Source organism: Hylemonella sp. P2_B10 (genome assembly GCF_056404875.1).
In genome coordinates, this window is record NZ_JBFUDE010000003.1 from 336,112 (window position 1) to 391,675 (window position 55,564).

At 66.3% G+C, this 55,564-nt stretch carries 52 protein-coding genes (2 of these 52 running past the window's edge); 28 read left to right on the forward strand and 24 right to left on the reverse strand.

What is annotated here, in order from left to right; genetic code table 11:
- Together AC1DX2_RS14035 and AC1DX2_RS14040 are read right to left on the reverse strand one after the other, a co-directional pair.
- On the reverse strand, positions 1 to 1,149 hold the 5' portion of the coding sequence (locus AC1DX2_RS14035; RefSeq protein ID WP_477196978.1) for an efflux RND transporter periplasmic adaptor subunit. Its footprint begins 117 nt before the window's first position; 1,149 of the gene's 1,266 nt are visible here — the first part of the coding sequence; the start codon lies at positions 1,147 to 1,149; its stop codon lies off the left edge, out of view.
- A 264-nt stretch (positions 1,150 to 1,413) separates the two neighbouring features.
- On the reverse strand, positions 1,414 to 2,169 hold the full coding sequence (locus AC1DX2_RS14040) for a FecR family protein (protein WP_477196979.1): 756 nt from the start codon (positions 2,167 to 2,169) through the stop codon (positions 1,414 to 1,416).
- Between AC1DX2_RS14040 and AC1DX2_RS14045 the strand changes: the two genes are divergently transcribed.
- Positions 2,168 to 3,043, forward strand: coding sequence for a hypothetical protein (locus AC1DX2_RS14045; protein ID WP_477196980.1), 876 nt, complete (start codon positions 2,168 to 2,170; stop codon positions 3,041 to 3,043). The genes AC1DX2_RS14040 and AC1DX2_RS14045 overlap by 2 nt on opposite strands.
- Here AC1DX2_RS14045 and AC1DX2_RS14050 read toward each other — a convergent pair.
- Positions 2,978 to 3,928 carry an alpha/beta hydrolase family protein gene (locus AC1DX2_RS14050; protein WP_477196981.1) on the reverse strand — a complete coding sequence of 317 codons (951 nt, stop codon included), beginning with the start codon at positions 3,926 to 3,928 and terminating at the stop codon, positions 2,978 to 2,980. The two genes, AC1DX2_RS14045 and AC1DX2_RS14050, sit on opposite strands and share 66 nt — an antisense overlap.
- An 87-nt stretch (positions 3,929 to 4,015) precedes the next feature.
- Between AC1DX2_RS14050 and AC1DX2_RS14055 the strand changes: the two genes are divergently transcribed.
- A complete protein-coding gene (locus AC1DX2_RS14055) occupies positions 4,016 to 4,357 on the forward strand; it encodes a MerR family transcriptional regulator (protein WP_477196982.1) in 342 nt (113 codons plus the stop codon).
- Positions 4,358 to 4,428: 71 nt separating this feature from the next.
- Here AC1DX2_RS14055 and htpG read toward each other — a convergent pair whose 3' ends face one another.
- The 11 genes from htpG to AC1DX2_RS14110 form a co-directional block, all read right to left on the reverse strand.
- Positions 4,429 to 6,426, reverse strand: coding sequence for a molecular chaperone HtpG (gene htpG, locus AC1DX2_RS14060; protein ID WP_477196983.1), 1,998 nt, complete (start codon positions 6,424 to 6,426; stop codon positions 4,429 to 4,431).
- A 92-nt stretch (positions 6,427 to 6,518) separates the two neighbouring features.
- Positions 6,519 to 7,772, reverse strand: a complete 1,254-nt coding sequence (locus tag AC1DX2_RS14065) for an esterase/lipase family protein (RefSeq protein WP_477196984.1) — start codon at positions 7,770 to 7,772, stop codon at positions 6,519 to 6,521.
- Positions 7,773 to 7,788: 16 nt separating this feature from the next.
- On the reverse strand, positions 7,789 to 8,691 hold the full coding sequence (locus AC1DX2_RS14070; RefSeq protein ID WP_477196985.1) for a pseudouridine synthase: 903 nt from the start codon (positions 8,689 to 8,691) through the stop codon (positions 7,789 to 7,791).
- A gap of 13 nt (positions 8,692 to 8,704) precedes the next feature.
- On the reverse strand, positions 8,705 to 9,415 hold the full coding sequence (gene kdpE, locus AC1DX2_RS14075) for a two-component system response regulator KdpE (RefSeq protein ID WP_477196986.1): 711 nt from the start codon (positions 9,413 to 9,415) through the stop codon (positions 8,705 to 8,707).
- Positions 9,416 to 9,522: 107 nt separating this feature from the next.
- Positions 9,523 to 12,297 (reverse strand): DUF4118 domain-containing protein, encoded by a 2,775-nt coding sequence (locus AC1DX2_RS14080; RefSeq protein ID WP_477196987.1) that lies wholly within the window; start codon positions 12,295 to 12,297, stop codon positions 9,523 to 9,525.
- A gap of 53 nt (positions 12,298 to 12,350) precedes the next feature.
- Complete coding sequence (locus AC1DX2_RS14085) at positions 12,351 to 13,199, reverse strand: TorF family putative porin (RefSeq protein ID WP_477196988.1); 849 nt, start codon at positions 13,197 to 13,199, stop codon at positions 12,351 to 12,353.
- Positions 13,200 to 13,219: 20 nt separating this feature from the next.
- Positions 13,220 to 13,360, reverse strand: coding sequence for a hypothetical protein (locus AC1DX2_RS14090; protein WP_477196989.1), 141 nt, complete (start codon positions 13,358 to 13,360; stop codon positions 13,220 to 13,222).
- 6 nt (positions 13,361 to 13,366) lie between these two features.
- Positions 13,367 to 13,939 (reverse strand): potassium-transporting ATPase subunit KdpC, encoded by a 573-nt coding sequence (gene kdpC, locus AC1DX2_RS14095; RefSeq protein ID WP_477197685.1) that lies wholly within the window; start codon positions 13,937 to 13,939, stop codon positions 13,367 to 13,369.
- Between the two features lie 46 nt (positions 13,940 to 13,985).
- On the reverse strand, positions 13,986 to 16,058 hold the full coding sequence (gene kdpB / locus AC1DX2_RS14100; RefSeq protein ID WP_477196990.1) for a potassium-transporting ATPase subunit KdpB: 2,073 nt from the start codon (positions 16,056 to 16,058) through the stop codon (positions 13,986 to 13,988).
- A gap of 33 nt (positions 16,059 to 16,091) precedes the next feature.
- Entirely contained in the window at positions 16,092 to 17,891 is a 1,800-nt protein-coding gene (gene kdpA, locus AC1DX2_RS14105; protein WP_477197686.1) for a potassium-transporting ATPase subunit KdpA, read from the reverse strand.
- A gap of 5 nt (positions 17,892 to 17,896) precedes the next feature.
- Positions 17,897 to 17,995 (reverse strand): potassium-transporting ATPase subunit F, encoded by a 99-nt coding sequence (locus AC1DX2_RS14110; protein WP_477196991.1) that lies wholly within the window; start codon positions 17,993 to 17,995, stop codon positions 17,897 to 17,899.
- A 342-nt stretch (positions 17,996 to 18,337) separates the two neighbouring features.
- Between AC1DX2_RS14110 and AC1DX2_RS14115 the strand changes: the two genes are divergently transcribed.
- From AC1DX2_RS14115 to AC1DX2_RS14130, 4 genes are all read left to right on the forward strand, one after another.
- Positions 18,338 to 18,859: a PTS sugar transporter subunit IIA gene (locus AC1DX2_RS14115; protein ID WP_477196992.1), complete on the forward strand. Its 522-nt coding sequence runs from the start codon at positions 18,338 to 18,340 to the stop codon at positions 18,857 to 18,859.
- Positions 18,860 to 19,004: 145 nt separating this feature from the next.
- The gene (locus AC1DX2_RS14120) at positions 19,005 to 20,171 is read left to right on the forward strand and encodes a M23 family metallopeptidase (protein ID WP_477196993.1); all 1,167 of its coding nucleotides are present in this window, start codon (positions 19,005 to 19,007) and stop codon (positions 20,169 to 20,171) included.
- Positions 20,172 to 20,286: 115 nt separating this feature from the next.
- Positions 20,287 to 20,634, forward strand: a complete 348-nt coding sequence (locus tag AC1DX2_RS14125) for a YciI family protein (RefSeq protein ID WP_477196994.1) — start codon at positions 20,287 to 20,289, stop codon at positions 20,632 to 20,634.
- Positions 20,635 to 20,639: 5 nt separating this feature from the next.
- Entirely contained in the window at positions 20,640 to 21,884 is a 1,245-nt protein-coding gene (locus AC1DX2_RS14130) for an RNA polymerase sigma factor (protein WP_477196995.1), read from the forward strand.
- A 26-nt stretch (positions 21,885 to 21,910) separates the two neighbouring features.
- On the opposite strand, the gene AC1DX2_RS14135 is transcribed toward AC1DX2_RS14130, so the two are convergent.
- A complete protein-coding gene (locus tag AC1DX2_RS14135) occupies positions 21,911 to 22,636 on the reverse strand; it encodes a Crp/Fnr family transcriptional regulator (protein ID WP_477196996.1) in 726 nt (241 codons plus the stop codon).
- 110 nt (positions 22,637 to 22,746) lie between these two features.
- On the opposite strand from AC1DX2_RS14135, the gene AC1DX2_RS14140 reads away from it, so the two are divergent.
- From AC1DX2_RS14140 to AC1DX2_RS14185, 10 genes are all read left to right on the forward strand, one after another.
- On the forward strand, positions 22,747 to 24,693 hold the full coding sequence (locus AC1DX2_RS14140) for an AMP-dependent synthetase/ligase (RefSeq protein ID WP_477196997.1): 1,947 nt from the start codon (positions 22,747 to 22,749) through the stop codon (positions 24,691 to 24,693).
- On the forward strand, positions 24,690 to 25,475 hold the full coding sequence (locus AC1DX2_RS14145) for an ABC transporter ATP-binding protein (protein WP_477196998.1): 786 nt from the start codon (positions 24,690 to 24,692) through the stop codon (positions 25,473 to 25,475). The genes AC1DX2_RS14140 and AC1DX2_RS14145 overlap by 4 nt, the downstream gene beginning before the upstream one ends.
- Positions 25,475 to 26,404, forward strand: coding sequence for a branched-chain amino acid ABC transporter permease (locus AC1DX2_RS14150; protein ID WP_477196999.1), 930 nt, complete (start codon positions 25,475 to 25,477; stop codon positions 26,402 to 26,404). Before AC1DX2_RS14145 ends, AC1DX2_RS14150 begins: the two co-directional genes overlap by 1 nt.
- A 21-nt stretch (positions 26,405 to 26,425) precedes the next feature.
- Positions 26,426 to 27,502, forward strand: a complete 1,077-nt coding sequence (locus AC1DX2_RS14155; protein ID WP_477197000.1) for a branched-chain amino acid ABC transporter permease — start codon at positions 26,426 to 26,428, stop codon at positions 27,500 to 27,502.
- Positions 27,503 to 27,692: 190 nt separating this feature from the next.
- Complete coding sequence (locus AC1DX2_RS14160; protein WP_477197001.1) at positions 27,693 to 29,024, forward strand: ABC transporter substrate-binding protein; 1,332 nt, start codon at positions 27,693 to 27,695, stop codon at positions 29,022 to 29,024.
- A 165-nt stretch (positions 29,025 to 29,189) separates the two neighbouring features.
- Positions 29,190 to 30,002: an ABC transporter ATP-binding protein gene (locus AC1DX2_RS14165; protein ID WP_477197002.1), complete on the forward strand. Its 813-nt coding sequence runs from the start codon at positions 29,190 to 29,192 to the stop codon at positions 30,000 to 30,002.
- Between the two features lie 28 nt (positions 30,003 to 30,030).
- Positions 30,031 to 30,192: a hypothetical protein gene (locus AC1DX2_RS14170; RefSeq protein ID WP_477197003.1), complete on the forward strand. Its 162-nt coding sequence runs from the start codon at positions 30,031 to 30,033 to the stop codon at positions 30,190 to 30,192.
- Positions 30,193 to 30,213: 21 nt separating this feature from the next.
- Complete coding sequence (locus AC1DX2_RS14175) at positions 30,214 to 31,467, forward strand: phenylacetate--CoA ligase family protein (RefSeq protein ID WP_477197004.1); 1,254 nt, start codon at positions 30,214 to 30,216, stop codon at positions 31,465 to 31,467.
- 127 nt (positions 31,468 to 31,594) lie between these two features.
- Complete coding sequence (locus tag AC1DX2_RS14180; protein WP_477197005.1) at positions 31,595 to 32,602, forward strand: tripartite tricarboxylate transporter substrate-binding protein; 1,008 nt, start codon at positions 31,595 to 31,597, stop codon at positions 32,600 to 32,602.
- A complete protein-coding gene (locus AC1DX2_RS14185; protein ID WP_477197006.1) occupies positions 32,592 to 33,626 on the forward strand; it encodes a Bug family tripartite tricarboxylate transporter substrate binding protein in 1,035 nt (344 codons plus the stop codon). Before AC1DX2_RS14180 ends, AC1DX2_RS14185 begins: the two co-directional genes overlap by 11 nt.
- A gap of 178 nt (positions 33,627 to 33,804) precedes the next feature.
- Here the strand turns inward: AC1DX2_RS14185 and AC1DX2_RS14190 are convergent, their stop codons facing one another.
- A complete protein-coding gene (locus AC1DX2_RS14190; protein ID WP_477197007.1) occupies positions 33,805 to 34,140 on the reverse strand; it encodes a DUF1840 domain-containing protein in 336 nt (111 codons plus the stop codon).
- A gap of 107 nt (positions 34,141 to 34,247) precedes the next feature.
- Between AC1DX2_RS14190 and AC1DX2_RS14195 the strand changes: the two genes are divergently transcribed.
- The 5 genes from AC1DX2_RS14195 to AC1DX2_RS14215 are packed head-to-tail and all read left to right on the forward strand — an operon-like array spanning position 34,248 to position 39,779.
- Positions 34,248 to 35,678 carry a cytochrome P450 gene (locus AC1DX2_RS14195; protein WP_477197008.1) on the forward strand — a complete coding sequence of 477 codons (1,431 nt, stop codon included), beginning with the start codon at positions 34,248 to 34,250 and terminating at the stop codon, positions 35,676 to 35,678.
- A 53-nt stretch (positions 35,679 to 35,731) separates the two neighbouring features.
- Entirely contained in the window at positions 35,732 to 37,378 is a 1,647-nt protein-coding gene (locus AC1DX2_RS14200) for an AMP-binding protein (protein ID WP_477197009.1), read from the forward strand.
- Positions 37,375 to 38,268 (forward strand): EamA family transporter, encoded by an 894-nt coding sequence (locus tag AC1DX2_RS14205; protein ID WP_477197010.1) that lies wholly within the window; start codon positions 37,375 to 37,377, stop codon positions 38,266 to 38,268. Before AC1DX2_RS14200 ends, AC1DX2_RS14205 begins: the two co-directional genes overlap by 4 nt.
- The gene (locus tag AC1DX2_RS14210) at positions 38,265 to 39,428 is read left to right on the forward strand and encodes an aminopeptidase (protein WP_477197011.1); all 1,164 of its coding nucleotides are present in this window, start codon (positions 38,265 to 38,267) and stop codon (positions 39,426 to 39,428) included. Before AC1DX2_RS14205 ends, AC1DX2_RS14210 begins: the two co-directional genes overlap by 4 nt.
- 21 nt (positions 39,429 to 39,449) lie before the next feature.
- Entirely contained in the window at positions 39,450 to 39,779 is a 330-nt protein-coding gene (locus AC1DX2_RS14215; RefSeq protein WP_477197012.1) for a polyhydroxyalkanoic acid system family protein, read from the forward strand.
- A gap of 41 nt (positions 39,780 to 39,820) precedes the next feature.
- Here AC1DX2_RS14215 and AC1DX2_RS14220 read toward each other — a convergent pair whose 3' ends face one another.
- Positions 39,821 to 40,075: an acyl-CoA-binding protein gene (locus AC1DX2_RS14220; RefSeq protein ID WP_477197013.1), complete on the reverse strand. Its 255-nt coding sequence runs from the start codon at positions 40,073 to 40,075 to the stop codon at positions 39,821 to 39,823.
- A 144-nt stretch (positions 40,076 to 40,219) separates the two neighbouring features.
- On the opposite strand from AC1DX2_RS14220, the gene AC1DX2_RS14225 reads away from it, so the two are divergent.
- Positions 40,220 to 41,833, forward strand: a complete 1,614-nt coding sequence (locus AC1DX2_RS14225) for a wax ester/triacylglycerol synthase family O-acyltransferase (protein WP_477197014.1) — start codon at positions 40,220 to 40,222, stop codon at positions 41,831 to 41,833.
- On the opposite strand, the gene AC1DX2_RS14230 is transcribed toward AC1DX2_RS14225, so the two are convergent.
- From AC1DX2_RS14230 to AC1DX2_RS14255, 6 genes are all read right to left on the reverse strand, one after another.
- Positions 41,830 to 42,249 carry a cupin domain-containing protein gene (locus AC1DX2_RS14230; RefSeq protein WP_477197015.1) on the reverse strand — a complete coding sequence of 140 codons (420 nt, stop codon included), beginning with the start codon at positions 42,247 to 42,249 and terminating at the stop codon, positions 41,830 to 41,832. The genes AC1DX2_RS14225 and AC1DX2_RS14230 overlap by 4 nt on opposite strands.
- Positions 42,246 to 44,039 carry a M14 family metallopeptidase gene (locus tag AC1DX2_RS14235; RefSeq protein ID WP_477197016.1) on the reverse strand — a complete coding sequence of 598 codons (1,794 nt, stop codon included), beginning with the start codon at positions 44,037 to 44,039 and terminating at the stop codon, positions 42,246 to 42,248. The genes AC1DX2_RS14230 and AC1DX2_RS14235 overlap by 4 nt, the downstream gene beginning before the upstream one ends.
- A gap of 65 nt (positions 44,040 to 44,104) precedes the next feature.
- Complete coding sequence (locus tag AC1DX2_RS14240; RefSeq protein WP_477197017.1) at positions 44,105 to 44,878, reverse strand: hypothetical protein; 774 nt, start codon at positions 44,876 to 44,878, stop codon at positions 44,105 to 44,107.
- A gap of 73 nt (positions 44,879 to 44,951) precedes the next feature.
- Positions 44,952 to 45,617: a TetR/AcrR family transcriptional regulator gene (locus tag AC1DX2_RS14245; RefSeq protein ID WP_477197018.1), complete on the reverse strand. Its 666-nt coding sequence runs from the start codon at positions 45,615 to 45,617 to the stop codon at positions 44,952 to 44,954.
- Positions 45,618 to 45,672: 55 nt separating this feature from the next.
- Positions 45,673 to 46,920, reverse strand: coding sequence for a patatin-like phospholipase family protein (locus tag AC1DX2_RS14250; RefSeq protein WP_477197019.1), 1,248 nt, complete (start codon positions 46,918 to 46,920; stop codon positions 45,673 to 45,675).
- 167 nt (positions 46,921 to 47,087) lie between these two features.
- Positions 47,088 to 47,654: a phasin family protein gene (locus AC1DX2_RS14255; RefSeq protein ID WP_477197020.1), complete on the reverse strand. Its 567-nt coding sequence runs from the start codon at positions 47,652 to 47,654 to the stop codon at positions 47,088 to 47,090.
- A 314-nt stretch (positions 47,655 to 47,968) separates the two neighbouring features.
- On the opposite strand from AC1DX2_RS14255, the gene AC1DX2_RS14260 reads away from it, so the two are divergent.
- The 6 genes from AC1DX2_RS14260 (at position 47,969) to AC1DX2_RS14285 (ending at position 54,681) form a co-directional block, all read left to right on the forward strand.
- Complete coding sequence (locus AC1DX2_RS14260) at positions 47,969 to 49,963, forward strand: SDR family oxidoreductase (protein WP_477197021.1); 1,995 nt, start codon at positions 47,969 to 47,971, stop codon at positions 49,961 to 49,963.
- A gap of 327 nt (positions 49,964 to 50,290) precedes the next feature.
- The gene (gene rfbB, locus AC1DX2_RS14265) at positions 50,291 to 51,367 is read left to right on the forward strand and encodes a dTDP-glucose 4,6-dehydratase (protein ID WP_477197022.1); all 1,077 of its coding nucleotides are present in this window, start codon (positions 50,291 to 50,293) and stop codon (positions 51,365 to 51,367) included.
- 10 nt (positions 51,368 to 51,377) lie between these two features.
- Entirely contained in the window at positions 51,378 to 52,286 is a 909-nt protein-coding gene (gene rfbD, locus AC1DX2_RS14270; protein ID WP_477197023.1) for a dTDP-4-dehydrorhamnose reductase, read from the forward strand.
- A gap of 54 nt (positions 52,287 to 52,340) precedes the next feature.
- Positions 52,341 to 53,225 (forward strand): glucose-1-phosphate thymidylyltransferase RfbA, encoded by an 885-nt coding sequence (gene rfbA / locus AC1DX2_RS14275; RefSeq protein ID WP_477197024.1) that lies wholly within the window; start codon positions 52,341 to 52,343, stop codon positions 53,223 to 53,225.
- The gene (rfbC, locus tag AC1DX2_RS14280; protein ID WP_477197025.1) at positions 53,222 to 53,791 is read left to right on the forward strand and encodes a dTDP-4-dehydrorhamnose 3,5-epimerase; all 570 of its coding nucleotides are present in this window, start codon (positions 53,222 to 53,224) and stop codon (positions 53,789 to 53,791) included. The genes rfbA and rfbC overlap by 4 nt, the downstream gene beginning before the upstream one ends.
- The gene (locus tag AC1DX2_RS14285) at positions 53,788 to 54,681 is read left to right on the forward strand and encodes a glycosyltransferase family 2 protein (protein WP_477197026.1); all 894 of its coding nucleotides are present in this window, start codon (positions 53,788 to 53,790) and stop codon (positions 54,679 to 54,681) included. The genes rfbC and AC1DX2_RS14285 overlap by 4 nt, the downstream gene beginning before the upstream one ends.
- 24 nt (positions 54,682 to 54,705) lie before the next feature.
- Here the strand turns inward: AC1DX2_RS14285 and AC1DX2_RS14290 are convergent, their stop codons facing one another.
- Positions 54,706 to 55,564: the 3' portion of a glycosyltransferase gene (locus AC1DX2_RS14290; RefSeq protein ID WP_477197027.1), read on the reverse strand. It continues 308 nt past the right edge of the window; 859 of the gene's 1,167 nt are visible here — the last part of the coding sequence; its start codon lies off the right edge, out of view; it ends in the stop codon at positions 54,706 to 54,708.

The following is a 55,564-nucleotide window of genomic DNA, read 5'->3' on the forward strand; positions in this document are numbered from 1 at the left end:
CCGGCCATCCAGCACGATGCGCTCACCCACGCTCAAGCCCGTGATGGCGGCATCGGCACCGGCCGCATACAGCAGGTTGACGCTGCGCGGCGCCACCTTGCTGTTGGCGCCGACCACATAGACAATCTTGCCGCGCGGGCTTTCGATGATGGCGGCCTGCGGCACCACGATGGCATTTTTCAGCGTTTGCACGGTCAGCTTGACGTTGACGAAGGCGCCCGGCCACAGGGCCTGGTCCTTGTTGTCGAACACCGCCTTGACCTTCAGCGTGCCGGTGCCGGGGTCCACAACGTTGTCCACGAACTGCAGGCGGCCCTCGCGCGGCTTGCCGCTGGTGTTGGGCAGGTTGGCCAGCACGCTGGCATTGCCCTCCTTCAGCAGCGGCAGCAGGTCAGCCAGGTAGCGCTGCGGCACGCTGAAGCTGACGGAAATCGGGTCCAGCTGCGTGAGCGTGACCAACGCGGGCCCAGAAGGTTGCACAAAGCTGCCCGCGAACGCGTTCAGCGTACCCAGCCGGCCGGCACTGGGGGCGGTGATGGTGTTGTAGGACAGCGCCACCTGGGCGGCGTCGATGGCGGCGCGGTCGGAGGCGGTGGAGGCCGACGCTGTATCCACCTGCGCCTGGGTGGTGTCCACCTGGCCCTGCGAAATGAACCCCTTGGACAGCAGGTCACGGCTGCGCGCCAGCTGGCGCTGTGCGTCGGCCAGCGTGGCTTCGTCTTTTTGCAGCTGGGCGCGGGCCTTGGACAGGTTGGCCTCGTCATTGCGCGAATCCAGCGAGAACAGCGGCTCGCCCTTGCGCACAAACTGGCCTTCCTTCACGTGCACCCTGGTGATGATGCTGGCCACCTGGGGCTTGATGTCCACGGTGCTGAGTGCGGCCACCGCGCCGGTGGCTTCCACCTCCACCGGGATGTCACGTTGTTTCACCGACACGGTGGACACGCTCACCGGTGGCCCGGACACGGTCGGGGCGGAGGCCGGGGCGGACGCTGCCGGCTGCGCATTGGCGCTCGCTGGCGCGGCACCGCCGTCGCCGCCACTGCAGGCGGACAGCAGCAGGGCCAGCGTGACGGTCAGGCTGGCAAGTGGCCAGGCCGGCTTGGAATTGGTAGCGGTTTCGCGGTCAGGAAAAGAGGCTGAGGGCATGCAAAGAGTCTCTGAATAGTGATCCGTATGGGGGCGGCGCCGGGCAAAGTTACACATTATGTGCCGGGCCTATCAGGGTGCCAATGCTGTAAAGCACCTAGCCGACGCCGATCCCCGGGGGGCTGGTTTCAGCGACCGGCAGCGTGCCGCCGAGGCCGTCAGCCGGCGCATCGCTGAAATGTACCCAATGCAGATGAAAGCGGCCTGAACCCTTGGTTTCGCGTTTGTAAAGCGGCGGCTTGAGGGCTGAGTTGAAGTTATAGGTCAATAACGACGGGGCCCGCCGTAGCTGTCGTCAAACAGCGAAAACGGCGTCTTGCGGCCCACCAGCGCCTCGATCAGCATCAGCTCTTCATCCGTGTGGTTGACGAATGGCGCCGGGCGGATGCGCTGGCTGCCTTCGCGCAGGATGTAGCGCGGCGCGTCGTGGTGCTTGGCGTTGATGACCTCGCCGGGGGCCGCGCCAGCCGGGCTGTCGGCGGCCGACACCTCGGTGATGCCGTAGCAGGTGCAGAAGTAGGTCTTCTCATCGTCCATCGCCGTGTACACACCGGTGCCGCGTATGCCTATGGTGGCAGTGGGTGTGACCAGGCTGTGGGTGGAGCGGCCAAACACCGACACCAGCGCACCCGTCAGCAGGCGCAAGCCACCGACCAGCAGGCTGCTGCCGCTCAACGCCAGCTTGCTGCTGTGACGCAGGTGGAAGGCGTCTTTTCCCACCACGAAGATGGCATGGCTGTCCGGCCCGGTGGTGACGGTGTCGCTGGCGTTGACCACCGTGGCCAGCGTGGCCGGCTGGCCGTTGACCTGCACGTTGCCGCGCAACTCGTAGAACGACTTGCCGGCCTCCAGCGGGCGCGGCACCTTACCCAGGGCCTGGGCGCCAGCGCTGCCGGCAACCCCCATGAAGGCACCGCCAGCCAGTGCCTGCACCAGCTTGCGCCGCGCCGCTTCAAATGCCTCGTCATGTGCCATGCTGCGTATACTTTCCGCGATGTCCTCGCCTGTGGTGCCCGCCATGCCCATGTCATTCAGAATCCTTGCCCTGGGGCTCGCCGGCAGCCTGTATTGTGCCGCCCATGCGGCCACCGTGCTGGATCTGCAGCTCAGCACCGGCCACGACAGCGCCGTCAACCAATCCAGCTGGGAGCCCAGGCAAGGCCAGGTGCAGGGCCTGGAGCTGACGTTGTCGCGCAGCGCGGGGATTGACGACAACAGCGGCTGGGTGCTGCGCGGCCGGCTGGCCTGGGAGCGCAATGTGTCCTTCGCCGCGCTGAGCAACCTGGCCTTGGGGGTGGACGCCATCTACCGCGTGCAACCGATGGTCGGCTTTACCCAACCCTGGCTGGAACTGGAGCTGGGCGCCCTGCAACGCCAATTCAGCGACAGCAAGCTGCGCGATGGCGCCGAGGCGCACCTGACGGCGCTGGGCGGCCAGCGCTTCACCGACCGGTTGCGTGGTCGCGTCGGCCTGGGCTGGTCGCGCCGCTGGGGTGGCGACGGCGGTGTGTTCGACCTGACGGACCGCCGGCTGTTTGCCGACCTGGGTTGGCGCATCGGGCAGGACAGCCTGCTGTTTGCGCGTTGGAACCGCACCTGGGGCGACCAGGTGTTCGGTGGCGACCCGCCGCTCAAACCCGGCGAGCCGGTGCCGTCGTGGTGGAGCGACAGTTATGCCAAGGCGGCAGCCGCCAAGTCGGACCCTGTCTTCGCCAGCGACTGGTGGGCCTACCGCACGCAAGCCATCACCAGCACGTTGACGCTGGGCGTGAATCTGCCGATCAGCGGGAATGCTGCGCTTAGCCTGGGCGTAGACCGCTCGCTGATTTCAGCCCAGGGCGGCAGCCGGTACGACCGCACCCAGGTCAGCGCCGCGCTGCAATACCGCTTCTGAGCGGGTAGGATCTGGCCAGCCCTGCAGCAACCAGCGGCTGAGCAGCGGCCACAGGTCGGCGTGGCGTGGATTGAAAAAGCCGAAGTGGCCCACTGGCGCATGGCGCTGCGCGCGCGGGTTGAACTCCTGGCGCGTGATTTTGGCCGCGGGCAATTGCGCCAGCAGGTGCTGCACGGCGGCAGGCGGGGCAAAACCCGTGTCGTCGCTGAAATGGAGGGCCAGTGTGCGGCCGGTGAAGGCGGCGTAACCGGCCAGGTCCAGGCTGGGGTCGCCAAACAGGTAGTCCACGGTCACGCTCCAGTTGCGCCAGTCGCGCGCCACGTCGGGCGGCAGGTCATGGCCCACGCCCAGGCGGCCGGGCATGTAGCCCAGCGTGGCCAGCGCCAGCGGCGCCAGCCCATACCAGGCGGCCAGCAGGCGCGGCCACTCGCGCCGGGGGTACAGCCGCCAATCGCAGCTGCCGCTGGCCACCAGTGCAAAGTGGCGCAGTTGCGAAAAAGCCGGCGCCAGGCCGGCCAGGTGGCCGCCTGAGCTGTGGCCCACCAGCGCCAGGCGCGACCAGTCGCCCTCCACCCGCGTCAGCGCGTGCAGCAGCGCGGCCTGCAGGTCCAGCCGGCCCCAGTCGCGCATGCGGGCCGGGTCCGCGCGGGCCGGCCCGGCTTGCGAGTTGCCCATGCCCCGCGGGTCCCAGGTCAGCACTTGCAGACCCTGTGTGGCCAGGTGTTCGGCAAAGGGCTGGTAGTAGCTGCGGCGCACGGCGGTGGCGCCGTGGATCAGCACCAGGCGGGTGGGCTCGCGTGGGGCCGGGTTGGTGGGTTGCGTCAGCGTGGCGGCCAGTCGGCGGCCGTCCTCGCACAGGAGGTCGAAAAGGCTGGTGGATGGCATGGCAAACCGGGCTTGAAGTGGTGAGTGGCGGCATGCTAAGGTGTGGAGCACAGTCCACAGTCAAGCACTTTTTCGCCTCGCACATCCATGCAGATCGCCGAACTGGAACGTCGCAGCGGCCTGTCGCGCGACACCTTGCGCTATTACGAGCGGCAGGGGCTGATCACGCCGCCACACCGGGCCGCCAACGGCTACCGCGACTACGACCCGCGCACGCTGGTGGAGCTGGCCTTCATCGCCAAGGCGCAGCAGGTGGGCTTTTCGCTGAAGCAGATCAAGCCGGCCATGGCCCATGTGCACGCGCCGCCGGGCCACTGTGCCGAACTGCTGGCGGGCATGCGGGCCAAGCGCGACGAGGTGAAGGCACGGCTGGCCGAGGACAGGCTGCGCCTGACCCGGCTGAACAAGCTGATCCAGCGGCTGTCCTGAGGTGAGGCAGGCGTGAAAAAGCCGCCCCAGGGCGGCTTTTTACTTGGGCTTGGCCAGTGCGACCCGTCGGCTTACGTCAACAGCGCATTGACCCGCTTCACATAAGCGGCCGGGTCATCCGGCAATCCGCCCTCGGCCAGCAGCGCCTGGTCGAACAGGATGTGGGCCAGGTCGTTGAAGTGCACCGAGCCGTCCAGCTTTTTCACCAACGGGTGCTCGGCGTTCACCTCCAGCACAGGCTTGGCGTCGGGTGCCTTCTGGCCAGCCTGCTTCAGCATGCGCGCCAGCTGGGTGCTCATGCCGTGGTCCTGCACCACCAGGCAGGCGGGGGAGTCCACCAGGCGGGTGGTCACGCGCACGTCCTCGGCCTTGTCCTTCAGCGCTTCCTTCAGCTTGGCCAGCAAGGGCTTGAAGGCTTCTGCGGCGTCCTCGGCGGCCTTCTTCTCGGCCTCGTCCTGCAGCTTACCCAGATCCACCGCGCCCTTGGCCACGGACTGCATGGGCGTGCCGTCGAAGTCCTGCAAATGGTTCAGCGCCCATTCGTCGACCCGGTCGGTCATCAAGAGCACTTCGATGCCCTTCTTCTTGAACACTTCCAGCTGCGGGCTGTTCTTGGCAGCGGCCAGCGTGTCCGCGGTGATGTAGTAGATGGCCTCCTGGCCTTCCTTCATGCGTGCCTTGTAGTCGGCCAGGCCCACGCTGGCGCTGTCGCTGCTGGTGGAGGCGAAGCGCAGCAGCTTGGCGATGCGCTCACGGTTGCCGAAGTCTTCGCCCAGGCCTTCTTTCAGCACGGCGCCGAACTCGTTCCAGAACGTGGTGTATTTGCCGGCTTGCGCGGCGGCCGTGGCCTTGTCCTCTTCGCTCACCACATCAGTCACGCCATCGGCGCCGGTGGTGGCCTCAGGAGCCTTGTCATGCTTGGCCAGGTCTTCCAGCATGCTGAGCACGCGCTTGGTGCAGCCTTCGCGGATGGCGCGCACGTCGCGGCTTTCCTGCAGCAGCTCGCGGCTGACGTTCAGCGGCAGGTCGGCCGAATCCACCACGCCCTTGACGAAGCGCAGGTACACCGGCAACAGCGCCTCGGCGTCGTCCATGATGAAGACGCGCTTCACATACAGCTTCAGGCCGCCCTTTTTCTCGCGGTTCCACAGGTCGAACGGCGCCTTGGCCGGGATGTACAGCAGCTGCGTGTACTCGGTGCTGCCTTCCACCCGGTTGTGGGTGTGGGCCAGCGGTGCCTCGAAGTCGTGGCTGATCTGCTTGTAGAACTCGTCGTACTGTTCCTGGGTGACGTCCTTCTTGGGGCGCGACCACAGCGCGCTGGCCTTGTTGACGGTCTCCCACTCGTCGGTGGTGACCATCTTGCCGGGCTGGCGACCGCCGTTCTCGTCGTTGGGGTTGATCAGCTCGCCGTCCTGCCATTCGTCCTTTTGCATCAGGATGGGCAGCGAGATGTGGTCGGAATACTTGCTGATGATGGACTTCAGCTTCCAGTTGTTCAGGTATTCCTCGGCCCCGTCGTCGCCGTCGCGCAGGTGCAGCGTCACGCTGGTGCCGCGTTGCGGGCGAGAAATAGTTTCCACCTCGAAATCGCCGGCACCGCCGCTGACCCAGCGCACGCCCTGGTCCACCACCATGCCGGCGCGGCGCGTTTCCACGGTGATCTTGTCGGCGACGATGAAGCCGGAGTAGAAGCCGACGCCGAACTGGCCGATCAGCTGCGAATCGGCCTTCTGGTCGCCGGAGAGGCGCGAGACGAAATCCTTGGTGCCGCTCTTGGCGATGGTGCCCAGGTTGTCGATCGCTTCCTGCTCGCTCATGCCGATGCCGTTGTCGCTGATGGTCAGCGTCTTGGCGTCTTTGTCAAAAGTGATGCGCACTTCCAGGTTGGGTGCGTCTTCATACAGCGCGTTGTTGTTCAGCGCCTCGAAGCGCAGCTTGTCGCAGGCGTCGGAGGCGTTGGAAATCAGCTCGCGCAGGAAGATTTCCTTGTTGGAATACAGCGAATGTGTGACCAGGTGCAGCAGTTGCGCCACTTCGGCCTGGAAGGAAAGGGTTTGCTTGCTCATGAATGAACTTTGACCGGTAGAAGTGTGTTGAAAACCAACCTGCGCCTGCGCGGCGCAGCCAAACCCTTAATTATGGGCGAACGGACGTGGTTTCAAGGGTGCCGGGGCTGGGCGGGGGCCTCTGCCAGCCACTGCAGCAGCTGTCGGGTGACCTCGGGGCTGTGCAACAAGGCCAGGTGGCCCAGCCGGTAGCCAATCCACTGCCGGGACGGGGGGAATGCCAGGCGATGCGCCGGCTGGTCGTGCTGCCCCAGCGCGCTGCGCAGCGGCACCAGTCCATCGCCGGTCAGGCGGTCGGCCAGCAGGCTGCGCTTGGCGGCCAGCGTGGCTGCCACGCTGTAACAGGCGATGCCGGCGGGCAAGGGGAGCGGGCGGCGCGGGTCGCGGCGCGGGGCGAAGCGGTCCAACCCCTGCCAGTCGGCATCCAACACGTGGCCAAAACGCAGGTCGGTGATGCCGGCGCTGCGCAACTGGCCCAGGCGGGCAAACGGTGCGCTGTAGGGGGTGCTGCCCAGCAGCACGTCCACCCCGTTGCCGGCCCGTTCCAGTGGCGCGCCGTGGTGCGGCGTGCCCAGGAAAACCAGGTGCTTCAGCCGCTGCGGCCACTGCAGGCCGCCTTGCTGTGCGTAGTGCGTGGCGCTGCGGGCCACCAAGCCACCCATGCTGTGCGCGACGATGCTGATGTGCTCCAGCGGAACCGGCCAGCGCGTCACCAAGTGCTCCAGCAGGCTGGCCAGTGCATGGCCATTCTCAGAGGTGTGCAGGCCGGTGTTGTAGCGCAGGTACAGCGGGGTGTAGCCCAGCGCATTGGCCAGCGCCTGGCCATGGTCGGAGGTGGGCTGTCCAGGTTGTGGGGTCGGCTGCCACTGCAGGTCGTTCATGCACAGGCCATGCACCAGCAGCAGGATCTTGCCCGTGGGTCGGACGTCGGCCGGCAGCGCCTGTGGGTCAACGGGCTGGCCTTGGTGGCGCAGGCTCATGGGCGTGGCCAGCGGGTTGCCGCTGGCGGCCAGGTGGTCGCCCATGACGCCGTTGAGCGCGGCCAGCAGCGCTTCGCGCTGGGCGCTGCCCGGCGTGGTGTCCTGCGCCTGCAGCAAGGGCTCCAGTCGGGTCAGCAACTGGTTCAGGCCGCTGCCCAGCAACTGGGTGGCGCCGTGCACGCCCTGGTAGACCTTGCCGGTCAGGCCACCGGTTTGCTGCGGCCCCCGGCCGGCAAACCCCAGGGTGCTCCACACCGACTGGTGCACGCCTTCCACGATGCGGGTGACGCCCGCCACCCCCTGGGTGGCCAACAGCGCCAGCCCCCGGATGTCGGAACTGCGCAGATGGCGGGGGACAGGTGGCATGGGGTCGATCGGGGCGTCAGAACTTCTCGTGCGGCTGCAGGTAGCGCCACTGGCCCAGTGGCAGGTTGCCCAGCATCACCCGGCCTATGCGCACGCGCTTCAGACCCACCACCTTCAGGCCCACCAGCTCGCACATGCGGCGTATCTGGCGCTTCTTGCCCTCGGTCAGCACAAAGCGCAGCTGCTCGGGGTTTTGCCAGTCCACCTTGGCCGGTTTGAGTGCCTGGCCGTCCAGGCTCAACCCATGGCGCAACTGCGCCAGCCGCTCGCGCGGGAACACCGCCTGCACGTTCTGGCTGATGGGGTCGTTCTCGTGGATCTCGGTCAGCGCATCGCCACCGTCGGATGTGGCCATGTCCTGGTACACCACGCGCACCAGGTATTCCTTCTCCATCACCGAGTCCTCGCCAATCAGCTGGCGTGCCACCCGGCCGTCCTGCGTCAACACCAACAGGCCAATGGAGTCGATGTCCAGCCGGCCAGCCGGCACCAGACTCTGCAACTGCTTGGGGTGAAAGAAGTAGCGGGCGTTGTCGTCCTTCCAGCGGTTGGGCGGCTGCACCAGCGACACCGCGGGCAGGTGGCCGTCTTCGGCCTGGCCGCTGACGATGCCCATGGGCTTGTTGACCAGGATGGTGACCTGGTTGGCCTGCTGGCCCTGGGCCTGCTTGTTGATCTCGATGCGGTCGCTGGGCGTGACCTGCATGCCTATTTCCGCCACCTGGCCGTTGACCTTGACCCAGCCGCGGCCAATCCAGTCGTCCGCTTCGCGGCGCGAGGCCATGCCCAGTTCCGCCATGCGCTTGTTCAGGCGGCTGGTGGCCACGCCGTCCACGGTTTTTGCGCCGGGTGCGGCGGCGGGTGCGTTCGGGGGCTTGGGCGCGCGGCGGAAAGCCGGCGGCGGGGCAGGTGCGGTCATATGTGCCGCAATTTTAGGCGACCAGCAGCCGGTAGCCCACCGCTGTCTCGGTCAGCAGGTGGCGTGGTTGGGTCGGGTCGGCTTCCAGCTTCTGGCGCAGGTGACCCATGTAGATACGCAGGTAGTGCGCCTGTTCGGCGTGCGACGGGCCCCAGACCTCGCGCAGCAGCTGGCGGTGCGTCAGTACCCGGCCCGCGTTGGCCACCAGCACGCTGAGCAGCCGGTACTCGATCGGCGTCAGGTGCACCTCCTGGCCGGCGCGGCGCACCAGCCGGGCCTGGCGATCCACCTCCACCTCGCCGAAGCGGAACACCGGGTCGGCCTCCTCGTTGTTGGTGCCGCCGTCGCCGCCGGCAGCGCGCGGGCGGCGCAGGTTGGCACGCACCCGGGCCAGCAGCTCGCCGACGCCGAAGGGTTTTGTCAGGTAGTCGTCGGCGCCGGCGTCCAGCGCGGCGATCTTGTCAGCCTCGTCGGCGCGGGCCGACAGCACCACGATGGGCACGCTGGACCAGCCGCGCACGTCGCGTATCAGGTCCACGCCATCGCCATCGGGCAGGCCCAGGTCCAGCACCAGCAGGTCGGGCTTGCGCGTGCCGGCCTGGGCCAGGCCGTCGCGCAGCGTGGACGCCTCGTGCACCTGCCAACCCTCGGCCTCCAGCGCGGCGCGCACGAAGCGGCGTATCTGCGGCTCGTCTTCAATGACGATGGCGGTGGGGGTGGGCATGGTGCGAACAGCTACGAAGTGTTGAGGACAGCTACAAAATGTTGAGGACAGAGCTTCGCTGCGCTACGGTCTGTCCCGCAAAGTTTCAGGTTTTGTCCCGCAAGGTCTCACACTATGGGTGGCGGCCGGCGCGGCAGCGTGACAGTGAATTCTGCCCCACCGTCGGCCGCGTTGGCGGCGCTGATGCGACCCCTGTGGGCATCGACGATGGCCTTGCAAATGGCCAGGCCCAGGCCCACGCCGGGTGTGGCGGACTCGGCCTGGCCGCGTGTGAATTTTTCGAACAACTGGGCTTCGCGCCCCTTGGCGCTGGCGGGCAGGCCGGGGCCGTGGTCGCGCACCGTCAACACCAGGCTATCCGGTGTGGTGCGGGCGCTGATTTCCACCGGGCCGGCACCGTACTTGCCGGCGTTTTCCAGCAGGTTGACCAGCACGCGCTCCATCAGCGCGGCATCGAACTCCACCAGTGGCAGTTCGGCGGGTATGTCGGTCTGCACCGCCATGCCGGCGGTGGCATGGCGCGCGGCGCGCAGGGCCGTGCCCACCACTTCCTGCACCGACTGCCACTCGCTGCGCAGGCTGACGGCACCCTCCTGCAAACGCGCCATGTCCAGCAGGTTGGTGACCAGGGCATTGAGTTGGCGCGCCTGCGCGCTGATGGCTCCGGCCGTTTCGGCCTGCGGCCCGGCCAGAGGCGGTATAGACGATTGCAGCGATTCGGCCAGGCCGAGGATGGCCGTCAACGGCGTGCGCACGTCGTGCGAGATGGCAGCCAGCAGCGCGTTGCGCAGGCGTTCGGATTCGATCTGCACCACCGCGTTCTGCGCCACCTCCACATAGTGCACGCGCTCCAGCGCGATGGCGATCTGCCGCGCCACGGTTTGCAGCAGTTGCTGCTGCTCGGGGATCAGCAGCCAGCGCGCCTGCGCGGGTTTCAACGCCAGCACGCCGCGCACCCGCATCGGCGCCTTCAGCGGCACGTAGTGCCAGGGATGGGAGGGCAGGGTGTTGGTGGCCAGGCCGGCGCTCTGGCCGTTGCGGAACACCCAGTCGGCCACGCTGGTGTCCATGTCGTGCGGCATCAGCTTGGGGAAGGCCAGCCCGGTGTGGTTGCCCACGCCGTCGTTGGCCACCAGCACCAGCGCGGCGCTGCCTTTGACGCCGGCGCCGCCCTGGCTGGCGCCGCCAGCGTTGCCGAACAGGGCCTGCACCGCGTTTTGCCCCAGTTCGCACACCTGTGCGGTCATCAGTGCAGCGGACAGTTCACGCGTCAACTCGAACAAGGCCTGGGCGCGCCGCTCGCGGCTGGCCGAGATGCGGGCGGAAAAGCGCACGCCGGCGGTCAGCTGGCCGATCAGCAGGCCAATGGCCAGCATGACCGCAAAGGTCAGCAGGTACTGCGCGTCGCTGACGGCAAAGGCAAAACGCGGCTGCACGAAGAAGAAGTCGAAGGCGGCCACGTTCAGGCAGGCTGCCAGCGCCGCCGGCCCACGGCCGAACTTCAACGCCACCCACACCACCGCCGCCAGGAACAGCATGACGATGTTGGCCGACTCCAGCCGGCCTATCAGCGGCGTGGCCAGCAGCGTCACGGCCACGGCGGCGCCCACTGCGCTGGCATAACCGGGCCAGCCGTCGTGCCAGGCGGTGGCATCATCGCCTGCCTCGTCCAGCGGCCGGCGCAGCACCGGCGCCAGCCGGCGGGCATTGTCGGCCAGGCCCACTTCCAGGATGTCCAGCGTCGGTGCCAGCCGCGCCAATTGGCGCACCAGTGGATGGCGGCCGCGTTTCCACAACTCCCACGCTTTCGGCTCGGCGCTGCGGCCCAGCATCAGCGTGGCGCAGTTCAGCGTCTGGGCCTGGCGCACCAGCTCGCCCGCCACATCGCTGCCGGGCAGCACCGCGGTGCCGCCGCCCAGTTCTTCGGCCAGCTTCAGCACCGACAGGATGCGTTCGCGCTCCGGTGCGGCCAGCATCTGCAAGCGCGGTGTTTCCACATAGGCGGCGTGCCAGCGCACGTTCATCTTGCCGGCCAGGCGGGCCGCATCGCGCACCACCTGCTCGGCGCCGCTGCGCGGCCCCACCGCCACCAGGATGGCGCCCGAGGTCTTCCACAGCGGCGGCGCGCCGCCGGCCTCTCCCGAACGTTCCACCCGGTAGTCGCGCGCCTCGTCTTCCACATGCTCGGCGGTGCGGCGCAGCGCGATCTCGCGCAGCGCCACCAGGTTGCCGATGCGAAAGAAATTTTGCGCTGCGCGTTCGGCCTGCTGCGGCAGGTAGACCTTGCCGGCCTTCAGCCGGGCCAGCAGCTCATCGGGCGTCACGTCCACCAGGATCAGCTCGTCGGCGGCGTCCAGCACGGTGTCCGGCACGGTCTCGTGCACGCGGATTTGCGTGATGGCACCCACCGTGCCGTTCAGGCTTTCCAGGTGCTGCACATTGAGCGCGCTCCAGACGTCGATGCCGGCGCCCAGCAGCTCCTGCACGTCCTGCCAGCGCTTGGGGTGGCGCGAGCCCTCTACATTGGTGTGGGCCAGCTCGTCCACCAGCAGCACGGATGGGCGGCGCGCCAGCGCGGCGTCAATGTCGAACTCGCGCAGCGTGTTGCCCCGGTAGCTCACCTCGCGCTGCGGCAACTGCTCCAGCCCGGCCAGCAGCTCGGCCGTCTCGCTGCGGCCGTGGGTTTCCACCACGCCAATCACCACATCGCGCCCGGTCTTGCGCTCGCGCTGGGCGGCGCTCAGCATGGCGTAGGTCTTGCCCACGCCAGCGTTTGCGCCGAAGTAGATGCGCAGCTTGCCCCGGCGCGCGCGCGCCTCGGCGCCGCGGATCTGGTCCAGCAGCTGGTCCGGGTCCGGGCGGGTGGGGTCGGCGTTAGCCAAGGGGGCTGGCCTTGTCGGTCATGGTCGCGGCTAGCGTAGCACTTTTCGCTGTGTCAGAAGGTCTTGCCCACCGACAGCACCAGCGTGGTGTTGCCCAGCTTTCTGGCGTCTGTGCCAGCGGAATTGCCGGCCTGGTAGTAGGCGCTGTCCGCGTTGGTGGCGATCAGCGCGCCGGTGACCAGGAAGCCGCCCACATCCTTGCTCAGCGACAGCTTGTAGTCGGTATAGGACAGTTCGTCATAGTTGCGCACCGCCGTGTGGCCCAGGTGCAGGCCCAGCGTCAGGCCGTTGCCCAGGTCGGGGTTGTAGTTCAGGTCCAGGTAGGTGGTGCCTTTGGAGTCGCCGCGCGCAGGCAGGGCGCTCCAATAGGCATAGCCGGCGGTCTGGCTGTTGAGGCCGAAATAGTCGGTGACGGCGTAGGACAGCTTGGCGTTGAACGGGCCTTGGGTCAGGCCAAAGTAGATTTCGGTGTTGTCATAGGTCTGGCCGCTGGGCGTGGCCGGCGCGCTGTTGAGCTTGGCGCCAGGGTAGTAGTAGTGCAGCACGCCGATGTCAGCCGTCAGGTCCTTCATCGGCTCGAAGCGCCAACCGCCGTAAAAGTCCATCTCCAGGCTGGCGCCGTTGTTGTAGCTGTTGGACGACACGCTGGAGTTCCAGTTGCCCAGGTAGAAGCCGCTGGCATGGGTGTAGTCCAGGCCGCCTTGCACGGCCGGCTGCAACCAGCTCTGCGAGATACCGCGGAAGCGGTAGTCCGACACCAGCGTGAAGTTGCCGTTGACCGGCGGGGTGGCCGCGGGCGTGGCGGCTGGGACGGGTGCCGGGGCCTCGGGCGCGGCGGTTTGGGCTTGGGCTGCGGCGCACAGCAGGGCTGCGGCGAGGGCACTTATAGTTTTGGTCATCATAGCTCTATGCTTTCAAGGTTTCATTTGGACGGCAATTGAGGGCGGCCGTGCTGGCGCCTTTTCTTCGGTGGGCCACCGCGCCCCAGCAGCGCGCAGGCCAGGCCGAGCGGCAGCACCAGCGCGACCAATGCGCACAGCAGGTTCAGGGCGTCGGTGGTCATGGGGGCTTACTTCAGCGCTTCCAGCGCCAGGTTTAGGCGCAGCACGTTGACACGCGCTTCACCGAACAAGCCCCACTTCGCGCCTTCGGTCTGGCTGGCCACCAAGGCCTGCACCTTGGCGGCCTCCAGCTTGCGGGCCTTGGCCACGCGCGCCACCTGGTAGTTGGCGGCGGCCAGGCTGATGTGCGGGTCCAGTCCGCTGGCGGACGCCGTCACCAGGTCCACCGGCACCGGCTGCGTGTTGCCGGGGTCAGCGGCGCGCAGGGCTTCGACGCGGCCTTTGACGGCATCGGTCAGCGCCGGGTTCAACGGCCCCTGGTTGGAGCCGCTGGAGGCCGTGCCGTCATTCGGGCGCGGGCTGGTGGCCGACGGGCGGCCCCAGAAGTGGCCTGGGTCGGCAAAGCCCTGGCCCACCAGTTCGGAGCCCACCGCCTTGCCGTCGCGCAGCAGCAGGCTGCCAGCGGCCTCGCGCGGAAAGAGCGCGCCGGCGATGCCGGTGGTGGCCAGCGGGTACAGCAGGCCGGTGGCCAGGCTCAGCACGGTGAAGGTCACAGCCAGCGGGCGCAGCATGGCCAGCATGCCGTGGGTGTGTTGGGTGTTGTTGTCTAGCATGGTGATTCACTCCTTAAGCGAAATGGGCGGCGGCCAGCAGCATGTCGATCAGCTTGATGCCGGCAAAGGGCACGATCAGGCCGCCCAGGCCGTAAATCAGCAGATTGCGGCGCAACAGCGCAGCGGCGCCGATGGCGCGGTAGCGCACGCCCTTCAAGGCCAGCGGGATCAGGAACACGATGACCAGCGCGTTGAAGATCACTGCCGACAGGATGGCGCTGTTGGGGCTGGCCAGGTTCATCACGTCCAGGGCCTTGAGCTGCGGGTAGGTGGTGGCAAACGCCGCCGGGATGATGGCGAAGTACTTGGCCACGTCGTTGGCGATGGAGAAGGTGGTCAGCGACCCGCGCGTCATCAGCAGCGCCTTGCCGGTCTCCACCACCTCCAGCAGTTTGGTGGGGTTGGAATCCAGGTCCACCATGTTGGCGGCCTCCTTGGCGGCCTGGGTGCCGCTGTTCATGGCCACCGCCACGTCGGCCTGGGCCAGCGCCGGGGCGTCGTTGGTGCCGTCGCCCGTCATGGCCACCAGGCGGCCGTCGTGCTGGTACTCGCGTATCAGTTTCAGCTTGGCCTCGGGCGTGGCCTCGGCCAGGAAGTCGTCCACGCCGGCCTCGGCGGCGATGGCCGCTGCCGTCAGCTTGTTGTCGCCGGTGATCATCACCGTCTTGATGCCCATGCGGCGCAGCTCGCCAAAGCGCTCCTTGATGCCGGCCTTGACGATGTCCTTCAGCTCCACCACGCCCAGCACGGTGGCACCGTCGGCCACCACCAGCGGCGTGCTGCCCCGGCGCGCCACCTCGTCGGCAGCATGGATCACCTCGGCCGGCATGCACCCGCCCAAGGCTTCGACATGCCGGCGCACCGCATCCACAGCACCCTTGCGCAGCACGCGCACGCCCTGGGGCGAAGGCAGGTCCACACCGCTCATGCGCGTCAGCGCAGTGAACTCCACGAACGCGCTGCCTTCGGGCGCGCTCTCGGCGATGCCCTTGCGCGCGGCCAGCGCCACGATGCTGCGGCCCTCAGGCGTGCTGTCGGACAGCGAGGCCAGCATGGCGCCGCGCATCACGGCCTGGTCGGTCAGGCCGGGCGCGGCGATGAAGCTGCTGGCCTGGCGGTTGCCGTGCGTGATGGTGCCGGTCTTGTCCAGCAGCAGCACGTCCACGTCGCCAGCGGCCTCCACCGCACGGCCGGAGGTGGCGATCACGTTAGCCTGCATCATGCGGCTCATGCCGGCCACACCCACCGCCGACAGCAAGCCGCCGATGGTGGTGGGGATCAGGCACACTAGGAGCGAGATCAGCGCCGCCACCGACACCACCGTGCCGGCCTTGGCCACGTCCACGCTGAACATGGAGAAGGGCAGCAGCGTCACCGTGACCACCAGGAACACCACGGTGAGGGCCACCAGCAGGATGGTCAGCGCGATCTCGTTGGGCGTCTTCTGCCGCTTGGCGTTTTCCACCATGCTGATCATGCGGTCGATGAAGCCCTCGCCGGGGTTCACCGCGATGCGCACCACCAGCCAGTCCGACAGCACGCGGGTGCCGCCTGTGACGGCGGAAAAATCGCCGCCGGATTCACGCACCACCGGCGCCGATTCGCCGGTGATGGCGCTCTCGTCCACCGAGGCCACGCCCACCACCACCTCGCCGTCCAGCGGTACGAAGTCGCCAGCCACCACCAGCACATGGTCACCCTTGCGGAGGTTTTCAGCCTCCTCGGGCAGCCAGCCGGCGTCATGGCGCGGTGCCTTCAGCTTCTTGGCCATGGTGCTTTTCTTCAGGCCGCGCAGTGAGGCTGCCTGGGCCTTGCTGCGGCCCTCGGCCAGGGCTTCGGCGAAGTTGGCGAACAGCACGGTGAACCACAGCCACAGCGCGACGGCGAAGGTGAAGCCGGTGGACGCCTCGCCGCCGCCCTGCAGCGCCTGCACCCACAGCAGCGTGGTCAGGATGCTGCCGACGTAGACGACGAACATCACCGGGTTGCGCCATTGCGTGGCGGGGCTCAGCTTGGTGAAAGCCTGCCACAGGGCGGGCTTGACCAGCTGGGGGTCGAACAATGCAAAGTTTTTATTGACGTTCATGATGGTTTCTCGGCAATCAGCGGGGTGCGGGGCTCAATGGCTGGCCCACAGCAGCAGGTGCTCCACGCCCGGCCCCAGGGCCAGCGCCGGCACATAGTTCAGCAGGCCGACCAGCAGCACCGTGCCGATCAGCAGGGCGACGAACAGCGGGCCGTGGGTGGGCATGGTGCCGGCGGTCACCGCCAGGCGCTTCTTGCGCGACAGGCTGCCGGCCACGGCCAGCACCGGCACGATCATGGCGAAGCGCCCCAGCCATACGGCAATGCCCAGTGCGGTGTTGTAGAACGGCGTGTTGGCCGACAGGCCGGCAAAGGCGCTGCCGTTGTTGTTGGCGGCCGAGCTGAAGGCGTACAGGATTTCCGAAAAACCATGCGCGCCCGGATTGGCAATGCCGGCCCTGCCGGCGTCCAGCATCACCGCCAGCGCCGTGCCGGTCAGCACCACGATGGGGGTGACCAGGATGGCGATGGAGGTCATCTTCATGTCGTAGGCCTCGATCTTCTTGCCCAGGTACTCGGGGGTGCGGCCTATCATCAAGCCGGCGATGAAGACCGCCAGGATGGCGAACACCAACATGCCGTACAGGCCGCTGCCGACGCCGCCGAACACCACTTCACCCAGCTGCATCATCACCAGTGGCACCAGGCCGCCGATGGGCGTCAGCGAGTCGTGCATGGTGTTGACGGCACCGCAGGAGGCTGCGGTGGTGATGACGGCGAACAAGCTGGAGGCGTTGATGCCGAAACGCACCTCCTTGCCTTCCATGTTGCCGCCGGCTTGGCCTGCGTTGGCCATCTGGTCCACGCCCAACGGGGGCAGCAGCGGGTTGCCGGCCTGCTCGGCGGGGGTGATGACCGCGACTGCGACGACAAAGATCAGCGTCATGGCTGCCAGCACCGCCCAGCCCTGGCGGATGTCGCCCACCTCGCGGCCAAAGGCGAAGCACAGCGCCGCCGGGATCAGGAAGATGGACACCATCTGCAGGAAGTTGGCCAGCGCCGTCGGGTTCTCATACGGGTGAGCCGAGTTGGCGTTGAAGAAGCCGCCGCCATTGGTGCCCAGCATCTTGATGGCCTCCTGCGAGGCCACCGGGCCCATGGCCAGCGTCTGCGTGGGCGCCTTCTGCTCTTCCAGCACAGCGTTGCCCTTGTCGTCCTTCAGCGGCTGGCCGTCCGGGCCGGCCTTGGGGGCCTGGTAGGCCTGGACTTCCAGTGTGGTGACGTCCTTGTAGCCGTCGAAATTCTGGATCACGCCCTGGCCAACCAGGAAAATGGCGAACACCAGGGACAGGGGCAGCAGCAACCAGGCGGTCAGCCGCGTCACGTCAACCCAGAAGTTGCCCAGCACGCCCGTGGAACGGGCGGCAAAGCCGCGCACCAGCGCGAACACCACGGCGATGCCGGTGGCCGCGGAGAGGAAGTTTTGCACCGTGAGCGCCAGCATCTGGGTCAGGTAGCTCATCGTCGACTCGCCCGCATAGCCCTGCCAGTTGGTGTTGGTGACGAAGGAGACGGCGGTGTTGAACGACGAGTCCGGTGACACGTTGGCCAGGGCCTGCGGGTTCAGCGGCAGCCACAGCTGCAGGCGTTGCAGCGCATACACCGCCAGCGCGCCCAGGGCGTTGAAGGCCAGCAGCGCCAGCGCGTACTGCCACCAGTTCATGGATTGGTCGGGGTGGGTGCCGGCCAGGCGGAACAGCGGGCGTTCCAGCTTGGCCAGCCAGCCCGGCATGCGGCCGGCGCTCAAGGCGGCCAGCCAGCGGCCCAGCGGCCAGGCAGCGGCCAGGGTGACAGCAAGAAACAGGGCCAGTTGGCCCCAGGCGGCGGAATTCATCATGATCAGAATTTCTCCGCGCACAGCAGTGCAAAGACCAGGTAGGCCAGCAGGCCGATGGCGGCAATGGCGGCCAGGCCGTAGATCAAACCCATGGTGATCATGACCGGCTCCCCTCGGAAGTTTCCAGTTTCTTCAGCCCCCACACCATGGCGGCCAGCAGGCCCCACAGCGCGGCGATGCCGGCGATAAAAACGATGTCCATGCATGTTCTCCAGAACGATGAAAAAGCAATGCCTGGAGCTTAGAAACCGGCGCGTAAAAACAGGGTCAAGACATGGCTGGCCGGTATAAAGAAAGCGTAAAGACGCCTGGCGCCGGCCTTTGGGCGCCGGTGTTGCGTCGGCGTCTTTACGGTCTTTTTACACGGCGTGCACCGATCTTTCGAGATTCTTGACAAGCCACTGCCTACCATCTGGCTTGTCGCAACAGCATCGGAGGTGGGCATGGATCGCAGCAGTGGCAGTGAGGGCGCGCAGGCCGTCGGCGGCGCGCCTGAGGGTTTTCGGCCGGAGGCCCGCCGAGCGTCGTTGCTGGCTGGCCTGCTGGGGCCGCAGGACGTGCTGCTGGACGTACAGGTGAAGGACCGGCGCGCGCTGTTCGAGCTGGTGGACGCCCACCTGGCGCACCAGCATGGCCTGCCAAAGGGCTGCGCCGCGCTCGGGCTGGGCAACCGCGAGCGCATAGGCTCCACCGGCCTGGGCGAGGGGGTGGCAGTGCCGCATGCCCGCCTGCGGCAACTGGGCCATGTGTGCCTGATGTATGTGCGCTTGGCCAAGCCCATAGATTTCGACGCGCCCGACGCGCAGCCGGTCAAGGACGTGCTGGTGCTGCTGGTGCCCGAAAAAGCCCGCCAGGAGCACCTGGACATCCTGGCCGACCTGACGCAAATGTTTTCCAAGCGACGGTTTCGCCAGCGTTTGCACACCTGCGAAACGCCCGACGCGGTGCGCGAGTTGCTGGTTTGATGCGGCGTTGACCCTCCGGGGTGCCGCGGTTCGCGGCGCTTGGGGGTTTGCCTTCCAGCCCACGGCTTCTGCGGCCCGTCGCACGCCTGTGGTGCAGTCGGACGGGCGTGGCTACAGTGGCGGTTTTCAAAGACCGTCACCCATCATGGTTCAGGCTCCCTCTTTCTTCACTGCCCGGCGTGCCAAGCGCTGGGGCCTCGCCGCCCTGCTGCTGTCGCTGCCCGTCGCGCTGGCCTTTGGCGGCTGGCTGTATTGGCAAAAGTCGCATCCCGGCGTCGCTGGTCCGGTGCGCATCACGGCCCAGCCGCGGGCCATCTGGGTTGAGTCTGGCGATACCGCCCAGTCCCTGAACTTCGACTTCCTGGTTGAGAACCTGGGCAACACCCCGCTGGGCATTGACAGCATTGAAGTCACCGTGCTGGATGCCGGCGGCAAGCCGGTGCTGCGCCGCTTTGTCGACGGCAACGGCTTTGCACCCAGCATGGACACCGTGGCTGGGCGCCTGGTGGAGCCGGGAGGGCGTGCGCTGGTGTTCAACCCCTTCCACAGCTTCCGCCCCGATGTGCAGTTGCACCAGCTGGACTACACCTTCAAGCTCAGCATTCCGCAGCAGGCACCGGAAACCGAGACCGCTGTGACGGTGCGGCCCCAGGTCTACGCCACCAAGACGGCGCTGGCTTTACCAGTGCGGGGCCGCCTGTTGATCCATGACGGTCATGATTTCTATGCCCACCACCGGCGCTTGAACACCGAGCACCCGGTGGCGCGCGAACTGGGGCTGACGCAGAACTTCATGCGCTACAGCCTGGACATCAACCCCACCGACGACGGCTTTGCCGCCTTCCGTGGCCGCGGCGAGAAGAATGAAGATTGGCATGCCTGGGGCCAGCCGCTGTATGCCCCGGGCGACGGCAAGGTGGTGGCCGCCTTTGATGGCGAGCGCGACAACATCCGCGGCGGCGAGAACTTCTTCAAGCCCGAGGCGGTGAAGACCGACGCAATGAAGTTCTATGGCAATTACCTGGTGATAGACCATGGCAACGGCGAATTCAGCCTGCTGGGCCATGTGCAGCGCGCCAGTCTGGCGGTGAAAGTGGGCGACACGGTGACGCGCGGGCAGGCTGTGGCGCGCATAGGCAGTTCCGGCAGTTCCAACAACCCGCACGTGCATTTCGAACTGCGCACCGGACGGGACCTGCATGTGGAGGGCTTGCCGGCCAGCTTCCAGGGTTTCAAGCGCCACCTGGGCGGTAAGGTGCTGCCAGTGGCGACCGGGCCGGTGGACACGGGCGACCTGCTGGAAGCTCCCTGAGCCGGCCAGGGGCTGAAATATTTTTTGCCTTGTTGTCGAAATCGCGCTAGCGTGCACGTCATTGTCACAGCGGGGTATGTTGCCCCGCCTTGTAGCCACACTTCAGGAGATGACCATGCAGTACATGCTGTTGATTTACGGTGACGAAGGCCAGGAAAACGCCCTGACCGAAGCCCAGATGAGCGAGATGATCGGCGCCTACAACGCCTACACGCAGGCCCTGCAAACGGCCGGCGTGCTGGTGGGCGGCGAGCGCCTGCAGCCGGTGGCGGCGGCCACCACGGTGCGCGTGAAAAGCGGCAAGACCGAGGTGCTCAACGGTCCCTATGCCGAAACACGTGAGCAATTGGGCGGCTATTACACCGTGGAGGTGCCCGACCTGGACGCCGCCCTGGGTTGGGCGGCGCGTTGCCCGGGCGCCAGCCACGGCACCGTGGAGGTGCGGCCCGTCTGGGCGACGTAGGCCGCGTGTCCCCGCCGGACCCGCGCCAAGCGCAGGCCGCCGCCGTCGCGGTGGCACGCCTCAGCTACGGCAAGCTGATCGCCTTTCTGGCGGCGCGCACGCGCGATGTGGCCGGTGCCGAGGACGCGCTGGCCGAGGCCTTTGCGCTGGCGCTGGACCAGTGGCCCAGCCAGGGCGTGCCAGCCACGCCCGAGGCCTGGCTGCTGACCGTGGCGCGGCGCAAGCTGATTGACGCGGCGCGCCAGCGCCAGGTGCGGGATCGGGCCAGCGAGCACCTGTTGTTGCTGCACGAGTTGGCCGATGGCGACGGCGCGGACGCGGTGCCTGACGAACGACTGGGCCTGATGTTCGCCTGCGCCCACCCGGCCATCGATGCCAGCGCGCGCGCGCCGCTGATGCTGCAGACGTTGCTGGGCTTCGATGCCGGGGCCATCGCCTCCAGTTTCCTGGTGGCTCCCAGCACCATGGGTCAGCGCCTGGTGCGGGCCAAGGCCAAGATTCGCCAGGCTGGCATCGCGCTGCGCGTGCCCGAGCCGCAAGACATGCCCGAGCGGCTGGACGCCGTGCTGGATGCCATCTATGCCGCCTTCACCGAGGGCTGGGCCGACCCCACCGGCAGTGAAGCGCGCCGACGCAACCTGACCGACGAGGCGCTGTGGCTGGGCGCGCTGGTGGCGGCGCTGCTACCGCGCGAGCCCGAGGCGCTGGGCCTGCTGGCGCTGATGCTGCACGCCCAGGCGCGTGCCGGTGCGCGGCGCGATGCGCAAGGCGAGTACGTGCCGCTGGACCGGCAGGACACCAGCCTGTGGGACGCGGCCATGGTCCGCCAGGCCGAGCAATTGCTGCTGCGTGCCAGTGGCCTGGGGCGCAGCGGCCGCTTCCAGCTCGAAGCGGCTGTGCAGTCCGCGCACGCGGCGCGGCGCCACAGCGGGCGCACCGATTGGACAGCGATTGAGCAACTTTACGGTGCGCTGTGGACGCTGACCTGTTCACCGGTGGTGGCTGTCAACCGCGCGGTCGCGCTGGCCCACAGCCAGGGGCCGGCACCCGCCTTGGCGTTGCTGGATGGGTTGGCTGGCGATGCGCGCATGGCGACCTACCAGCCTTATTGGGCGGCGCGCGCCGAGGTGCTGGCGCGTGCAGGGGATGCTGCTGGCGCGGCGCTGGCCTATGCGCAAGCGATAGGGCTGGAGAGCGATACTGTGGTGCGGTGCTTTCTGCTGCAGCGGCGCGCGCAGCTGACGGGCTGACGGCCAACCCGCTGGCGGCGCACCCTTCAGACCGTCATTTTTTTGCCGACATTTGCCGCCCGCAGCGCCGCCAGGTTCAGCACCCGCAGCCCGCCATACTCCACCCGAATTGCCCCTTGTTCACTGAGCGCGGCCAGCGCCTCGTTGACGCGTTGGCGTGACAGGCCCACCAGGTAGGCCAGCTCTTGCTGGGTGATGCGCAGCACCTCGCCCACGCCGGGATACAGCACCGGGTTGAACAGCGCCGCCAGGTTGCGCGCGACGCGGATGTCGGGGTTGTTCATGCGGTCGATCTCGCGCGCGGCGATGAACTGCGCCAGCCGCTCGTTCAACTGGTTCATCACGAAACGGTTGAAACCGATGGAATGGTCCAGCAGCCAGTGGAAGGTGTCCACATGCAGGCCGGCCACCGCGCTCTTGCGCAGCGCCGTGATGTTGTAGCGGTAGGTCTCGCGCTTCAGCGCCGTGCCCTCACCGAACCAGCCGCCGGGCGGCACGCCGGTGAAGGTCATGGTCTGGCCGTCGGCGGTGTCGCTGCTCATCTTCAGCAGGCCATCAACCACGCCAAACCAGTAGGTCACCGGGCGGCCGGTGCGGCACACCAGCTCGCCGGCCAGGGCGTCGGCGATGCGCAGGTCTTCCACCGCGCGTTGTTGCTCGGCGGGGCTCAGCAGGTGCAGCCAGGGCACCTGGGCAATCTCGCCGTCGGTCAATGGGCGGCGGCGGCTGTGCAGCGGCGGGTCTTGCGTCATCCGGGCTCCGTTCGCGTGAAAGTTTGTCGGGAAAACACCTAGCGTGGATGCTGGCAAATTGTCGTTCAAACGACAACACGGCGTCAAATGAAAGTCTACAGTTCGCCCCCATGCAGACCACATTTCCCCGGCTCCTGTTGCAGCACGCGGCCCAGCGCCCGGGCGCGCCGGCCCTGCGCGAAAAGGAATTCGGCATCTGGCAGACCACCACCTGGGGCGCTCTGGCCGCGCTGGTGCAGGCGCTGGCCTGCGGCCTGCACCAAGCCGGTTTGCGCCAGGGCGAGCACATGGTAGTGATAGGCGCCAACCGGCCGCGCCTGTACGCCACCATGCTGGCGGCGCAGTCGCTGGGCGCCATCCCTGTGCCGCTGTACCAGGACGCGGTGGCCGCCGAGTGCGTGTTTCCGATGGTCAACGCCGAGGTGCGCTTTGCCTTTGCCGAAGACCAGGAGCAGGTCGACAAGCTGCTGGAAATCCGCGAGAGCTGCCCGCAACTGACGCACATCTATTACGACGATCCCCGTGGCCTGCGCAACTACAGCGAGCCCGGGCTGGCGGCATTGGACGAGCTGGTGGCGGCAGGCCAGGCTTTCGCCAAAGAGCACCCGGACTTCTTTGCCAGTCAGGTGGAGCAGGTGCAGCCCACGGATGTGGCGGCCATGTTCTTCACCTCCGGCACCACCGGCAACCCCAAGGGCGTGGTGCACACACACAACTCGCTGCTGAACGCGGCCCAGTCCGGCGCCAGCTTTGACAAGCTGACCGACCACGAAGAAGTCCTGGCCTACCTGCCGCCGGCCTGGGTGGGCCAGAACATCTTCAGCTACGCGCAGTGGCTGGCCTGCGGCTACGTGGTGAACTGCCCCGAGTCCGCAGCCACCGTCAGCATCGACATGAAAGAGATCGGCCCCAGCTACTACTTCGCGCCGCCGCGCGTGTTCGAAGGCCTGTTGACCAGCGTGATGATCCGCATGGAGGACGCGAGCGCCATCAAGCGCAAGATGTTCCACTACTTCATGAGCGTGGCCAAGCGCGTGGGGCCTGCACGCACCGACGGCCAGCCGCTGGGCCTGGTGGACAGCGTGCTGTATGCGCTGGGCAATCTGTGCGTGTATGGCCCGCTGCGCAACAACCTGGGCCTGAGCCGGGTGCGTGTGGCCTACACGGCAGGCGAGGCGATAGGCCCGGACCTGTTCAGCTTCTACCGCTCTATCGGCGTGAACCTGAAGCAGCTCTATGGCTCTACCGAGACGGCGGTGTTCGTCTGCGTGCAGCCCGACCACCAGGCACGCGCCGACACCGTGGGCGTCCCGGCACCGGGCGTGCAGATCAAGGTGGCCGACAACGGCGAGGTGATGGTGAAGTCACCCGGGCTGCTGAAGGAGTATTACAAGAACCCCGACGCCACCGCCGAGGTGCTGACGGCGGACGGCTGGTACCACACCAGCGACGCCGGCTTCATGGACGCGCATGGCCACCTGAAGATCATCGACCGCGTCAAGGACGTGGGCCGAATCCGGGGAGGCGCCTTCGACGGCGCCATGTTCGCGCCCAAGTACGTGGAGAACAAGCTGAAGTTCTTCCCGCAGATCAAGGAAGTGGTGGCCTATGGCGATGGCCGCGAAAAGGTTTGCGTGCTGATCAACATCGATTTCGACGCCGTGGGCAATTGGGCCGAGCGGCGCAACCTGCCCTATGCCGGCTACACCGACCTGGCGCAAAAACCCGAGGTCTACCAGCTGATTAAGGAATGCGTGGAGAAGGTCAATGCCGACCTGGCCGCCGACCAGATGCTGGCGGGCAGCCAGATCAGCCGATTTCTGGTGCTGCACAAGGAGTTGGACGCGGATGACGGCGAACTGACGCGGACCAACAAGGTGCGCCGCGGCTTCATCGCCGACAAATACCAGCCCCTGGTGGACGCGCTGTACGGCGGCAAGACCGAGCAGCATATCGAGACCGTGGTGAAGTTCGAGGACGGCCGCAGCGGCAGTGTCAGCGCCACGCTGCAGATCTGGGATGTGCAGACGTTCGCACCGGTGAAGGTGGCGGCATGACAGCCAAGAAGATAGGCGACGTCATCCTGGACGTGAAGAACATCTCGCTGAGTTTTGGCGGCGTCAAAGCGCTGACCGATATCTCCTTCAACGTGCGCGAACACGAGGTGCGCGCCATCATCGGGCCGAACGGCGCGGGCAAGAGCTCCATGCTGAACTGCATCAATGGGGTGTACACGCCGCAGCAGGGCAGCATCAGCTTCCGGGGCCAGACCTTCAGCCACATGGACAGCCACCAGGTGGCGGTGATGGGCATAGGCCGCACCTTCCAGAACCTGGCGTTGTTCAAGGGCATGAGCGTGCTGGACAACATCATGTCTGGCCGCAACCTGAAGATCAAGAGCAACATCCTGTTGCAGGCGCTGCGCTGGGGACCGGCCGAGCGCGAGGAAATCGTGCACCGCGAGAAGGTGGAAGAAATCATCGACTTCCTGGAGATCCAGGCCTACCGCAAGACGCCGGTGGGCCAGCTGCCCTATGGCCTGCAAAAGCGGGTGGACCTGGGCCGCGCGCTGGCCATGGAGCCGCAGGTGCTGCTGCTGGACGAGCCCATGGCCGGCATGAACGTGGAAGAAAAGCAGGACATGTGCCGCTTCGTGCTGGACGTCAACGACGAGTTCGGCACCACGGTGGTGTTGATCGAGCACGACATGGGCGTGGTGATGGACATCTCGGACCGCGTGGTGGTGCTGGACTACGGCAAGAAGATCGGCGACGGCACACCCGACGAGGTGCGCAACAACAAGGACGTGATCAGCGCCTACCTGGGGACTTCTCACTGATGGGCTTCTTCCTCGAAACTCTGTTGGGCGGCCTGATGGCCGGCATGCTGTACGCGCTGGTGGCGCTGGGCTTTGTATTGATCTACAAGGCCTCGGGCGTGTTCAACTTCTCGCAAGGTGCCATGGTGCTGTTCGCCGCGCTGGCGATGGCGCGCTTTGCGGAATGGATTCCGCTGTGGACCGGCGTGCAGAGCAAGGTGCTGGCCAATATTGGGGGGTTCCTGATCGCCGGCGCCATCATGTTCGTGGTGGCCTGGGTGATCGAGCGGCTGGTGCTGCGCCACCTGGTCAACCAAGAGGGCGCCACGCTGCTGATGGCCACGCTGGGCATCACCTACTTCCTCGAAGGCTTGGGCCAGTCGCTGTTTGGTTCCAGCATCTACAAGATTGATGTGGGCATGCCCAAAGAACCGATGATGGTGCTGGACAACGTGTTCCAGGGCGGCCTGCTGGTGGACCGCGAGGACTTGTATGCCGCCGTCATCGCCGCCGCGCTGGTGACCTTGCTCAGCCTGTTCTTCCAGAAGACCGCCACCGGCCGCGCGCTGCGCGCCGTGGCCGACGACCACCAGGCGGCGCAGAGCATAGGCATTCCGCTGAACCGCATCTGGGTCATCGTCTGGTGCGTGGCCGGCGTGGTGGCGCTGGTGGCCGGCATGATCTGGGGCAGTAAGCTGGGCGTGCAGTTTTCGCTCGCCACGGTGGCGCTGCGCGCGCTGCCGGTGGTGATCCTGGGCGGGCTGACCTCGGTGCCTGGCGCCATCGTCGGCGGGCTGATCATTGGTGTGGGCGAGAAGCTGTCTGAAGTGTTTCTGGGGCCGATGGTGGGCGGCGGCATTGAAATCTGGTTTGCCTATGTGCTGGCGTTGGGCTTTCTGTTGATTCGCCCTCAGGGCTTGTTTGGGGAGAAGATCATCGACCGCGTCTAGGCCGATGATTCAAGCACGACCATGTTCTACAGAGAAAACGGCCAGTTCAAGACGACCTACCGGGCCGACCAGCAGATATTTCCGATCCTGCAGGACCGCTGGGCCATCGCGCTGTTGCTGCTGGTGGCCTACGTGGCAGTGCCGCTGCTGGCCAGCGACTACCTTTTCCGCGCCGTGCTCATCCCTTTCCTGATCTTTGCGCTGGCCGCCGTTGGCGTCAACGTGCTGGTGGGCTATTGCGGCCAGATCTCACTGGGCTCGGGCGCCTTCATGGCGGTGGGCGCTTATGGGGCTTACAACTTCTTCGTCCGCGTGCCCAATATGCCGCTGATTCCCGCGCTGCTGCTGGGCGGCTTCTGCGCCATGCTGTTTGGCATCCTGTTTGGCCTGCCCAGCCTGCGCGTCAAGGGCCTGTACCTGGCGGTGGCCACGTTGGCGGCGCAGTTCTTCTCGGACTGGATGTTCCTGCGCATCAAGTGGTTCACCAACAATTCCGACTCCGGCTCGGTCTCGGTCAACGGCCTGCAGGTGTTCGGCTTGCCGGTGGAAAGCGCCATCAGCAAGTACTGGTTCTGTCTGGCGCTGCTGACGGTGTTTGCGCTGTTGGCCAAGAACCTTGTGCGCGGCGCTGTCGGCCGCGAGTGGATGGCCATACGCGACATGGACGTGGCCGCCGCCGTCATCGGCATACGGCCCATGTACGCCAAGCTCACCGCATTTGCCGTCAGCTCCTTCATCATCGGCGTGGCTGGCGGCTTGTGGGCGTTCGTCTACCTGGGCGCCTGGGAGCCGGCGGCGTTCTCGGTCGAGGTGTCGTTTCGCCTGCTGTTCATGGTCATCATCGGCGGGCTGGGCTCCATCGCCGGCGGCTTTTTTGGCGCCGGCTTCATCGTGGTGCTGCCCATCGTGTTGACCCGGGGGTTGCCGGTGTTGCTGGAGCTTGTGGGCCTGAGCATAGACACGGCCGGCCTGGCCCACGCGGAGAGCATGATTTTTGGCGCCTTGATCATCTGGTTTCTGGTAGTGGAGCCGCATGGGCTGGCCAGGTTGTGGGCCATTGGCAAGCAAAAGATGCGCTTGTGGCCGTTCCCGCATTGATATGGCCTCCACGCTCGTCACTTTGTGTACTCGTTGCCCCCCGAGGGGGCCGCAGTGCCCTTGGGGCGGCCCGGCGGGCACTGGTTGCCCCCTAGTGGCAAATCCCGATGCGGCGCAAGAGTTTTGTGTTTTTACTGGAAGAGCGTTTCTGTTTTTTGGCGACTCGATTTGATTACGACTGGAGACACATATGAAACTGAGCAAACTGGTACTCGCCGTGGCCATGGTGGCCACCGGCGCAAGCGCCCTGGTGACTGGCAACGCCCTGGCCCAGGCCAAGGAGCAGTTCTTTCCACTGCTGTCCTACCGCGTTGGACCCTATGCGCCAAACGGCGTGCCCTGGGCCAATGGCAAGCAGGACTACATCAAGATGATCAACGCCCGCGATGGCGGCATCAACGGCGTCAAGCTGACGTTTGAAGAGTGCGAAACCAACTATGCGACGGACAAGGGCGTGGAGTGCTACGAGCGCCTGAAAAGCCGCGCTGGCGTGGCCCTGTTTGACCCGCAGGCCACCGGCATCACCTTCGCGTTGACTGAAAAGGTTCCCACCGACAAGGTGCCGTTGATCACCTTGGGCTATGGCTTGTCGGTGGCGCAGGACGGCAACGCCTTCAAGTGGAACTTCCCGCTGATGGGCAGCTACTGGACCGGCGCCGACATCCTGATCCAGCACATCGGGAAGAAGGAAGGCGGGCTGGCCAAGCTCAAGGGCAAGAAGATCACGCTGGTCTACCACGACAGTCCGTTTGGCAAGGAGCCCATTCCGCTGCTGCAGGAGCGTGCCAAGATGCATGGCTTCGATTTGCAGTTGTTGCCGGTCACGGCACCCGGCACGGAGCAGACCGCCACCTGGCTGCAGATCCGCCAGAGCAAGCCCGACTACGTGCTGCTGTGGGGCTGGGGCGTGATGAATTCCACCGCGCTGAAGTCGGCGCAGTCTACCGGGTATCCGCGCGACAAGATGTATGGCGTGTGGTGGGCCGGCGCCGAGCCCGACGTCAAGGACGTGGGCGAGGGCGCCAAGGGTTACAACGCGCTGGCGCTGAACACCTCGGGTACCCAACCCAAGGTGATGCAGGACATCCTGAAGTACGTGCACGACAAGGGCGCGGGCACGGGGCCTAAGGACGAGGTGGGTTCGGTGCTGTACACCCGTGGCGTCATCATCCAGATGCTGGGCGTGGAAGCGGTGCGCCGGGCTCAGGAACGCTATGGCAAAGGCAAGGTCATGACCGGTGAACAAGTGCGCTGGGGCCTGGAGAACCTGGCGCTGGACCAGAAGAAGCTGGATGCCCTAGGCTTCTCAGGCGTGATGCGCCCCATCAGCACCAGCTGCGCCGACCACATGGGCTCGACCTGGGCACGTGTGCACACCTGGGACGGCGCCAAGTGGAACTTTTCGTCCGACTGGTACGAGGCGGACGAGCAGATCATCAAGCCGATGGTGAAGAGCGGGGCCGAGAAGTACCTGGGTGACAAGAAGATGACGCGGCGTCTTCCAGCCGACTGCCAGTCCTGATTCGCTTTGCGAATCAAGCCTGACAGCCATCTGGGGCGCCTTCGGCAGTATTGACGTTACCCTCCCCAACCCCTCCCTCTAAGGGAGGGGCAGCGGCTCCGCAGGAGCCGCCAATCGAAAGGGACGCGCTTTGCGCTTCTTTCGATTGGTTTTGAAATGCAAGGCATGAGCACTACGTCCGACATCATTCTGAACGTCAACGGCATCGAGGTCATCTACAACCACGTGATCCTGGTGCTCAAGGGCGTGTCGCTGCAGGTGCCGCAGGGCCGCATTGTGGCCATCCTGGGCGGCAACGGCGCGGGCAAGACCACCACGCTGCGCGCGGTGTCCAACCTGCTGAAGGGCGAGCGCGGCGAGGTCACCAAGGGCAGCATCGAGCTGCGCGGCGAGCGCATCGAGAACCTGTCGCCGGCCGAGCTGGTGCGCCGCGGCGTGGTGCAGGTGATGGAGGGGCGCCACTGCTTTGCCCACCTGACGATCGAAGAAAACTTGCTCACCGGCGCCTACACCCGTTCCAACAAGGGCGAGGTGGCGGCCAACATGGACAAGGTCTACACCTACTTCCCGCGCCTGAAGATACGCCGCACCAGCCAGGCTGCCTACACCTCGGGCGGCGAGCAGCAGATGTGCGCGATAGGCCGCGCGCTGATGGCCAGCCCGCAGATGGTGCTGCTGGACGAGCCGTCCATGGGCCTGGCGCCGCAAATCGTGGAAGAGGTGTTCGAGATCGTCAAGGATTTGAACACCAAGGAAAAAGTCACCTTCCTGCTGGCCGAGCAGAACACCAACATGGCGCTGAAGTATGCCGACTACGGCTACATCATGGAGTCCGGCCGCATCGTGATGGACGGTGCCGCCAGCGACCTGGCCAGCAACGAGGACGTGAAGGAGTTCTACCTTGGTGTGGGTGGCGGCGAACGCAAGAGCTTCAAGGACGTGAAGAGCTACAAGCGCCGCAAGCGCTGGCTGGCCTGACGCGCCTGGAAAGCAACGGAAGCCCTCCATGGCCCGCCCCGACGAAACCGATCTGCAACAGTTGCTGCCCTTGCTGCGGCAGGTGCGCGCCGTCACCGGCCTGCGCGAAGACAAGCCTGGAATTTTCTACCTGAAGCGCACGCTGGCGGAGGAGGCCCGGTGCCGCGCCACCCGGCTGGACGAAGACTGAGCAGAATCAAGAAGAAGCACCATGACGACTGACTTTTACGACGCGCTGGAAACCCGCCCTGCCGGGGAGCGCGAGGCTGACCTGATGCGCCGGCTGGCTGTGCAGGTGGCCCACGCGCAGGCCCGCTCCAGCGCCTTTGCCGAACTGCTGGCGGGTGTGGACGCGGCCCAGGTCAACAGCCGCGCCGCACTGGCCCGCCTGCCGGTGACGCGCAAGCACGAGCTGCTGGCGCGCCAGCAGGCCCAGCGCGGCAGCGATGTGTTTGGCGGTTTCAGTACGCTGTCGTTTGGCGCTGGCATGCCGCGCGTGTTTGCCAGCCCCGGCCCCATCTATGAGCCCGAGAGCACGGCGCCCGACTACTGGCGCATGGCGCGTGCCATGTTCGCCGCCGGCTTTCGCGCCGGCGAGCTGGTGCACAACTGCTTCAGCTACCACTTCACCCCGGCCGGCTCCATGATGGAGACCGGTGCCCACGCGCTGGGCTGTACGGTGTTCCCCGGCGGCACCGGGCAGACCGAGCAGCAGGTGCAGGCCATGGCTGAATTGCGGCCGGCGGGCTATATCGGCACGCCCAGCTTCTTGAAGATCATCCTTGAAAAGGCAGCCGAACAGGGCGTGGCGCTGAGCAGCCTGAAAAAGGCATTGGTCTCTGGCGAGGCTTTTCCGCCCTCGCTGGCTGAATGGGTGCGTGCGCATGGCGTCGAGGCCTACCAGTGCTACGGCACCGCAGACCTGGGGTTGATCGCCTATGAGACCGCCGCCCGCCAGGGCCTGGTGCTGAGCGAAGACGTCATCATGGAGATCGTGCGCCCGGGCACCGGCGATGTGCTGCCTGATGGCGAGGTGGGCGAGCTGGTCATCACCACGTTGAACCCGGCCTATCCGCTGGTGCGCTTTGGCACTGGCGACCTGTCGGCGGTGCTGTCCGGTTGCTGTCCTACAGGCCGCAGCAATACGCGCATCAAGGGCTGGATGGGCCGTGCCGACCAGACCACCAAGGTGCGTGGCATGTTCGTGCACCCGGGGCAGGTGGATGCCATCATCAAACGCTTCCCCGAGGTGGCCAAGGCGCGGCTGGTCGTCAGCGGCGAAATGGCCAACGACCGCATGACACTGAAGGCCGAGACCGACTGCAGCGGCCCCGATTCGCTGGCGGCCAAGCTGCTGGATGCGATACGCGAGGTCACCAAGCTGCGTGGCGAGGTCGAGTTGCTGCCGGTGGGCAGCCTGCCCAATGACGGCAAGGTGATCGAGGACGCGCGGAGCTACCAGTAGTCAGCGGTGCGTCAGCGGCGAAAAGTTCCGCCCACCAGCCTAGGGGCTGCCCCTAAGTAGTTTCCGCGATGCGCCGCACAGTCTGGGCGCGTAAGCTGGGTAGGCATTTTCCCCAGGAGTCACCCCCATGCTGAAGCTGAACAAGCGTCTGGCCCTGTTGGCCACCGGCGCTGGCGTATTGGTCGCCGCCGCCACCCCTTTCACCGTCCACGCCGCTGATCCCTATCCAGCGAAGCCCATCACCATCGTGGTGCCCTTCGCCGCCGGCGGCCCCACCGACCGCGTGGCGCGCGACCTGGGCGAGGCGCTGCGCAAGCCGCTCAACGGCACCACCATCATCGTCGACAACGCCGCCGGTGCCGGCGGCTCCATTGGCGCCAACAAGGTGGCCAAGGCCGCGCCTGACGGTTACACCCTGCTGCTGCACCACATCGGCATGGCCACCATGCCCACGCTGGTGCGCAACATCCCGTTCAAGGTCGAGTCCGACTTCGAGTACCTGGGCATGGTCAATGACGTGCCCATGACCATCATCTCCAAGCCCACCATGCCGGCCAACAACTTCAAGGAGTTGGTCGCCTGGTTCGCCGCCAACAAGGGCAAGATCAACCTGGCCAATGCCGGCGTGGGCGCGGCTTCGCACCTGTGCGGCCTGCTGTTCCAGGAGGCGCTGAAGACCGACATGGCGACCGTGCCCTACAAGGGCACCGGCCCGGCCATCATCGACCTGATCGGCGGCCAGGTCGACGTCATGTGCGACCAGACCACCAACACCACCTCGCAGATCGAGGCCAAGAAGGTCAAGGCATTCGCCGTCACCACCTCGCACCGGCTGGGTACGCCGGCGCTGAAGGACCTGCCCACCATGCAGGAAATGGGCTACAAGGGTTTCGAAGTGACCATCTGGCATGGGCTGTACGCGCCCAAGGGCACGCCGGCCGACGTCATTGCCAAAATCAACACCGCACTGAAGGCGGCGCTGAAGGACCCCGAGTTCATCAAGAAGGAAGAAGCCCTGGGGGCGGTGGTGGTGACCGACAAGCGCGTGGAACCTGCCGAACACAAGAAGTTCGTGGCCGCCGAGATCGCCAAGTGGAGCCCCATCATCAAGGCCGCTGGCGTCTATGCCGACTGATCGCCTGAACCGCCTGAACCGCCTGAACCGTCGGAAGCTGCTGGGCGCTGCCCTGTTGGCTGTGGGCGGCCTGCTGGCGGTGCAGCCGGCGGCGGCGCAGTCGTCCGCCGGGTGGCCCAGCCACCCGGTGCGCATCGTGGTGCCGTTCGCGCCCGGGGGCACCACCGACATCCTGGCGCGCGCGATGGCGCCCGAGCTGTCCAAGGCCTTCGGCCAGCAGTTCATCATCGACAACCGGCCCGGCGCCGGCGGCAACCTGGGTGCCGACATCGTCGCCAAGTCCGCGCCCGACGGCTACACGCTGGTGATGGGCACGGTGGGCACGCATGCCATCAACAAGTCACTGTACGACAAGATGCCGTACGACCCGCAGAAGGATTTCATGCCCGTCACGCTGGTGGCCGGCGTGCCCAATGTGATGGTGATGAACACCGAGCGCGCCAAGGCGCTGGGCATCAACGACGCCCGGGATTTCATCAAGTACGCCAAGGCCCACCCCGGCAAGCTGAACATGGCCTCCAGCGGCAACGGCACCTCCATCCACATGGCCGGCGAGCTGTTCAAGAGCCAGGCCGGCGTGTTCATGGTGCACTTTCCCTACCGCGGCTCCGGCCCGGCCTTGCTGGATCTGCTGGGCGGCACTGTGGACGTGATGTTCGACAACCTGCCCTCCAGCATGCCGCACATCAAGGCCGGCAAGCTGAAGGCCTTTGCTGTCACCAGCGCCCAGCGCTCCACGGCCTTGCCCGATGTGCCCACGGTGGAGCAGGCGGCAGGGCTGAAAGGTTTTGAGGCCAGCAGCTGGTTTGGCCTGCTGGCGCCGGCCGGCACGCCGCCGGACATCGTCAACCGCATCCAGCAGGCCGCAGCGAAGGCGCTGGCCACCGATGCGATGAAGGAAAAGCTGCAGGCGCAAGGCGCCATCCCCAGTGGCAACACGCCGGCCGAGTTTGCCAAGGTGATCGACTCCGAAATCAAGAAGTGGGCCGTGGTGGTGAAGGTCTCCGGCGCCAAGGTGGACTGACCGCGCCCATTGGGCTGTTTTGCCGCCGGGCCGCCCCAAGGCAAAACGCGGCCCCCTTGGGGCTGAGGCCTGCGGCTCACAGCCTGCCTGCGCAGGCTGGGACAGGCCGAAGAGCCATGGCCTCTGGCCATGGCTCGTCCAGGGAGCTACACGCAGTGAGCGACCGTGGGGGTCACGATCACACCCCCCAGACGATCTCGGCCTTTTCCTTCTCGCAGCGCTGCAGCATGGCCATGAAGGGCTGGGCGCGTTGGCGCAGCGACACCTCGGGCCGGCGCGGCGCCGTCTTGCCCTCGGCCTTGGCCTGCGCCTCGGCGCTGGCGTGCTCGGTTTCTTCCTTGGCCACCGCGGCCTGCAAGGCGGCCGCTGCCCGCGCCATTTGCTCTGGCTGGATGATGCCTTTGTCGCCCGTGCTGGTGCCCAGCTCGGCAGCCACAATCTCCAGCACCTGCCGGCCGTTGCCTTCCAGCATGATCAGGTCACCGGCCGCCTTGGACTTGAATTTGTACAACATGGGTGAATTATGCGCACCCGGGCAGGTGCCGCTGTGCGGCGGCGTACACTGGCGCGACAGCATCAAGCCGGGTAGAAAAACCGGTTCACAACAAGGAGAGGCTTTCCATGGTTCCTGTTGAGGAGGTGGTGCGCCCGGCGCGCACGCTCAGCCAGTTGCCCTCGCCCAAGGGCCTGCCTTTGCTGGGCAATGTGCACCAGCTGGAATTGAAGCGCCTGCACCAGGTGCTGGAGGGCTGGTGCGCGGAGCACGGGTCGCTGTTCACCGTGCGCCTGGGGCCAAAGCGCGCGCTGGTGTGCGCCGACCCGGAGTTGGCGCAAACTGTGCTGCGCGAGCGCCCGCAGCGCTACCGGCGTTTCTCGCCCATCGAGTCGGTGTTGGCCGAACTGGGCGGCAACGGGGTGTTTTCCGCCGAGGGCGAAGCCTGGAAGCCGCAGCGCCAACTCATCATGCGCGCATTGGCGGCGACCCATTTCCGGGGTTTCTTCCCGGCCTTGCAGACCATCACCCAACGCCTGTTGCGCCGCTGGCAGCAGGCTGCCGCCAACGGCACCGTGGTGGACATGGGCCAGGACCTGGTGCGCTACACCGTGGACGTGACCACCGCGCTGGCCTTTGGCGAAGACCCCAACACGCTGGAGCAGCAGGGTGACGTGATCCAGAACCAGCTGTCGTTGATCTTCCCCATGATTGATGCGCGCATCGGGGCTCCCTTCCCGCTGTGGCGCTACGTCAAGCTGTCCAAGGACCGCGCTTTCGAGCGCGCGCTGGCCCAGGTGCACAGCCATGTGGCCGCGCTGATCGAACGCGCCAAGCGCCGCCTGCGCGATGAGCCGGTGAGCGAGCCGCGCAACCTGCTGGAGGCCATGCTGCTGGCGCGCGAACAGCCGGATTCCCGCCTGGACGAGTCGGTGATTGCCGCCAACGTGCTGACACTGCTGCTGGCCGGCGAGGACACCACTGCCCACACGCTGGCCTGGACCATGCCCTACCTGGCGGCCGATGCCGCCTTGCAACAGCGCCTGCACCAGCAGGCGGTGCAGGTCATGGGCGCGGGTGAGCTGCTGCGCAACTTTGACGACCTGAAGTCGTTGGACCTGTTCGAGGCGGCGGCGCAGGAGGCCACCCGGTTGCGCCCCATCGCCCCGTTCATGGGGCTGGAACCCCTGCAAGACCTGGTGCTGGGCGATGTGGCCTTGCCGGCCGGCACGCCAATCTTCCTGTTGCTGCGGCCGGCCATGCTGGACGCGCGCAATTTTTCCGACCCGCAGGTGTACGACCCCACGCGCTGGACGCACGAACGCACGGCCACCCAGCACAATGCGCGCGCCTACATGCAGTTTGGCGCCGGCCCGCGCGTGTGCCCTGGCCGCCACCTGGCGGGTGTGGAACTGCGCCTGGTGCTGTCCATGCTGATGCGCAATTTCACGTTGGAACTGGCCACCGATGCTGCCTCCATCCGCGAGACCATGTCCTTCACCATGGTGCCCAGCCACATGCCGGTGCGTCTGCGTGCGCGCCAGCCCTCCAGCGCATGAGAAGCCACCCGATCTGCCGCAGCCTTTCAGATGTTCCGTCCCGTCCCGTGACCATGCAATCCGCCCAAACCGACCGCTTTGTCCATGAACGCCTGCCGGCCGCCGCGCTGTGGCCGCAGCTGAGCTTTGATCTGCCCGAACTGCAACTGCCCGAGCAACTGAACCTGGTGGAGGAACTGCTGGACAAGGCCGCCGCCAAGGGCTTTGGCGAGCTGGCGATGTTGCGCTCCACCGCGCTGACCTTGACCTACGCGCAGGCCGCCCGCCATGTGCAGGCGCTGCAGCAGGTGCTGGTGCTGGAGCTGGGCCTGGTGCCCGGCAACCGTGTGCTGCTGCGTGGAGGCAACTCCATCGGCATGGCACTGGCCTGGCTGGCAGTGGCGCGCGCCGGCGGCGTGGTGGTGGCCACCATGCCGCTGCTGCGCGCCAAGGAGCTGGGCGACATCATCGAGAAGTCCCAACCGGCATTGGCATTGTGCGACGTCAAGCTGCTGGAGGAATTGCAACTGGCGCAGCGCCAGTGCCCGGGGCTGGCCACGCTGGTGCCCTTTGCGGCGCGTGGGCCCGGCGGCGATGCTGTGGAGGGTGAGTTGTTCACCCGCGCTGCCCGCTACCCCCTACCGGTGCCGGCCTGCCCCACCGCCGCCACCGACATCGCCATGCTGGCCTTCACCTCCGGCACCACCGGCAAGCCGAAGGCAGCGGTGCACATGCACCGTGACGTGCTGGTGGCCTGCGAAACCTGGCCGCGCCATGTGCTGAAGGCGCAACCCAGCGACATCGTCATGGGCTCACCGCCGCTGGCTTTCACGTTTGGCCTGGGCGGCATGCTGGTGTTCCCCATGTGGGCCGGCGCCTCCATCTACTTTCCCGATGTGCCCTACACGCCGCAGGCCATGGCGGCGCTGATGTATGAGCAAGGCGCCAGCATCTGCTACACCGCACCCACCTTCTACCGCCAGATGGCGCCGCACATGCAGGCACTGCGCGAGCAGCGCGGGCCGTCACGCTTGCGCCTGTGCGTCAGCGCGGGCGAAGGCCTGCCCGACGCCACCCGCACACTGTGGCGCGAGGCCACCGGCATCGAGATGCTGGACGGCATAGGCGCCACCGAGATGTTCCACATCTTCATCTCCAGTGCCCCGGACCAGGTGCGCCGTGGCGCCATCGGCCAGGTGGTGCCCGGCTACACCGCCCGGGTGGTGGACGATGCCGGCAACACCGTGCCCGACGGACAGGTGGGCAAACTGGCGGTGCGCGGCCCCACCGGCTGCAAGTACCTGGACGACGCGCGGCAGACCAACTACGTGCGCGACGGCTGGAACTACCCCGGCGACGCGTTTGCGCGCGATGCCGACGGCTACTTCTTCTACCAGGCCCGGGCTGATGACATGATCATCACCGCCGGCTACAACGTCGGCGCCCCCGAGGTGGAAGACGCGCTGCTGAAACACCCGGCGGTGGCCGAGTGCGGCGTCATCGGCAAACCGGATGAAGAGCGCGGCATGCTGATCAAGGCCTTTTGCGTGTTGAAGCCCGGTGTGGTGGGCGATGCGGCGCTGGTCAAGGCGCTGCAGGACCATGTGAAGGCCATGCTGGCCCCTTACAAATATCCGCGCGAGGTGGAATTCGTCGCCACCCTGCCGCGCACCGAAACCGGCAAGCTGCAGCGCTTCCGGCTGAAGCAGTCCGCACCATGACCGCCGCGCTGCCGCTGCGGCATTTCCTGCTGGCGCTGGCCGTGGTGGCGGTGTGGGGCAGCAATTTCGTCGTCATCAAGCTGGCGCTGGCGCACCTGCCGCCGCTGCTGTTTGCGGCGCTGCGCTTTGCGCTGGCCTTTGTGCCTGCAGCGCTGTTGCTGCCGCGCCCGACCGTGCGGCTGGGCAACCTGGTGGCCTATGGGCTGTTCATCGGTGTGGGACAGTTTGGTGTGCTGTACATGGCCATGCGCGGCCACATCTCGCCCGGCCTGGCCTCGCTGGTGATACAGACGCAGGTGTTCTTCACCATCGGCATCGCCATGCGGCTCAATGGCGAGCGCGTGCGTGGCTTCCAGTGGGCGGCGCTGGTGTTGGCCAGCGCTGGCATGGGCGTGATCGCCTGGCACACCGACGCCAGCACCACCGTGCTGGGGCTGGCCATGGTGCTGTTCGCGGCGCTGAGCTGGGCCTGCGGCAACATCACCAGCAAGCAGGCCGGCCAGGTGGACATGTTGGGCTACGTGGTGTGGTCCAGCGTGTTCGCGGTGCCGCCGTTGTTGCTGTTGTCGCTGCTGTTCGAGGGTTGGCCCGCCATGGTGGACGGCGTCACCCAGGCCGACTGGCGCACCTGGGCTGCGGTGGCCTGGCAGTCCTGGGGTAACACGCTGTTCGGCTACGCTGCCTGGGGCTGGCTGCTGGCGCGGCACCCTGCCGCCACGGTGACGCCGTTGGCGCTGCTGGTGCCGGTGTTCGGCATGGGCACCTCGGCCTTGTTCTTGAGCGAAAGCCTGCCGCCATGGAAACTGGCCGCCGCCGCGCTGGTGATGTCCGGCCTGGCGTTGAACCTGCTGTGGCCGCGCTGGCAGGCCCTGAGGGCGCGCGCGTCATGAGCCGGCGGACCTGGCGGCGCCTTCTGCTGTGGCTGGTCCTGCCATTGGCACTGACCGGCTGCGCCGAAACGGGCTACTACCTGCAATCGGTGGGCGGGCACATGGCGCTGATGCGCGCGGCCAAGCCGATTCCCGACTGGCTGGCCGATGAGCAGGCCACACCGGCGCTGAAGGCGCAGCTGCAACTGGCGCAGCGGCTGCGCCGGTACGCGGTGGACACGCTGAAGCTGCCCGACAACGCCAGTTACCACCGCTATGCCGATCTGCACCGCCGCGCTGTGGTGTGGAACGTGGTGGCCGCGCCGGAGTTTTCGTTGTCGGCCAAGAACTGGTGTTTCCCCGTGACCGGCTGCGTTAGCTACCGGGGTTATTTTGACGAGCAAGAGGCCAACGCCTTTGGTGCCAGCCTGAAGGGCGAGGGCCTGGAGGTCAGCGTCTACGGCGTGCCAGCCTATTCCACGCTGGGCTGGATGAACTGGGCCGGTGGCGACCCGTTGCTGAACACCTTCATCTTCTACCCCGAGGGCGAGCTGGCGCGGCTGTTGTTCCACGAACTGGCCCACCAGGTGGCCTATGCCAAGGGCGATACCGCCTTCAACGAGTCCTACGCCAGCGCGGTGGAGCGCCTGGGTGTGGCGCGCTGGCTGGCCGCGCACGGCACGCCGGCCGCGCACCAGGTCTATGAGCGGCTGGATGCGCGGCGGCGCCAGTTCCGCGTGCTGACGCTGGCCGCCCGCAAGCAACTCAATGACCTGTACCCCGAGCCCGTGCCCGGTGGTGAGCCGGCTCTGGCGGCGCTGCGTAACGCCAAGCAGAAGGCGTACGCGGACTTTCGCGTCCGCTATGCGCAATTGCGCGCCGACTGGGTGGCTGAAGACGCGCGGGTTGCGGCGCCGGCGGCCGCGGCAGGTGCTGCGGCCAGCGCGCCGGTCGCGGCCGCGCCCCGGGTTTATGGCTATGACAACTGGGTGGCCGGTGCCAATAATGCGTCATTCGCCGCGTTGGCGGCGTATGACGACCTGGTGCCCGCGTTTGAAGCGCTGTTTGCACGGTTGGGCAATGACTGGCCGCGCTTCCACGCCGAGGTGCAGCGCATCGCCAAGCTGGCCGACAAGGCACAGCGGCGCCAGGCGCTTGGTGTGGCGACGACGGAAGACTGACTGAACAAGGAGACCCGCAAGGTGGCCAATCTGCACATCGTGCGCGAACACGCGCTGGGGCTGGCAAAGGCCCGCAAGATCGCATTCCAGTGGGCTGAGCAGGCGGAAGCCGATCTGGACATGGAGTGCACCTACGAAGAAGGCAAGACCGAAGACATGGTGCGCTTCACCCGCTCGGGCGCCAGCGGCACGCTGCAGGTCACGGCCGAACGGTTCGAGTTGGAGGCCAAGCTGGGCTTCCTGCTGGGCGCCTTCAAGGAGCGCATCGAGGCCGAGATCGTCAAGACGCTGGACGCGCTGATCAACGCCAAGCCCGCAGCGGCCAAGAAGACCGCTGCGAAGAAGAAGTAAGCACGGCGAACCCCGCGCGGCCGCCGGGCGCGGCCCGGGTGTCAGCTCAGCGATTCAATCAGGTCCACGTACTGCTGCATGGCGTCGTCAGACGAGGTGCCCTTGAGCCCGTTCCAGGCATCCCACTTGGCGCGGCCCACCATGTCGGAGAACCCTGGTTTCTTCTCGCCGTTGTCGCCCGCGCTGGCCTGCTTGTACAGCGCGTAGATTTTCAGCAGCGTGGCGTTGTCGGGGCGCTCGCTGAGGTTTTTCGAGTTGGCGATGGCGGCTTCGAATTGGGCTTTCAGATCGGCCATGGTGGTCTCCGGGTGGCGGTTGTGGATGGGTGAAGTGTTTTCGCAAATTGGGGTATGTGCGCAGTATCTTACGGGCGCATTTGGCGACAGAATAGGGCAAGCTTTCCAATTTGCCGCTTTGTTTTCCCGTTCGCTGGAGTCGCCATGGTAACCCGCATCACTGCCCAGGAAGTCGCCAAAGAGGCCAGCCGCAAGGTGGCGCAGACCGTGGGCCCGGTGGCGCGCCAGGCCGGGCAGCGCGCCGGCAAGGCCGCCAAGGCGGTGCAAAAGAACGTCAGCCAGGCCGTCAGCGGCACGCTGGGCCTGAGCGGCGAGCGCATGAGCAAGGTGGACACCGCCTGGCTGCGCATGGATTCCGACGCCAACCTGATGATGATCGTGGGCGTGTGGGTCCTGAAGCCCGGCATTTCCTACGAAGCGCTGAGCCAGCGGGTGGAGGAGCGGCTGCTGAAGTACCCGCGCTTCATGCAACGGGTGGTGGAAGACGCCGCCGGCGCCACCTGGGTGCGCGACGCCCGGTTCGATCTGGCCAACCACATCGTGCGCGAGAAGCTTCCCAAGAAACCCAAGGGCCAGGAGCAACAGGCCCTGCAAGAGCGTGTGGCCGAGCTGGCCATGCTGCCGCTCTCCCGCAAGCACCCGCTGTGGCAGTTCCACCTGGTGGAGAACTACCAGGGCGGCTCGGCCATGCTGGTGCGCATCCACCACTGCATTGCCGACGGCATCGCGCTGATCTCGGTCACGCAGTCGCTGGTGGATGGCGGCAAGGCGCCGCCGCAGCGGCCGCAGCGCCGCGACACCGGCCCCAAGGTGGGCGTGGAGGGCGCGCAGGACTGGATTGCCGAGACGCTGCTCAAACCCCTGGGCCAGTTCGCCGCCAAGGCGCTGGACATGGCCAGCGACCGTGCCAAGCGCTCGGTCGACATGATGCAGGACCCACAGCAGGCACTGCAAGGCATGGAGCAGGGCGTGGCCAAGTCGGTGGAACTGGCGCAAGTGGCCTACCAGGGCGTGAGCGATCTGGCGGCGCTGGCCTTGATGCCCGACGACTCACCCACCCGCCTGAAGGGCATACCCGGCAAAACCAAGCGCGTGGCCTGGTGCGACCCCATCCCGCTGGACGAGGTGAAGGCGGTGGGCAAGGCGCTGAACTGCTCCATCAACGACGTGCTGCTGAGCTGCGTGGCCGGCGCCATCGGCGAATACCTGAAGGGCTTTGGCGACGACGTGACAGGCCAGGAAATCCGCGCCATGGTGCCGGTCAACCTGCGCCCGCTGGACCAGGCGCACAAGCTGGGCAACCGCTTCGGCCTGGCCCCGGTGGTGTTGCCCATAGGCATGAACAACCCGGTGGAGCGCGTCTACGAGGTACGCCGTCGCATGGGCCAGTTGAAGGGCAGCATGCAGCCGCTGCTGGCCTTCGGCCTGCTGGCGGTGGCTGGCCTGTTGATCAAGCCGGCCCAAGACGCCATGCTGAACCTGTTCGCCAAAAAAACCACCGCGGTGATGACCAATGTGCCGGGGCCGCGCGAGAAGCTGAAGTTTTGCGGTGCCACGCTGGAGCAGTCGCTGTTCTGGGTGCCGCAGTCCGGCAGCGTGGGGCTGGGTGTGTCCATCCTCAGCTATGGCGGCGGCGTGCAGTTCGGCATCATCTCGGACGCCACACTGTGCCCGGATCCGCAGAAGATCATCGACGAGTTTGAACCCGAATTCGCCAAGCTGTCTCTGGTGACCTTGATGCTGCCCTGGGGAGACTAGACCGGTTTGTGTTGCGTGCCGGCGCCGGGGGTGATGAACAGCATCGCTGTGGGTGTGCTGACATGTGCCGTGTGCCAGCTGCCGGGTGGCACCAGTACGAAGTCGCCGGGCTTGGTCAACCGCACCGTGTCCACACCGCCATCGGCGCGCTCCAGCATCATGTCGGCAGCGCCCGACAACAGGCAGACGAATTCCTCGCCCTCGGGGTGCATTTCCCAGCTGTTCCAGTCGCTGTCAAAGCTGCTGGTGGTGACCATGCGGCCGCTTTCGCCCACCGCGCCCAACTCGCCACTGCCCAGTTCTTGCCAGAACGTGGGCGTGACGGCCAGCGGCTGGGCACGGCCGTCATCGGCCAGGTGCAGGAAGGTGCTGTGGATGTCGTAAGGGCCGGCTGGATAGGAAGAAGGGGGATTCATGGCTTGCTGACCTCCAGGATGGGTTGGACCACACGCAGCACCGGGTACAGGTTGAAGCGCTCGTCCCATGATGAGTGGCGGCGGGCAAAAAAGTCCAGCCGCGCGGCCGGGCTCTTGGCGAACTCGGGCTCTTCGGCCAGCTTCTTCTGGAAGGCGGCGGCCAGTTGCGGGTCGGCCGCCAGCTGGGCGCGCGCCACTTCTTCGGCCACGTAGGCCTCCATGTATTCCTTGCGCTCGAACGCGTTGTTGAACAGGCCCCAGGCGGCCAGCGCGTCGGGCGACTGCGGTTCCAGCAGCGTCATCACCAGCCGCGCCTTGGGCTGGGCGATGGGCACAAACAGCGCGCCGGCACCCACGTCGCGTGGTTCGGCTTTCCAGCCGCCCTTCAGGCTCAGCATCTGATGGTTCTCGTTGGAGCGGTCGGAAAATTTGGCTTGCTCAGCGCGGAAGGTTTCCACCGCCAGCTGGGCATGGGCTTTGGACAGCTGGCGGAACGCAATGCCATGCAGCTTCAGCTTCTCCGCCACCCAGGCGGCGTGGGCCGCTGGCACCAGGTAGCCGGCCTGCGGCGCGGTGACGCTGAGTTCGGGCACGATGTGGTCGCGCAGCGGCAGGCGCCAGAGTTGCGGCTTGCTCTCGTCATAGCGCGTCATCAGCGCGCCCGAAATGTCCGAGGGCGTTCGGGTGTATTCATAGCCACTGAAATCCACCGTGCGCACCTCGGCGGTGGCGGTGTAGCTCAGCGGCACCGGCTGGCCGGCCAGCGCCTTGGCGTCGGCCGTATGGGCCAGGCGCAGCCAGTCCGCGCCATGCTGCGCCACCTGTTCCAGCAGTGCCACCACGGTGTTGCGGGTGATGCGCACACGGGTGGGGTAGTCCTTCCACGAGTGCGTTTCCACCAGCATGCCAAAGCGGTTGCGCAGCAGGAAGTAGCCGTGCGAGAAACGCGGCGTGGGCACGCTATCGACAAAGCCGGAACTGGGATCGTCACCGACCACGAAGTCCGGGTAGTAGGGCAGCGGCAGTGAGCCTTGTTGGGCCAGGCTGGCCATGACGCCGTCGCGCAGCCCTGTGCCGGCCGGTTTCAGACTGTCGTCGCCGCCGTGCAGTGGCTCCACCTGGATGGAGATGTCGTGCTCGAACTTGGCGCCGTCGGTCACGTGCAGGTCCACATAGACCAGCGGGTCCCAGGCGTTGACCAGGCGCAGCATGGCCTGCATCTCGGGCGCGTCGGCCTTCACGTAGTCGCGGTTCAGGTTGAAGTTCTGCGCCGTGGTGCGCCAGCCCATTTCCTGCGGGCCGCGCTGGTTGGGCCGGTTCCAGGCGCCGAAGCGCTCATGGCCGTCGACGTTGAAGACCGGCACGAACAGCAGCACCTGCTTGTCCAATGCGCCGGGCGCGGCGCGGCCCTGCAGCGTTTCGCGCAGCGCCAGGAAGCCGGCGTCCTTGCCGTCGATTTCGCCAGCGTGGATGCCGCCTTGCACCAGCAGCACCGGCAGGCCGCGCTTCTTGGCCGCTTGGGCGGTGAGCGCACCGCTGCGTGAGACGGCCAGCGCCACCATGGGGCGGCCTTCGGGCGTGCGGCCGAATTCGAAGCAGCGCACCGCCTTGGGATAAGCCTGCTGGAAGGCCTGGCACAGGGCAACCGTTTCGGCGTAGCGACCGGTCTTCAGAAAGCCGCTTTGCTCGGACACGGTGGTCAGCGCAGGGGCGACGGGGGCAGCAGACAGGGCGGGCGCGACGGCGCACAGGGCCAGCAGGCTGGTCAGGGTCAGGGGAAGCAGTTTCATGGACGGCAAAGGCTTGAGCATGCTGTTGGCTACAGCGGCCCATCTTAGCCGTGCGGCGGCCAGGCTCAGTCTTCCAGCTCGGTCGCGGCCAGTTCCACGTCCAGTTTCTGCATGGCGTCCAGCGGTTGGGTGGCCGCAGCCTGCTGGTACAACGCGGTGGCGTCAGCCATCTTCTTGTCGCCCTCCAGCATCACCAAGGCATTGGCGTACTCGATCATGGCGATGGCCGAGCCCGGGTTCAACTGCAAGGCTTGCTGGAACAGCTTCAGCCCGGTGTCCTTGCGTGCGCCGTAGGTCATGTTGCCGATCAGCGAGCCCACCTTGTCGATGACCTCGGCGTGGAAGGTGCCCAGGCCGATGTGGGCATCGGCATGGCGCGGCTGCAGCGCGATGGTTTTCTCCATCGCCTCCTTCACCTTGCCGCCCAAGCCGCGCGCCAGTGCCTTGGCCACGCTGATACCCTGGCTGTAGCGTCCCAGCGCATAGGCCTGCCAGTACCAGGCGTTGGGGTTGCCGGGCTGGTCCAGCGTCTGCTGCTGGGCGCGCTCGGCGGCCTCCATGAACAGGTCCAGTTTGGTCTTTTCCCGTGTCTCCAGGTAATTGGCGTAGATGCAGCTGGCCTTGTTGGCCACCGTGATGCCATCGCCACCGGCAGCCGTGCCGGCTTGCGTGGCCTTTTGAAACTCGCCGTTGTGGAATAGCACCCAGGCCTCCAGCACAGTGGGGTCCTGCGGCAGCGGTTCCATGTCGCCTGCGTGCAGCCGGGCCCAATGCTTCTTCAGGCTGGCGGCACTGAACGCGAATTCGCCCGGGTAAGGGAATGCCGTCCATTTGGCCATGTGTCTGTCTCCTTGTTGTCGTTGTTGTTGTTGTTGTTGTGTGTTGTTCTGGTCCGGTCAGCCGCTGCTGGCGCTATTTGGTGGAGGGTGAGCTGTAGGCGCCCACCAGCGTCAGCAGGTGCATGCGCTGGCCGGGCTCCAGGTAGGGCACCAGCAGGTTCAGCACATGGTGGGCACCGCGCAACAGCGCGGCCTGGGCGCTGGCCGGCTCCAGCGCGTTGCGAGGGTCGCGCACGTACTCGTAGCTCAGCCAGTAGGTCAGCACCACCACCATGCTGGTGGCGGTGGCCTCGACTTCGCGCGAATCGATCTGCATGGCACCGGTGCGGCTCAGGCTGTCCAGCAGCGCGCGCACCGCGCGGGTCTTGTTCTTCAGCACCGCCTGGAAGTGGGTTTCCAGCCGGCGGTTCTTGCTCAGCAGGTCGTTCAGGTCGCGGTACAGGAAGCGGTATTGCCAGATCAGCTCGAACAGCGTGTGCATGAAGAACCAGGCGTCCTCCACGTCGCGCACCGCGTCGCTGGCGTTCAGCAACTCACTGAGCGAACGCTCGTAGCGGTCGAACAGCGAGTTGATCAACTCATCCTTGGCCGGGTAGTGGTAATACAGGTTGCCGGGGCTGATGCCCAGCTCGGCCGAGATCAGCGTGGTCGACACATTGGGCTCGCCAAAGCGGTTGAACAGCTCCAGCGTCACCTCCAGGATGCGTTCTGCCGTTCGTCTGGGCGCTTTTTTGACCATGGCGTGTCGCGTGCTGGTTGTGACTCTACAGCAGATGCTGTTGCCGTGGCGGATATCAAGAGGCCTGGGGCTTGGCCTGTGCGGCCACCAGCCGGCCCAGATCGTCCATGGCGCCTTGCAGGGCGTCGAAGGCGCGACCCGCGCGTGTGGCGGCTGGGGGCGGCGCGCTCAGGTGGCGTTTGGGGTCGTCCAGCACGACGTGGTTCAGCGCGATGCCGTGACGCGCCAGTTTGGCCGACCAGCCGCTTCGGTGCGAGCGCAGCAGGTGGCGCGTCTGCTGGTAGGCATGCTCGGCCAGGTGGCGGCGCTGCGAGTAACTGAAGGTGTTGGCCAGGTACAGCTCGGGGTCGCGGTGGTCGGGTTCGATCAGCAGGATGTCGGTGTCCGGGTAGGCGCGGCCATACTGCTTCAGGCCCAGCTCCATGCGCGAGTGGATCATGGTGCGGAAGGTCTGGCTCAGCACCGCCGGCAGGCCGCCTTCCACGATGCGCGGAATGCGGCGCTGCTGTGTTGGCAACTCGCGCCGCCGCGCGGAGTCATCCAGCGGCGCGGTGGCGTCGAAAGGCACCAGGGGGTTCAGGCACAGCATCAGGTCCACGCCCTGCTCCAGCGCTTGGGAAGCGTGCAGTGTCTTTTTCAGTGCGCCGTCCACGTAGTAGCTGTCCCCTATGGCCACCGGCGGAAACAAACCCGGCAGCGCCGAGCTGGCCTGCACCGCCTGTGAGATCGGCACGTGGTCCCAGCCTGGGCTGCCAAAGGCAGTGGCTTCACCGCTGTCCAGGTTGGTGGCCACCAGTGTCAGCCGGCTATTCAGTTGGCGAAAGTCGTTGCTGCGCCCTGGGCGGTCAAACAGCTGGGCCAGCTTGTCGTGCACCAGCTGGTTGGAAAACACGCCGGTGGGCAGGCCGGCGCCCAGCCGCTCCAGCACCTGCGTCAGGCTCTTGCGGCGCACGCCCCATTGCCACAAGGCCGAAGCCAGCAGTCCGGGCAGCGTGATGCCGCGGCGGAAGTACTCGCCATAGGCCGGCTTGAGCAACCAGGCGGGGTCAAAGGTGTCGTTGGATGCCTCGTCGTTTTCGATGAAGGCGGCGCACAGCTCGCGCGGCGTGATGCCGTTGGCCAAGCCGGCGGCGATGAAGCTGCCGGCCGACACGCCCACATAGTGGTGCAGGCGGGTGAAATCCAGGCCGACCAGGGATTCCTCCAGCGCGCACATGGCGCCGACTTCGTAGATGGCACCCAACGGCCCACCGCCGGCCAGGGCCAGCGCGATTCTCGGTGCCTTCCGGTTTTTGCTGTTCATGAGCACACAGTGTAGGTCTCAGCATGCAGGCAAATTGTTGCGCTGCATCATGATTGGAATGGTGAACCAGGGGCGAGCGCGGGGCCGTGCGAAAAGGGGGGCGCTACCGCGCCAAAAGGGGCGCTGACGCGCCCCTGTGCACCCCATCTGCTCGCTGCGCGCCAGCATCAGCCCTTGGACGGCGCGCTCTTCCTGGCGGCCGGTTTGCGGGCGGCCTTGCTCGGCACCGCCTTGCCTGCCGCCTTTTTGGCCGGTGCTGCCTTGGCGGGCGCCTTCTTGGCGCTCGCGGCCTTCTTCGCCGCGGCGGGCTTGCCGCCAGACTGTTTCGACAGCTGCTGTACGCTGCGGTTCAACTCGTCAATGCGGGCGATCAGCGCGCTGACGTCCTTGGCCGAGGGCACGCCCAGCTTGTTCAAGGCCTTGGCCACGCGTTCCTCGAAGATGTTTTCCAGCTTGTCCCACTGGCCGGCGGCCTTGGACGAGATGTCGGTGGCCATGTTGCTCATGCGGTTGGTGGCTTCGCTGAGCTTTTCTTCTGCGGCGGCCTGGGTCTTGCGCTGTATTGTCACGCCTTCCTTGACCAGCGCTTCAAAGGCCTTGCTGCCCTCGGCCTGCGCCTTGGTGAAGGCGGCCAGGCCGGCTTGCCAGATCTGCTGTGCCGAGTCCTTGACCGAACTGCCCCGCTGGGGTTCGCCCGACTTTTGTTCGCTGTCTTGTTGCAGTTTTTTGACCATGACGGAAATGCTCCAAATGAAAAGGTGGGTGTGTCAGTGGCCGTGGCCACGCATCCTTGCTGGCACTGTACGCGGCGCCGCAGGCTTGTTCTAGGTGCGGGCTTCTAAACCATATCAGCGTATTCCCTCTGAAGGCTATGCGGTACTGTCACCGTGCCAGCATTGTCGCGGCAGTGGGTTGCCCTGACAGCGCGGGTTTTTGCTGAATGGCCCGCCGCGGGGTTTTGGGCAAGAATGCAAAGCAGCCGGTTGGCGGCGCGTCCGCGCCGCCTGAGCCAGAACACAGGCCACCGCATCAACCACTGGAGCTGACCATGCAGTATTTCGTCACCGGCGCCACCGGGTTCATTGGCAAACGCCTCGTCAAGAAGCTGTTGGAGCGCAAGGGCGCGGTCGTGCACTTCCTGATACGCAAGGAGAGCGCAGACAAGGTGGCGAGCCTGCGCGAATTCTGGGGCGCCAGCGCCGCGCGGGTGCACCCGGTGTTTGGCGACCTGACGACCAAGAAGCTGGGCGTCGCAAGCGACGACATCAAGAAACTCAAGGGCCAGGTCGACCATTTCTACCATCTGGCAGCGGTGTACGACCTGGGGGCCGATGCCGAGAGCCAGATCGCCGTCAACATCGAAGGCACGCGCAATACGGTGGAGCTGGCCAAGGCGATTGACGCTGGGCATTTCCACCATGTGTCGTCCATCGCCGCCGCCGGCTTGTATGAAGGCGTGTTCCGCGAAGACATGTTCGATGAAGCCGAGAACTACGACCACCCCTATTTCATGACCAAGCACGAGAGCGAAAAGATCGTGCGCAAGGAATGCAAGGTGCCGTGGTCGGTGTACCGCCCGGCCATGGTGGTGGGCGACAGCACCACCGGCGAGATGGACAAGATCGATGGTCCGTACTACTTCTTCAAGCTGATCCAGCGCATGCGCCAGCTGCTGCCGCCGTGGATGCCGTCGGTCGGCCTGGAGGGCGGGCGCATCAACATCGTGCCGGTGGACTTTGTGGTCAACGCGCTGGACCTGATCAGCCACAAGGACGGCATCAGCAAGAAGTGCTACCACCTGGTGGACCCCACGGGCTACCGCGTCGGCGACGTGCTGGACATCTTCAGCAAGGCCGCGCACGCGCCGAAGATGAACCTGTTCATCAACGCCGCGTTGCTGGGCTTCATCCCCAAGAGCGTGAAGAAGGGGCTGATGGCGCTGGCGCCGGTGCGCCGGGTGCGCAACGCCGTCATGAAGGACCTGGCCATTCCCGAGGACATGATGTCCTTCGTCAACTACCCCACGCGCTTTGATTGCCGCGAGACATTGGCCGCGCTGAAGGGCAGCGGCGTGGAATGCCCCAATTTGAAGGATTACGCCTGGCGCCTGTGGGACTACTGGGAGCGCCACCTGGACCCCGACCTGCACATCGACCGCAGCCTGCGCGGCACGGTGGGTGGCAAGGTGGTGCTGGTGACCGGCGGCTCCTCGGGCATTGGCCTGTCTGCGGCGCACAAGTTTGCCGAGGCCGGTGCCATCACCATCATCTGCGCGCGCGGCGAGGACAAGCTGGTCGAGGCCAAGAAGGAGATTCTGGCCGCCGTGGGCAAGGATGCCCAGGTGTTCACCTACTCTGTGGACATCTCCGACGAGACCAGCTGCGCCGAGTTCGTCAAGACCCTGCAGCAGGAACACGGCGGCGTGGATTTCCTGATCAACAACGCCGGGCGCTCGATACGCCGCGCCATTGAGGCCAGCTATGAGCGCTTCCATGATTTCGAGCGCACCATGCAGCTCAACTACTTCGGCTCGCTGCGCGTGACCATGGGGCTGCTGCCTGGCATGGTGGCCAAGCGCAAGGGGCATATCGTCAACATCAGTTCCATCAGCGTGCTGGTGAATGCACCGCGCTTCTCGGCCTACGTGGCCTCCAAGGCGGCATTGGACGCCTGGACCGCGTGCGCCGCCAGTGAGTTTGCCGATCAGGGCATCACCTTCACCACCATCAACATGCCATTGGTGCGCACGCCCATGACGGCGCCTACCAAAATCTACGACAGCATGCCGCTGCTGGACCCGCATGAGGCGTCCGACATGATCGTGAATGCCTGCGTCAACAAGCCGGTGCAGATATCCACCCGCCTGGGCACCTTTGTGGCGCTGCTGCACGCGCTGACGCCGCGCGTCACCCAGGTGATGATGAACACCACCTTCCGCATGTTCCCGGACAGCGCCGCAGCCAAGGGTGACAAGGCGGCCAAACCGGCGTTGTCGCACGAGGCGATGGCAATGGCGGAGATGATGCGCGGGATTCACTTCTGACCTGACGCGTTTGCTCGGCCCATTCCGTTCGGGCTGAGCCTGTCGAAGCCCATGGCGCTGGCATTGCTCCGCAGCGCGCCAGCCTGAAAATTGGCCTTCCCAGGTTGCACATGGGGCCCTCTGCCAATTTCCAGGCTGGCACGCCGCTCCCCGGTTGACGGGATTGTTCTGGCGTGAAGCTTCTACGTTGACCCAAAGCCCCGCACCGCGCGCCCAGCGCTCCAACCGGAGAGCAGGAAAACAGGCTCTAAGCAAGGCTCTGCCGGGGTGGGATAATCCAGGGCTATGGCCGGTGCAACAGGCGCCGGCGCTATGACAGGGAAACGTATGATTCTTGTGACCGGAGGCGCCGGCTTCATTGGCGCCAATTTCGTGCTGGACTGGCTGGCCCAGTCGGATGAGCCGGTGCTCAACCTCGACAAGCTGACCTACGCCGGCAACCTGGCCAGCCTGGCGCCGCTGCAGGGCGATGCGCGCCATGTGTTTGTGCATGGTGATATGGGCGATGCCGGGTTGGTGGCGGGCCTGTTGGCCAAGCACCAGCCGCGCGCAGTGGTGAACTTTGCCGCCGAATCGCATGTGGACCGGTCCATCCATGGTCCTGCGGCCTTCATTGAGACCAATGTGGTGGGCACTTTCACGCTGTTGGAGGCGGTGCGCGCCTATTGGGGCGGCTTGGCTGCGGATGCCAAGGCGGCGTTCCGCTTTCTGCATGTGTCCACCGACGAGGTCTATGGTTCGCTGGGAAAGGGCGATGCGGCTTTCACCGAAACCCACCGCTACGAGCCCAACAGCCCGTATTCGGCCAGCAAGGCGGCCAGCGACCACTTGGTGCGCGCCTACCACCACACCTACGGCCTGCCGGTGCTGACCACCAATTGCAGCAACAACTACGGGCCGCTGCATTTCCCCGAGAAATTGATTCCGCTGATGATCGTCAACGCGCTGGCCGGCAAGCCGCTGCCCGTGTATGGCGACGGCCTGCAGGTGCGCGACTGGCTGTATGTGAAAGACCATTGCAGCGCCATACGCCGCGTGGTGGCGGCTGGCCAGGCGGGCGAGGTCTACAACGTGGGCGGCTGGAACGAGAAGTTCAACATCGACATCGTGCACACCATCTGCGACCTGCTGGACGAGCTGCGCCCGCGCGCGGCCGGCGGCAGCTACCGCCAGCAGATCACCCATGTGGCGGATCGCCCCGGCCATGACCGCCGTTACGCCATCGATGCCAGCAAGATCGAACGCGAACTGGGTTGGCGCCCCGCGGAGACCTTCGACACCGGTATCCGCAAGACGGTGCGGTGGTACCTGGACAACCAGCCCTGGGTTCAGGGCGTGCTGTCCGGCGCCTACCGTGATTGGGAGCAGACCAACTACGCGGCGCGCGGCGCCGTGGCGGCTTGAGTCCTGTGCCATGAAGCTGTTGCTGCTGGGCAAGAATGGCCAGGTGGGCTGGGAGCTGCAGCGCAGCCTGGCGCCGTTGGGCGAGCTGGTGGCGCTGGAGACCGCCAGCACTGACTACTGTGGCGACCTGAGTCGCCTGGACGACCTGGCCGCCACGGTGCGCGCGGTGCGGCCTGATGTCATCGTCAACGCCGCCGCCTACACGGCGGTGGACAAGGCTGAGGGCGATGCCGAGCGCGCGCGCGTCGTCAACGCGCTGGCGCCGGGCGTGCTGGCGCGTGAGGCCAAAGGCCTGGGCGCCTGGCTGGTGCAGTACTCCACCGATTACGTGTTCGATGGCAGCGGCGGCGCGCCTTGGGCAGAGACCGATGCCACCGGCCCACTGAGCGTCTACGGCACTACCAAGCTGGAGGGCGAGCAGGCCATTGCCGCCAGCGGCTGCCAGCACTTCATCTTCCGTACCAGCTGGGTGTACGCGGCGCGCGGCGGCAACTTCGCCAAGACCATGCTGCGCCTGGGCAAGGAGCGTGAACGGTTGACGGTGATTGCCGACCAGATCGGCGCGCCCACCGGCGCCGATCTGCTGGCCGACGTGACGGCGCTGGCGCTGCGCAGTGCGCTGACCGGCGGCGCGTCCCGCACTGACCTGTCCGGCCTGTACCACCTGGCCGCGGCCGGTGAAACCTCCTGGCACGGCTATGCCAGCTTCGTGCTGCAGACCGCGCGCGCCGCGGGCGTGGCGCTGAAAGTGCCCGAGGACGCGGTGCTGCCCATCCCCACCAGCGACTACCCCACGCCGGCCAGGCGGCCGCACAATTCACGGTTGAACACGGCCAAGCTGCGGGCCGCCTTTGATTTGACGCTGCCGCCCTGGCAAACCGGTGTGGCGCGCATGCTGGCGGAGACCCTGGTGCCCTGAGCACCACTGCACCCCGCGCGACACCGACGACCAACACGACCCCCACACCTCGCCATGACACAACGCAAAGGCATCATCCTCGCCGGCGGCTCCGGCACCCGCCTGCACCCGGCCACGCTGGCCATGAGCAAGCAGCTGCTGCCGGTGTACGACAAGCCCATGATCTATTACCCGCTGAGCACGCTGATGCTGGGTGGTATACGTGACATCCTGGTCATCAGCACGCCGCAGGACACGCCGCGCTTCAGCCAGCTGCTGGGCGATGGCGCGCAATGGGGCCTGAACATCCAGTACGAGGTGCAGCCCAGCCCGGACGGCTTGGCGCAGGCCTTCATCATTGGCGACAAGTTTCTGGGCAACGCGCCGTCGGCGCTGGTGCTGGGCGACAACATCTTCTACGGTCACGATTTCGCGCCGCTGCTGAATGGCGCGGACCAAAAAGCCAGTGGCGCCACCGTGTTCGCCTACCATGTGCATGACCCCGAGCGCTATGGCGTGGTGGCCTTCGACGCCACCGGCAAGGCCAGCAGCATCGAAGAGAAGCCCTTGCAGCCCAAGAGCCATTACGCGGTGACCGGGCTGTATTTCTACGACAACCAGGTGGTGGACATCGCGAAATCGGTCAAACCCAGCGCGCGCGGTGAGCTGGAGATCACCACGGTGAACCAGACCTACCTGGAGCGCGGCCAGCTCAACGTGCAGATCATGCAGCGCGGCTATGCGTGGCTGGACACCGGCACGCACGACAGCCTGCTGGAAGCCAGCCAGTTCATCGCCACGCTGGAGCACCGTCAGGGCCTGAAGATCGCCTGCGTGGAAGAGATCGCCTGGCGCAATGGCTTCATCGACGACGAGCAACTGACCCGGCTGGCGCAGCCGCTGGCCAAGAATGGCTACGGTCAGTACCTGATGCGCATCCTGAAGGAGGAGCGCCTGTGAAAGCCGTGGCCACTGCCATCCCCGAGGTGCTGATCTTCGAGCCGCGCGTGTTCGGCGATGCCCGTGGATTCTTTTTTGAGAGCTTCAACCAGCGCGTCTTTGACGATGCGGTGGGTGCGGTGAACGGTGCGCCTTACAACTTCGTGCAGGACAACCACAGCCGTTCCGCCAAAGGTGTGCTGCGCGGCCTGCATTACCAGGTGCAGCAGGCGCAGGGCAAGCTGGTGCGGGTGGCGCGGGGCGCCGTGTTTGACGTGGCGGTGGACATACGCCAGTCTTCGCCCACCCTGGGTCAATGGGTGGGTGTGGAGTTGAGCGAAGACAACCAGCGCCAGCTGTGGGTGCCGCCGGGCTTTGCGCATGGCTTCCTGGTGCTGTCCGACAGTGCCGACTTCCTGTACAAGACCACTGATTTCTACGCTCCGGCGCACGAGCGCTGCATCGCCTGGAACGACGGGCGCCTGGGCGTGGCCTGGCCGCTGGACCGGTTGGATGGCAAGCCCGTGCTGGTCTCCGACAAGGACCAGAAGGGCAAGTTGTTGGCCGAGGCCGAACTCTTCCCGTGAGCAACAAGACCCTGGCCGTGGTGGTGGCCTACCGGCCCGATCCCGTGCTGCTGGGGCGACTGCTGCGCGCGCTGGCGCCGCAGGTTCAAGGCGGGATCGTGGTCAACAACGGCAGCGATTTGCCGTTGACGGATGCCGAATTGGCGGCCTTGGGTTTTGTGGTGCGCCACCTGGGGGACAACCTGGGCGTGGCCACGGCGCTGAACGCCGGTTTTGCCTGGGCCGAGCAGCAGCAGGCCGATTTCGTCATCAGCTTCGACCAGGACAGCGAGCCCGCACCCGACATGCTGCAGCGGCTGTTGCAGGCCCATGGCGCCTTGGTGGCTGAAGGCCGGCCGGTGGGCGCTGTGGGGCCGCAGCAGATCGACCGCCGCAGCGGCCGCGTGGCCGATGCTTTCGCGCCCACCCGCTGGCGCTACCGGCGCCTGCAGCCTGTTGTCGGCCAACGGCTGGAAGTGGACCACCTGATCACGTCCGGCTGCCTGACACCCCTGGCTGCCTGGCGGCAGGCCGGGCCCATGCTGGAGCCGCTGTTCATCGACTACGTGGACATCGAGTGGAGCTTGCGCGCGCGTGCGCGCGGCCTGCAACTGTTCATCGTCGGCGGCGCCATGCTGGACCATGCGCTGGGCGATGGCGTACACCACTGGCGCGGCCGCCAGGTGGCCCGGCATGGACCGCAGCGCCACTACTACCTGATGCGCAACGGCGTGTACCTGCAAAAACTGCCCTATATCCCCTGGGCCTGGAAGCTGCCGGATCTGCTGGCGCTGGTGAAGAAATTCCTGTTCTTCAGCGCGGTATCGCGCCCCCGTGGCGCCCATGTCCGGGCCATGCTGCGCGGCCTGTGGGCGGGCCTGACCGGCTCCGCTGGCAAGCCCGCCGACTGAACCATCTGAATCTGCCGGTCGCGCTCAGGCCCAGCCGAGCGCGCGCAGAATGGCGGGCGCCTGGTGCTGCCAGCCAAACCTGGCCAAGGCATCGGCATGCGCGCGACTGGCCATGGAGGGATACATCGCCACCTGGTCGATCGCGGTCTGCATGCTCTCCACCCACTGGTGGGCGCGGGCGATGTAGCCGTTGTCGCCATGCTGAATGGCCGCCGCGTAGTTGGCCGACGGCGAGGCAATGCTCAGCGTGCCCACTGCCGCCGCCTCAAAGTACTTCAATTCGGACTTGCAGTTGGTGAAGACGTTGTGCTGCAGGGGCATCAGGTTGAACTCCACCGAGGCCACCAGGCGTTGCAGGTTCACGTAGTCCTGGAACGGCTGGTAGCTGATGCGCGAGCCAAAGCGCTGCAAATGGGGACCGGCCTCGATATAGCCCACCACCATCAGCCGGGCGTCGTCATTGGCCTCCAGCACCCGCTCCAGCGCGGTCTCGACCAGCGCGAAATCCAGCCGGTGCGAGGGTGAGCCGCTGAAGTAGCCCAGCGTCAGGCCGCCCTGGCGGGCAAAGCTGCTGGCGCGCTTTTCCTCGTACAGGCGCTCGGACAGCGCCAGTTGCTCGGGGTTCATGAAGTTGGGCACCACCTGCACCGGCAGTTGGTGGAATTCGGTGATGCGCTGCGCCAGGTAGGCGTTGGTGGTGATGGCGCCGTCGCACAGTTTGAGCGTGCGGCCCATGCGGCCCATCATCGCGAACCAGTCGTCCCACACGCGCGGGTCGTCCTTGTCCAGCCCCAGCGTGTCCACCACCAGGTGGGTGTAGTCGGTGTTGAAGACGAAATCGTCGACGTCGAACAGCACCGGCTTGCCACGGTTGCGGAACTGC

Excerpts from the sequence above, each read along its gene's own strand:
- AC1DX2_RS14045 (WP_477196980.1), top strand. The coding sequence starts at position 2,168 with ATGCCCATGTCATTCAGAATCCTTGCCCTGGGGCTCGCCGGCAGCCTG.
- AC1DX2_RS14040 (WP_477196979.1), bottom strand. The coding sequence starts at position 2,169 with ATGGCGGGCACCACAGGCGAGGACATCGCGGAAAGTATACGCAGCATG.
- AC1DX2_RS14050 (WP_477196981.1), bottom strand. The coding sequence starts at position 3,928 with ATGCCATCCACCAGCCTTTTCGACCTCCTGTGCGAGGACGGCCGCCGA.
- AC1DX2_RS14055 (WP_477196982.1), top strand. The coding sequence starts at position 4,016 with ATGCAGATCGCCGAACTGGAACGTCGCAGCGGCCTGTCGCGCGACACC.
- htpG (WP_477196983.1), bottom strand. The coding sequence starts at position 6,426 with ATGAGCAAGCAAACCCTTTCCTTCCAGGCCGAAGTGGCGCAACTGCTG.
- AC1DX2_RS14065 (WP_477196984.1), bottom strand. The coding sequence starts at position 7,772 with ATGCCACCTGTCCCCCGCCATCTGCGCAGTTCCGACATCCGGGGGCTG.
- AC1DX2_RS14070 (WP_477196985.1), bottom strand. The coding sequence starts at position 8,691 with ATGACCGCACCTGCCCCGCCGCCGGCTTTCCGCCGCGCGCCCAAGCCC.
- kdpE (WP_477196986.1), bottom strand. The coding sequence starts at position 9,415 with ATGCCCACCCCCACCGCCATCGTCATTGAAGACGAGCCGCAGATACGC.
- AC1DX2_RS14085 (WP_477196988.1), bottom strand. The coding sequence starts at position 13,199 with ATGATGACCAAAACTATAAGTGCCCTCGCCGCAGCCCTGCTGTGCGCC.
- AC1DX2_RS14090 (WP_477196989.1), bottom strand. The coding sequence starts at position 13,360 with ATGACCACCGACGCCCTGAACCTGCTGTGCGCATTGGTCGCGCTGGTG.
- kdpC (WP_477197685.1), bottom strand. The coding sequence starts at position 13,939 with ATGCTGGCCATGCTGCGCCCGCTGGCTGTGACCTTCACCGTGCTGAGC.
- kdpB (WP_477196990.1), bottom strand. The coding sequence starts at position 16,058 with ATGAACGTCAATAAAAACTTTGCATTGTTCGACCCCCAGCTGGTCAAG.
- kdpA (WP_477197686.1), bottom strand. The coding sequence starts at position 17,891 with ATGAATTCCGCCGCCTGGGGCCAACTGGCCCTGTTTCTTGCTGTCACC.
- AC1DX2_RS14110 (WP_477196991.1), bottom strand. The coding sequence starts at position 17,995 with ATGATCACCATGGGTTTGATCTACGGCCTGGCCGCCATTGCCGCCATC.
- AC1DX2_RS14115 (WP_477196992.1), top strand. The coding sequence starts at position 18,338 with ATGGATCGCAGCAGTGGCAGTGAGGGCGCGCAGGCCGTCGGCGGCGCG.
- AC1DX2_RS14120 (WP_477196993.1), top strand. The coding sequence starts at position 19,005 with ATGGTTCAGGCTCCCTCTTTCTTCACTGCCCGGCGTGCCAAGCGCTGG.
- AC1DX2_RS14125 (WP_477196994.1), top strand. The coding sequence starts at position 20,287 with ATGCAGTACATGCTGTTGATTTACGGTGACGAAGGCCAGGAAAACGCC.
- AC1DX2_RS14135 (WP_477196996.1), bottom strand. The coding sequence starts at position 22,636 with ATGACGCAAGACCCGCCGCTGCACAGCCGCCGCCGCCCATTGACCGAC.
- AC1DX2_RS14140 (WP_477196997.1), top strand. The coding sequence starts at position 22,747 with ATGCAGACCACATTTCCCCGGCTCCTGTTGCAGCACGCGGCCCAGCGC.
- AC1DX2_RS14145 (WP_477196998.1), top strand. The coding sequence starts at position 24,690 with ATGACAGCCAAGAAGATAGGCGACGTCATCCTGGACGTGAAGAACATC.
- AC1DX2_RS14150 (WP_477196999.1), top strand. The coding sequence starts at position 25,475 with ATGGGCTTCTTCCTCGAAACTCTGTTGGGCGGCCTGATGGCCGGCATG.
- AC1DX2_RS14155 (WP_477197000.1), top strand. The coding sequence starts at position 26,426 with ATGTTCTACAGAGAAAACGGCCAGTTCAAGACGACCTACCGGGCCGAC.
- AC1DX2_RS14160 (WP_477197001.1), top strand. The coding sequence starts at position 27,693 with ATGAAACTGAGCAAACTGGTACTCGCCGTGGCCATGGTGGCCACCGGC.
- AC1DX2_RS14165 (WP_477197002.1), top strand. The coding sequence starts at position 29,190 with ATGAGCACTACGTCCGACATCATTCTGAACGTCAACGGCATCGAGGTC.
- AC1DX2_RS14170 (WP_477197003.1), top strand. The coding sequence starts at position 30,031 with ATGGCCCGCCCCGACGAAACCGATCTGCAACAGTTGCTGCCCTTGCTG.
- AC1DX2_RS14175 (WP_477197004.1), top strand. The coding sequence starts at position 30,214 with ATGACGACTGACTTTTACGACGCGCTGGAAACCCGCCCTGCCGGGGAG.
- AC1DX2_RS14180 (WP_477197005.1), top strand. The coding sequence starts at position 31,595 with ATGCTGAAGCTGAACAAGCGTCTGGCCCTGTTGGCCACCGGCGCTGGC.
- AC1DX2_RS14185 (WP_477197006.1), top strand. The coding sequence starts at position 32,592 with ATGCCGACTGATCGCCTGAACCGCCTGAACCGCCTGAACCGTCGGAAG.
- AC1DX2_RS14190 (WP_477197007.1), bottom strand. The coding sequence starts at position 34,140 with ATGTTGTACAAATTCAAGTCCAAGGCGGCCGGTGACCTGATCATGCTG.
- AC1DX2_RS14195 (WP_477197008.1), top strand. The coding sequence starts at position 34,248 with ATGGTTCCTGTTGAGGAGGTGGTGCGCCCGGCGCGCACGCTCAGCCAG.
- AC1DX2_RS14200 (WP_477197009.1), top strand. The coding sequence starts at position 35,732 with ATGCAATCCGCCCAAACCGACCGCTTTGTCCATGAACGCCTGCCGGCC.
- AC1DX2_RS14205 (WP_477197010.1), top strand. The coding sequence starts at position 37,375 with ATGACCGCCGCGCTGCCGCTGCGGCATTTCCTGCTGGCGCTGGCCGTG.
- AC1DX2_RS14210 (WP_477197011.1), top strand. The coding sequence starts at position 38,265 with ATGAGCCGGCGGACCTGGCGGCGCCTTCTGCTGTGGCTGGTCCTGCCA.
- AC1DX2_RS14220 (WP_477197013.1), bottom strand. The coding sequence starts at position 40,075 with ATGGCCGATCTGAAAGCCCAATTCGAAGCCGCCATCGCCAACTCGAAA.
- AC1DX2_RS14225 (WP_477197014.1), top strand. The coding sequence starts at position 40,220 with ATGGTAACCCGCATCACTGCCCAGGAAGTCGCCAAAGAGGCCAGCCGC.
- AC1DX2_RS14230 (WP_477197015.1), bottom strand. The coding sequence starts at position 42,249 with ATGAATCCCCCTTCTTCCTATCCAGCCGGCCCTTACGACATCCACAGC.
- AC1DX2_RS14235 (WP_477197016.1), bottom strand. The coding sequence starts at position 44,039 with ATGAAACTGCTTCCCCTGACCCTGACCAGCCTGCTGGCCCTGTGCGCC.
- AC1DX2_RS14240 (WP_477197017.1), bottom strand. The coding sequence starts at position 44,878 with ATGGCCAAATGGACGGCATTCCCTTACCCGGGCGAATTCGCGTTCAGT.
- AC1DX2_RS14245 (WP_477197018.1), bottom strand. The coding sequence starts at position 45,617 with ATGGTCAAAAAAGCGCCCAGACGAACGGCAGAACGCATCCTGGAGGTG.
- AC1DX2_RS14250 (WP_477197019.1), bottom strand. The coding sequence starts at position 46,920 with ATGAACAGCAAAAACCGGAAGGCACCGAGAATCGCGCTGGCCCTGGCC.
- AC1DX2_RS14255 (WP_477197020.1), bottom strand. The coding sequence starts at position 47,654 with ATGGTCAAAAAACTGCAACAAGACAGCGAACAAAAGTCGGGCGAACCC.
- AC1DX2_RS14260 (WP_477197021.1), top strand. The coding sequence starts at position 47,969 with ATGCAGTATTTCGTCACCGGCGCCACCGGGTTCATTGGCAAACGCCTC.
- rfbB (WP_477197022.1), top strand. The coding sequence starts at position 50,291 with ATGATTCTTGTGACCGGAGGCGCCGGCTTCATTGGCGCCAATTTCGTG.
- rfbD (WP_477197023.1), top strand. The coding sequence starts at position 51,378 with ATGAAGCTGTTGCTGCTGGGCAAGAATGGCCAGGTGGGCTGGGAGCTG.
- rfbA (WP_477197024.1), top strand. The coding sequence starts at position 52,341 with ATGACACAACGCAAAGGCATCATCCTCGCCGGCGGCTCCGGCACCCGC.